At 63.8% G+C, this 54,280-nt stretch carries 58 protein-coding genes (2 of these 58 only partly in view); 34 read left to right on the forward strand and 24 right to left on the reverse strand.

Going from position 1 to position 54,280, the window contains the following annotated elements:
* Both ACR0MM_RS11650 and ACR0MM_RS11655 read right to left on the reverse strand, forming a co-directional pair.
* Positions 1–643, reverse strand: partial view of a ChrR family anti-sigma-E factor gene (locus ACR0MM_RS11650; protein ID WP_170342057.1) — the 5' portion only. It extends 8 nt beyond the left edge of the window; the window shows 643 of its 651 coding nt (coding positions 1–643); its start codon is at positions 641–643; the stop codon falls past the left edge of the window.
* A 10-nt stretch (positions 644–653) separates the two neighbouring features.
* Entirely contained in the window at positions 654–1,310 is a 657-nt protein-coding gene (locus tag ACR0MM_RS11655) for a sigma-70 family RNA polymerase sigma factor (RefSeq protein WP_480696279.1), read from the reverse strand.
* A gap of 150 nt (positions 1,311–1,460) precedes the next feature.
* On the opposite strand from ACR0MM_RS11655, the gene ACR0MM_RS11660 reads away from it, so the two are divergent.
* From ACR0MM_RS11660 to ACR0MM_RS11680, 5 genes are all read left to right on the forward strand, one after another.
* The gene (locus ACR0MM_RS11660) at positions 1,461–2,231 is read left to right on the forward strand and encodes a DUF1365 domain-containing protein (protein ID WP_480696281.1); all 771 of its coding nucleotides are present in this window, start codon (positions 1,461–1,463) and stop codon (positions 2,229–2,231) included.
* An 87-nt stretch (positions 2,232–2,318) separates the two neighbouring features.
* Complete coding sequence (locus ACR0MM_RS11665) at positions 2,319–2,636, forward strand: DUF3775 domain-containing protein (protein WP_093964170.1); 318 nt, start codon at positions 2,319–2,321, stop codon at positions 2,634–2,636.
* Positions 2,637–2,727: 91 nt separating this feature from the next.
* Positions 2,728–3,801: a hypothetical protein gene (locus ACR0MM_RS11670; protein WP_170525689.1), complete on the forward strand. Its 1,074-nt coding sequence runs from the start codon at positions 2,728–2,730 to the stop codon at positions 3,799–3,801.
* Between the two features lie 121 nt (positions 3,802–3,922).
* A complete protein-coding gene (locus ACR0MM_RS11675) occupies positions 3,923–4,150 on the forward strand; it encodes a DUF1127 domain-containing protein (protein ID WP_170360650.1) in 228 nt (75 codons plus the stop codon).
* Positions 4,151–4,200: 50 nt separating this feature from the next.
* Positions 4,201–4,404 (forward strand): DUF1127 domain-containing protein, encoded by a 204-nt coding sequence (locus tag ACR0MM_RS11680; RefSeq protein ID WP_093964173.1) that lies wholly within the window; start codon positions 4,201–4,203, stop codon positions 4,402–4,404.
* Positions 4,405–4,485: 81 nt separating this feature from the next.
* On the opposite strand, the gene ACR0MM_RS11685 is transcribed toward ACR0MM_RS11680, so the two are convergent.
* The 4 genes from ACR0MM_RS11685 to ACR0MM_RS11700 are packed head-to-tail and all read right to left on the reverse strand — an operon-like array spanning position 4,486 to position 7,985.
* Complete coding sequence (locus tag ACR0MM_RS11685; protein WP_170525690.1) at positions 4,486–5,628, reverse strand: saccharopine dehydrogenase family protein; 1,143 nt, start codon at positions 5,626–5,628, stop codon at positions 4,486–4,488.
* 3 nt (positions 5,629–5,631) lie between these two features.
* The gene (locus ACR0MM_RS11690; RefSeq protein WP_480696283.1) at positions 5,632–6,687 is read right to left on the reverse strand and encodes a saccharopine dehydrogenase; all 1,056 of its coding nucleotides are present in this window, start codon (positions 6,685–6,687) and stop codon (positions 5,632–5,634) included.
* A 14-nt stretch (positions 6,688–6,701) separates the two neighbouring features.
* Positions 6,702–7,316 carry a glutathione S-transferase family protein gene (locus ACR0MM_RS11695; RefSeq protein WP_480696285.1) on the reverse strand — a complete coding sequence of 205 codons (615 nt, stop codon included), beginning with the start codon at positions 7,314–7,316 and terminating at the stop codon, positions 6,702–6,704.
* Positions 7,317–7,334: 18 nt separating this feature from the next.
* Positions 7,335–7,985, reverse strand: coding sequence for a histidine phosphatase family protein (locus ACR0MM_RS11700; RefSeq protein WP_170342072.1), 651 nt, complete (start codon positions 7,983–7,985; stop codon positions 7,335–7,337).
* 158 nt (positions 7,986–8,143) lie between these two features.
* Between ACR0MM_RS11700 and ACR0MM_RS11705 the strand changes: the two genes are divergently transcribed.
* From ACR0MM_RS11705 to gcvP, 4 genes are all read left to right on the forward strand, one after another.
* A complete protein-coding gene (locus ACR0MM_RS11705; protein WP_480696287.1) occupies positions 8,144–9,325 on the forward strand; it encodes a hydantoinase/carbamoylase family amidase in 1,182 nt (393 codons plus the stop codon).
* Positions 9,326–9,641: 316 nt separating this feature from the next.
* A complete protein-coding gene (gcvT, locus tag ACR0MM_RS11710; protein ID WP_480696289.1) occupies positions 9,642–10,736 on the forward strand; it encodes a glycine cleavage system aminomethyltransferase GcvT in 1,095 nt (364 codons plus the stop codon).
* Between the two features lie 18 nt (positions 10,737–10,754).
* Positions 10,755–11,120, forward strand: a complete 366-nt coding sequence (gene gcvH / locus ACR0MM_RS11715) for a glycine cleavage system protein GcvH (RefSeq protein WP_170406148.1) — start codon at positions 10,755–10,757, stop codon at positions 11,118–11,120.
* A gap of 174 nt (positions 11,121–11,294) precedes the next feature.
* Positions 11,295–14,150 carry an aminomethyl-transferring glycine dehydrogenase gene (gcvP, locus tag ACR0MM_RS11720; protein WP_480696291.1) on the forward strand — a complete coding sequence of 952 codons (2,856 nt, stop codon included), beginning with the start codon at positions 11,295–11,297 and terminating at the stop codon, positions 14,148–14,150.
* Between the two features lie 38 nt (positions 14,151–14,188).
* Here gcvP and ACR0MM_RS11725 read toward each other — a convergent pair whose 3' ends face one another.
* Positions 14,189–15,430 carry a cytochrome-c peroxidase gene (locus tag ACR0MM_RS11725; protein ID WP_480696511.1) on the reverse strand — a complete coding sequence of 414 codons (1,242 nt, stop codon included), beginning with the start codon at positions 15,428–15,430 and terminating at the stop codon, positions 14,189–14,191.
* A 45-nt stretch (positions 15,431–15,475) separates the two neighbouring features.
* Between ACR0MM_RS11725 and ACR0MM_RS11730 the strand changes: the two genes are divergently transcribed.
* Positions 15,476–15,946 carry a tetratricopeptide repeat protein gene (locus ACR0MM_RS11730; protein ID WP_005980315.1) on the forward strand — a complete coding sequence of 157 codons (471 nt, stop codon included), beginning with the start codon at positions 15,476–15,478 and terminating at the stop codon, positions 15,944–15,946.
* 40 nt (positions 15,947–15,986) lie between these two features.
* Here ACR0MM_RS11730 and ACR0MM_RS11735 read toward each other — a convergent pair whose 3' ends face one another.
* From ACR0MM_RS11735 to ACR0MM_RS11760, 6 genes are read right to left on the reverse strand one after another with little or no spacing between them, the layout of a single operon-like run.
* Entirely contained in the window at positions 15,987–17,048 is a 1,062-nt protein-coding gene (locus tag ACR0MM_RS11735; protein ID WP_170341179.1) for a TRAP transporter substrate-binding protein, read from the reverse strand.
* A gap of 25 nt (positions 17,049–17,073) precedes the next feature.
* Positions 17,074–18,363 carry a TRAP transporter large permease gene (locus ACR0MM_RS11740; protein WP_093964183.1) on the reverse strand — a complete coding sequence of 430 codons (1,290 nt, stop codon included), beginning with the start codon at positions 18,361–18,363 and terminating at the stop codon, positions 17,074–17,076.
* Entirely contained in the window at positions 18,364–18,951 is a 588-nt protein-coding gene (locus ACR0MM_RS11745) for a TRAP transporter small permease (RefSeq protein WP_480696293.1), read from the reverse strand. It lies immediately after the preceding gene.
* Between the two features lie 52 nt (positions 18,952–19,003).
* The gene (locus ACR0MM_RS11750) at positions 19,004–19,522 is read right to left on the reverse strand and encodes a flavin reductase family protein (RefSeq protein ID WP_480696295.1); all 519 of its coding nucleotides are present in this window, start codon (positions 19,520–19,522) and stop codon (positions 19,004–19,006) included.
* The gene (locus ACR0MM_RS11755) at positions 19,519–20,409 is read right to left on the reverse strand and encodes an aldo/keto reductase (protein ID WP_480696297.1); all 891 of its coding nucleotides are present in this window, start codon (positions 20,407–20,409) and stop codon (positions 19,519–19,521) included. The genes ACR0MM_RS11750 and ACR0MM_RS11755 overlap by 4 nt, the downstream gene beginning before the upstream one ends.
* Positions 20,409–21,563: an LLM class flavin-dependent oxidoreductase gene (locus ACR0MM_RS11760; protein WP_093964187.1), complete on the reverse strand. Its 1,155-nt coding sequence runs from the start codon at positions 21,561–21,563 to the stop codon at positions 20,409–20,411. Before ACR0MM_RS11760 ends, ACR0MM_RS11755 begins: the two co-directional genes overlap by 1 nt.
* Positions 21,564–21,667: 104 nt before the next feature.
* On the opposite strand from ACR0MM_RS11760, the gene ACR0MM_RS11765 reads away from it, so the two are divergent.
* The 5 genes from ACR0MM_RS11765 (at position 21,668) to ACR0MM_RS11785 (ending at position 27,329) form a co-directional block, all read left to right on the forward strand.
* Positions 21,668–22,378, forward strand: a complete 711-nt coding sequence (locus ACR0MM_RS11765) for a GntR family transcriptional regulator (protein WP_480696299.1) — start codon at positions 21,668–21,670, stop codon at positions 22,376–22,378.
* Positions 22,379–22,391: 13 nt separating this feature from the next.
* Positions 22,392–23,492 (forward strand): Gfo/Idh/MocA family protein, encoded by a 1,101-nt coding sequence (locus ACR0MM_RS11770; RefSeq protein WP_170372936.1) that lies wholly within the window; start codon positions 22,392–22,394, stop codon positions 23,490–23,492.
* A gap of 182 nt (positions 23,493–23,674) precedes the next feature.
* Positions 23,675–24,829, forward strand: coding sequence for a phosphoserine transaminase (locus ACR0MM_RS11775; RefSeq protein ID WP_480696301.1), 1,155 nt, complete (start codon positions 23,675–23,677; stop codon positions 24,827–24,829).
* 68 nt (positions 24,830–24,897) lie between these two features.
* Positions 24,898–26,493 carry a phosphoglycerate dehydrogenase gene (gene serA / locus ACR0MM_RS11780; protein ID WP_480696303.1) on the forward strand — a complete coding sequence of 532 codons (1,596 nt, stop codon included), beginning with the start codon at positions 24,898–24,900 and terminating at the stop codon, positions 26,491–26,493.
* A 107-nt stretch (positions 26,494–26,600) separates the two neighbouring features.
* Positions 26,601–27,329 carry a metallophosphoesterase family protein gene (locus ACR0MM_RS11785; RefSeq protein WP_480696305.1) on the forward strand — a complete coding sequence of 243 codons (729 nt, stop codon included), beginning with the start codon at positions 26,601–26,603 and terminating at the stop codon, positions 27,327–27,329.
* Here the strand turns inward: ACR0MM_RS11785 and ACR0MM_RS11790 are convergent, their stop codons facing one another.
* The 3 genes from ACR0MM_RS11790 to ACR0MM_RS11800 form a co-directional block, all read right to left on the reverse strand.
* Positions 27,330–28,847: a malonate--CoA ligase gene (locus ACR0MM_RS11790; RefSeq protein WP_480696307.1), complete on the reverse strand. Its 1,518-nt coding sequence runs from the start codon at positions 28,845–28,847 to the stop codon at positions 27,330–27,332. It abuts the gene before it with no gap.
* Between the two features lie 77 nt (positions 28,848–28,924).
* On the reverse strand, positions 28,925–29,629 hold the full coding sequence (locus ACR0MM_RS11795; protein WP_170459850.1) for a GntR family transcriptional regulator: 705 nt from the start codon (positions 29,627–29,629) through the stop codon (positions 28,925–28,927).
* 28 nt (positions 29,630–29,657) lie between these two features.
* Positions 29,658–31,019: a formimidoylglutamate deiminase gene (locus ACR0MM_RS11800; protein ID WP_480696309.1), complete on the reverse strand. Its 1,362-nt coding sequence runs from the start codon at positions 31,017–31,019 to the stop codon at positions 29,658–29,660.
* A gap of 81 nt (positions 31,020–31,100) precedes the next feature.
* Between ACR0MM_RS11800 and hutI the strand changes: the two genes are divergently transcribed.
* The 8 genes from hutI (at position 31,101) to ACR0MM_RS11840 (ending at position 38,431) form a co-directional block, all read left to right on the forward strand.
* Positions 31,101–32,309 (forward strand): imidazolonepropionase, encoded by a 1,209-nt coding sequence (hutI, locus tag ACR0MM_RS11805; RefSeq protein ID WP_480696311.1) that lies wholly within the window; start codon positions 31,101–31,103, stop codon positions 32,307–32,309.
* The gene (gene hutH / locus ACR0MM_RS11810; RefSeq protein ID WP_480696313.1) at positions 32,306–33,844 is read left to right on the forward strand and encodes a histidine ammonia-lyase; all 1,539 of its coding nucleotides are present in this window, start codon (positions 32,306–32,308) and stop codon (positions 33,842–33,844) included. The genes hutI and hutH overlap by 4 nt, the downstream gene beginning before the upstream one ends.
* Positions 33,841–34,656: an N-formylglutamate deformylase gene (gene hutG, locus ACR0MM_RS11815; protein ID WP_480696315.1), complete on the forward strand. Its 816-nt coding sequence runs from the start codon at positions 33,841–33,843 to the stop codon at positions 34,654–34,656. Before hutH ends, hutG begins: the two co-directional genes overlap by 4 nt.
* A complete protein-coding gene (hutU, locus tag ACR0MM_RS11820) occupies positions 34,653–36,335 on the forward strand; it encodes a urocanate hydratase (RefSeq protein ID WP_480696317.1) in 1,683 nt (560 codons plus the stop codon). The genes hutG and hutU overlap by 4 nt, the downstream gene beginning before the upstream one ends.
* Before the next feature lie 72 nt (positions 36,336–36,407).
* The gene (serB, locus tag ACR0MM_RS11825) at positions 36,408–37,286 is read left to right on the forward strand and encodes a phosphoserine phosphatase SerB (protein ID WP_480696319.1); all 879 of its coding nucleotides are present in this window, start codon (positions 36,408–36,410) and stop codon (positions 37,284–37,286) included.
* 50 nt (positions 37,287–37,336) lie between these two features.
* Positions 37,337–37,666, forward strand: a complete 330-nt coding sequence (locus tag ACR0MM_RS11830) for an ArsR/SmtB family transcription factor (RefSeq protein ID WP_480696321.1) — start codon at positions 37,337–37,339, stop codon at positions 37,664–37,666.
* A complete protein-coding gene (locus ACR0MM_RS11835) occupies positions 37,654–38,091 on the forward strand; it encodes an SRPBCC family protein (protein WP_480696323.1) in 438 nt (145 codons plus the stop codon). The genes ACR0MM_RS11830 and ACR0MM_RS11835 overlap by 13 nt, the downstream gene beginning before the upstream one ends.
* A 19-nt stretch (positions 38,092–38,110) precedes the next feature.
* A complete protein-coding gene (locus ACR0MM_RS11840; RefSeq protein ID WP_170419976.1) occupies positions 38,111–38,431 on the forward strand; it encodes a YciI family protein in 321 nt (106 codons plus the stop codon).
* 3 nt (positions 38,432–38,434) lie between these two features.
* Here the strand turns inward: ACR0MM_RS11840 and ACR0MM_RS11845 are convergent, their stop codons facing one another.
* Positions 38,435–39,433, reverse strand: a complete 999-nt coding sequence (locus tag ACR0MM_RS11845) for an asparaginase (RefSeq protein ID WP_480696325.1) — start codon at positions 39,431–39,433, stop codon at positions 38,435–38,437.
* A 179-nt stretch (positions 39,434–39,612) separates the two neighbouring features.
* On the opposite strand from ACR0MM_RS11845, the gene ACR0MM_RS11850 reads away from it, so the two are divergent.
* From ACR0MM_RS11850 to ACR0MM_RS11870, 5 genes are all read left to right on the forward strand, one after another.
* Positions 39,613–40,146 carry an invasion associated locus B family protein gene (locus ACR0MM_RS11850; protein ID WP_170342134.1) on the forward strand — a complete coding sequence of 178 codons (534 nt, stop codon included), beginning with the start codon at positions 39,613–39,615 and terminating at the stop codon, positions 40,144–40,146.
* 162 nt (positions 40,147–40,308) lie between these two features.
* A complete protein-coding gene (locus tag ACR0MM_RS11855) occupies positions 40,309–40,476 on the forward strand; it encodes a hypothetical protein (protein ID WP_170342136.1) in 168 nt (55 codons plus the stop codon).
* 87 nt (positions 40,477–40,563) lie between these two features.
* A complete protein-coding gene (locus ACR0MM_RS11860) occupies positions 40,564–40,941 on the forward strand; it encodes a lysozyme inhibitor LprI family protein (RefSeq protein WP_170370152.1) in 378 nt (125 codons plus the stop codon).
* Between the two features lie 89 nt (positions 40,942–41,030).
* On the forward strand, positions 41,031–42,218 hold the full coding sequence (gene rlmN, locus ACR0MM_RS11865; protein ID WP_170391201.1) for a dual-specificity RNA methyltransferase RlmN: 1,188 nt from the start codon (positions 41,031–41,033) through the stop codon (positions 42,216–42,218).
* 216 nt (positions 42,219–42,434) lie between these two features.
* Positions 42,435–43,055 carry a cytochrome P460 family protein gene (locus ACR0MM_RS11870; protein ID WP_170370147.1) on the forward strand — a complete coding sequence of 207 codons (621 nt, stop codon included), beginning with the start codon at positions 42,435–42,437 and terminating at the stop codon, positions 43,053–43,055.
* Here the strand turns inward: ACR0MM_RS11870 and ACR0MM_RS11875 are convergent.
* The 3 genes from ACR0MM_RS11875 to ACR0MM_RS11885 form a co-directional block, all read right to left on the reverse strand.
* The gene (locus ACR0MM_RS11875; protein ID WP_480696327.1) at positions 43,037–44,716 is read right to left on the reverse strand and encodes a U32 family peptidase; all 1,680 of its coding nucleotides are present in this window, start codon (positions 44,714–44,716) and stop codon (positions 43,037–43,039) included. The genes ACR0MM_RS11870 and ACR0MM_RS11875 overlap by 19 nt on opposite strands.
* Positions 44,717–44,800: 84 nt before the next feature.
* Positions 44,801–45,145, reverse strand: coding sequence for a hypothetical protein (locus tag ACR0MM_RS11880; RefSeq protein WP_480696329.1), 345 nt, complete (start codon positions 45,143–45,145; stop codon positions 44,801–44,803).
* Positions 45,142–46,071 carry a DnaJ C-terminal domain-containing protein gene (locus tag ACR0MM_RS11885; RefSeq protein ID WP_480696331.1) on the reverse strand — a complete coding sequence of 310 codons (930 nt, stop codon included), beginning with the start codon at positions 46,069–46,071 and terminating at the stop codon, positions 45,142–45,144. The genes ACR0MM_RS11880 and ACR0MM_RS11885 overlap by 4 nt, the downstream gene beginning before the upstream one ends.
* 179 nt (positions 46,072–46,250) lie before the next feature.
* Between ACR0MM_RS11885 and ACR0MM_RS11890 the strand changes: the two genes are divergently transcribed.
* Positions 46,251–46,634 carry a hypothetical protein gene (locus tag ACR0MM_RS11890; RefSeq protein WP_093964407.1) on the forward strand — a complete coding sequence of 128 codons (384 nt, stop codon included), beginning with the start codon at positions 46,251–46,253 and terminating at the stop codon, positions 46,632–46,634.
* A gap of 3 nt (positions 46,635–46,637) precedes the next feature.
* On the opposite strand, the gene ACR0MM_RS11895 is transcribed toward ACR0MM_RS11890, so the two are convergent.
* Positions 46,638–47,744, reverse strand: coding sequence for a cystathionine gamma-lyase (locus tag ACR0MM_RS11895; RefSeq protein WP_480696333.1), 1,107 nt, complete (start codon positions 47,742–47,744; stop codon positions 46,638–46,640).
* Positions 47,745–47,747: 3 nt separating this feature from the next.
* The gene (locus ACR0MM_RS11900) at positions 47,748–48,590 is read right to left on the reverse strand and encodes an LOG family protein (RefSeq protein WP_093964208.1); all 843 of its coding nucleotides are present in this window, start codon (positions 48,588–48,590) and stop codon (positions 47,748–47,750) included.
* A gap of 79 nt (positions 48,591–48,669) precedes the next feature.
* On the opposite strand from ACR0MM_RS11900, the gene ACR0MM_RS11905 reads away from it, so the two are divergent.
* The 3 genes from ACR0MM_RS11905 to dapD all read left to right on the forward strand — a co-directional run bounded on the left by ACR0MM_RS11905 (position 48,670) and on the right by dapD (position 51,179).
* Positions 48,670–49,587, forward strand: coding sequence for a threonine/serine dehydratase (locus ACR0MM_RS11905; RefSeq protein ID WP_480696335.1), 918 nt, complete (start codon positions 48,670–48,672; stop codon positions 49,585–49,587).
* Positions 49,588–49,632: 45 nt separating this feature from the next.
* Complete coding sequence (locus ACR0MM_RS11910; protein ID WP_170342154.1) at positions 49,633–50,232, forward strand: GntR family transcriptional regulator; 600 nt, start codon at positions 49,633–49,635, stop codon at positions 50,230–50,232.
* 119 nt (positions 50,233–50,351) lie between these two features.
* Complete coding sequence (gene dapD, locus ACR0MM_RS11915; RefSeq protein WP_480696337.1) at positions 50,352–51,179, forward strand: 2,3,4,5-tetrahydropyridine-2,6-dicarboxylate N-succinyltransferase; 828 nt, start codon at positions 50,352–50,354, stop codon at positions 51,177–51,179.
* A 72-nt stretch (positions 51,180–51,251) separates the two neighbouring features.
* On the opposite strand, the gene ACR0MM_RS11920 is transcribed toward dapD, so the two are convergent.
* Entirely contained in the window at positions 51,252–51,683 is a 432-nt protein-coding gene (locus ACR0MM_RS11920) for a GFA family protein (RefSeq protein WP_480696339.1), read from the reverse strand.
* A gap of 137 nt (positions 51,684–51,820) precedes the next feature.
* Between ACR0MM_RS11920 and ACR0MM_RS11925 the strand changes: the two genes are divergently transcribed.
* The gene (locus tag ACR0MM_RS11925; protein ID WP_093964213.1) at positions 51,821–52,168 is read left to right on the forward strand and encodes a hypothetical protein; all 348 of its coding nucleotides are present in this window, start codon (positions 51,821–51,823) and stop codon (positions 52,166–52,168) included.
* Here ACR0MM_RS11925 and ACR0MM_RS11930 read toward each other — a convergent pair.
* Positions 52,165–53,223 carry a transporter substrate-binding domain-containing protein gene (locus ACR0MM_RS11930; RefSeq protein ID WP_170406216.1) on the reverse strand — a complete coding sequence of 353 codons (1,059 nt, stop codon included), beginning with the start codon at positions 53,221–53,223 and terminating at the stop codon, positions 52,165–52,167. The two genes, ACR0MM_RS11925 and ACR0MM_RS11930, sit on opposite strands and share 4 nt — an antisense overlap.
* Before the next feature lie 201 nt (positions 53,224–53,424).
* Here ACR0MM_RS11930 and dapE point away from each other — a divergent pair, with 201 nt between their 5' ends.
* On the forward strand, positions 53,425–54,280 hold the 5' portion of the coding sequence (gene dapE / locus ACR0MM_RS11935) for a succinyl-diaminopimelate desuccinylase (protein WP_480696341.1). 284 nt of this gene lie beyond the right edge of the window; the window shows 856 of its 1,140 coding nt (coding positions 1–856); its start codon is at positions 53,425–53,427; the stop codon falls past the right edge of the window.

Raw genomic sequence — 54,280 nt, forward strand, 5'->3', positions numbered from 1 at the left:
GCAGGAAGGGCTGCACCAACCGTGGGATCAGGCTGTTGAACTTCAGCGGAGCGTCGGTCACCGCCAGGCAGATGCAATCCTCGGACATGTCGGCCACGGGCGTGTGTTCTAGGTCCTCATCTGCAATCTCGACATCGCCGCGGGCGAAATGATCCACCTCGTCGGAAAATGCGCCTTGCAGAACCATGGTCAGTTCCATGCCCTTGTGGCCGTGGTCCGGTACTGCGGCACCGGCCGGAATGAACAACAGGCGCGCCGTGGCATCGCGCGAGGTTGGCAGAATGGCCTGCTTGACGCCCATGCCAATCGGCTTCCAGCGGATGCTGTTCACGTCACCGCCGACGTAATCCTGCAACGGTGCCGGCAGCACGTCGCATTTCGCGCGCGCGGGCTTGGGGGTCGGCGCACCCTGCGCGATCAGAGCCATTGTCGACGACAGGGCATCCGCGGACAAAGGCGCAGCTTCGACCTGGTCCTCAAGCATGTGTCCGCCCACCGCGTCATAACTCTCGGCGCGGGCGCGACAATGGTCGCACAGGGACAGGTGGGTCGCGACCATCAGGTCGAACGCTTCGGGCAGTGTGCCCGAGGCGTAGGCCATCAGCAGGTCGTCCGTCAGGTGATGTTTGATCTCGTTGCTCATCTCTATCATCTCAGTTCATCGCGTGGCGCAAGCGGTCCAGCGCCAGCCGTATTCTTGATTTGATGGTGCCCAACGGAAGCCCGGTCTGCGAGGCGATCTCGCGATGGCTCAGGTCACCAAAATATGCCTTCTCTATCAGTTCCCGCTGTGCCTCGGGCAATTGCAGCAGGGCCGTCTTAAGTTGCGCCGTTTCCTGTTGCAGCGCGATTACGTCTTCCTGTTCGGGTTCCGCTTCGGGACCCCATGTCAGTTCTTCCGGTTCAGGACGCCGCTGTTTGCGAATGGCGTCGATGCGTTTGTTCCGCGCGATCGTAAAGACCCATGTCGCCACGGTCGCCCGTGACGGATCAAACAGATGCGCCTTGTGCCACAACGTGGCCATGACTTCCTGCGCGCACTCCTCGGCCAACGTCGCGTCCGAACCCGACCGGATCAGGAACGCTTTGACCCGAGGGGCAAAGTGCTGGAACAGTTCGGCAAACGCCGCCTGATCCTGCGACTGCCGGATGCGTTGGACGTGGGACACCCACTCGCATCTTGCCGCGCCATTATTCTTCGTACCGTTCACCGACGATCCCTTGGTTCGTTTCGTGCCGCGCCCAGCCTGCCGCGCCGCCGGGGCGGTCGCGACATCGTTCGGAACAACGGTGTCCATCTCGGTAAACATAACTGTATTACGCTGCCGCACCCAAGTCGGATCACGCCTGACCGAGATTTTTGATCCGGTCGCGCGTTTTTTTCGTATCATGATCATGGATGTTCGCTGAAAAACCCAGCCGATCCAGAATGTTGACCGCTAGAAAAGATTAGTCCGACCATGCCAGAAATCGACTTCGTTCCGGCCCATACCTTTCACGGACGGAAAGGTGCGATCGAGAACGCCTTTCGCTACTCGGTCGACTACATCCTGCTGGATCCCGAACAGGTGGCGGAAACGCCCGCGTTGTTTTCGTTAGATAAACCCAACCTCACCGGCTGGCGGACCCGCGATCATGGAGGGGAGCCCGGTGTTGGTCGAGGTGCCCCGTGGCTCCGCGACAGCCTGCGGGCGATGCAAATCCCCCAACCCGCGCAGGTTCTGTTGCTGACCCAACCCCGGGTGCTGGGCCACGTATTCAACCCGGTCAGTTTTTGGTTTTGCCTGAATGACGCAGGCGCACTGTTTGCCGTGGTGGCCGAGGTCACCAACACTCATGGAACGCGGCACAGCTATGTCTGCCACAAGCCGGGGTTTGACGTGATCGCTCCCTCTGACCGGATTTCCGCGACCAAAGTGATGCATGTCTCGCCGTTTCAAAAGATCGAGGGCACCTACACTTTCCGGTTTGACCTGCGCCCGGACCGGGTCGGGGTTTGGATCGACTACGGCCGCGACGGGGGCGGTTTGATTGCCACGCTCACGGGCGTCCGGCAACCTCTCACCAATGGCGCGATCCTTCGTTCGCTGCTGCGACGCCCGTTTGGCGCGCGGCGGGCGGTTGCATTGATCCACTGGCAGGCGCTGAAACTGTGGATCAAGAAGGCCACCTTCCGACCGTTCCGCACCGCACCGGTACCATCTCACCCCGTCTCGCGCCCGCACGAGTGACGATCTGCAGTTTGCGCAAGATCAAGGACGCAGGCGTGATGCAATGGTTGAGATGGACTTCAATTGCGGACAGAGGAGTTGAAACCAATGCTGGAAATCTCGCCAACCAAAGTCGCCCAGGTCGCCATGATGGGCCGCGAGCTGGATCGCGCCGAGGGCGAGCTGCGGGCTTTTATCGATCGCATGGACGAGGACGAGCAAGCCGAGTTGGTCGCGATCATGTGGATTGGACGTGAAAGCTTTTTCCCGGACGACCTCAGCGAGGCGATCGCTACGGCCAAGGCCGAGGCCTCGACGCCATGCGCCGATTACCTCATCGGCACGCCGCATCTGTCGGATCACCTTGAGAACGGGTTGGACGCGCTGGGCATCTCGGCCGAAGATGTCGAGAACGACCTGATGTAGACTTGGTCGCCCGCACGGTGTTTCTGCGCTATGCTCCGGGGCAGAGGGCGCCATGTATGGTGCAGCGCCCGGTCCACAGCAGGGGCGCCAGATGCCGCGCATGTTGAAGACGATATTGGTGTTGGCCCTTATGTCCGTTCCGGCGTGGCCGCAGCGTCCGGCGCTGGCCTGCACCGTTTGTCTGGCACTTCCCGAAAACTCTCTGGCCGACCGGTTGTTGTCTGCTTCGGTCATCGTTCTGGCCGCGCCCGCGCCCGAGGACCCGTTCCGCTATGCACCCGTCGGGTTGCTGAAAGGTAGTTGGGACGAGGTTGCAGACCTCCCCCAGATACCGTTTCTGGTGGACAGCAGCACCCGGAATGCCCTGCGCGCCGATCCTGACCGGGTGGTCTTGATGATCTATGGCCCAGGCCGCCGGGACAAGGCCGGGCGCGCCTTTGATCAGTCCTGGACCAAGGGATTTCTGATGACGCCGCAGCGGGCCGATTTTGTTGCCGAGGTACAGGCGCAAGGCCAAGGCTGGCGGTTGGACGGATCCCGATCCGCCGAGCGCGCCGCGTTTTTCGCGGCCTATCTGAATTCCGGAGACCGGTTGTTGCGGAACACCGCTCTCATTGAACTCCACCGGGCACCCTATGCGTCTGTGCGCGGCCTGCGCGACGCTGCTGCAACCCCGGATCTTCTGCGCGATTTGCGGAGCCTGAATCGCGTAGCCTATGCCCCGGCAACGATCCGGCTGCTGGGCCTGCAATCTGATCCGGCCGCGGCAGAGGCGGTGCGCACGGTCTATCCAAAGGCGGTCGCCACCGGAGGGTTCAACCTGCGCGAATGGGCGCTTGCCGGTATCGAAATCGACGGCGACCAAGCCCTGAATACGATCGAGGAGGCTCTGACCGCCAGCCCGCTTTCCCCACAGGATCGACGGGCGATCATCGCGGCGCTGATCGACGGCGGCGATGCGATGCCGGAACACCGCGGGAAGATCCTGGATATCTTTGTCGGTGAGATAGCGCGCGACCAAAGCACGGCCGGGCAGATCGCCCTGGCCACGCGCGATTGGGGGGATGATACGCTTGCCCCTGCGCTGCGGGCGCTTCTGGCTGACCCGCAGATCGACCCCGCCACCGCCTTCGCCATCCGGGTGGCCCTGCCATCCGGTCAGTGACCCCGCCAACCCTGACGTAAGGTTAACAAAGCTTAATCCGTTGGTCCGGAACCGTTAACGCGGCGTCCTTTTATCTGATGACAGTACTGCAATGCAGTTCGGATTTCAGGAGGACAAACCAATGGCAACCGCACAAACCACACAGTCGAACCACAGCCTGTTTCATGACCTTTTTGCAAAATACGCCGAGGCCAAGACCGAACGGTTTCGGAAGCAGATCTTTGCGAAGACGGTCCGTGACCTCGAACGCCTGAGCGACCAGCAGCTGCACGATATCGGCATCACCCGCTCAGACATCCCCCAAACGGCCTATCAGAGCGTCTATCAGCGCGCCGCGTTGACGCAGTAACCGGGGCCGCGCCCCAACAGGACACCGGCCAAACTGGGAGGAAACAGCCGATGCTCGACACAATGCAACCGACTCAACAACCCTGCCCATCCGCCAGCGCGCTACTTCTGTTCGATCGCGCCATGCGCATCCGGGCGGTCAAGGATGACATCGTACGCGCTGCGCAACATCTGAGCGGTCTGGATGACCGGCAGCTGTCCGAGCTTGGCATCAACCGCAGCGATCTCGAGGAAACGATCGAGCGCTACATCTGAACCACAAGCGCCGATCCAACGGTTGGTGAAAACACCAGTAAAAAGCCATTCCGGTGCGTCCGGAATGGCTTTTTGGTTGGGTCAGGCCAGGTGGTCGACCACCTGCAGGTGCTGTGCCAGCTTGTCGATCTCGGCCATCCAGCCCTGAACCAGTTTCGGATCGCTGGGCGCGGCATGGACACCCGCGGGAATGGCGCGGTCCTGTACCGCCTCGACCGCCAGCGAGACCGGGATCGACACCAGACGCGCCATGGCGCTGCCGCGCGCGTCGCCCCAGGCGTCCATCACATAGGTCTTGTGCCAGACCGGTACGCCGTCCTTCTCGGCCTTCAGGCCGACGCAGAGCACGACGCGGTCGGGCTCGCCCTCTTCATAGGCGTTCTCGGCCCAGAACTGGTCGGACATTTCCTTGAGCCTGGCATCGCCCTCGGGGCCTTCCAGCGTTTCGATTTCGCGGAACACGTCCGACCACGCATCCGACCAGCCGTTCAGCCGCAGAGTGCCGCGGACGAATTCCTTGACCGGCCAGTGCTCCTCGAAATGGTACTGCTGCATGAAGGGGATCGAGTCGCGGTTCGGATAGACCTCGAAGCTTTCGGGCGTGGGCAGCGGCGCGACATAGGTGCTGATCGCGTCCCAGGGCCGGGCCACGTCCAGCGGGGCATAGTCGCGGATCGACCGCGAGGGCGAGCGCAGCGCCTTGAGCACGCCCAGGGGCGACCAGCTGAACTTGTAGCGGAACGGGTTGGGGTTCTTGGGGATGCCGCCGCAATAGGAAATGAAGCTGAGGTGGTTTTCCGGGTCGAAGGCGTCGGACGCGCGGTAGTCATCGACCAGCGCATGGGCCATCAGGTGGTCGATGCCGGGGTCCAGCCCGACCTCGTTGACCAGCGCGACGCCGGCTTCGCGGGCCTTGTCGTCCAGCGCGCGCATCTCGGGCGCGATATACGAGGACGAGACGAAATGCGCGCCCTTCGCGATCGCCAGTTCCGCCAGCGGCACGTGCCAGTCGCCCGGCAGCATCGAGACGATGACGTCGCCCTTTTCCAGCACCGCGCTCAGAGCATCAATGTCGAAGGACCGGATGTCGTCGGTCAGGTCGCCGACCTCGGCGCGGGCCTTGTCGACGGTCCGGTTCCAGACGGTGACCTTGTGGCCGGCCTCGATCAGGCGGCGCAGGCCGGGGATGGCCGACAGGCCGGTGCCACACCAGTGAATCGTCATGGCTCAGATCCTTTCGATATGGGATTTGAAGGTGTCCTCGGCCCGCGCCCATACGCCCGAGGTCAGGTCTGTCAGGGTCAGCAACGAGGGCAGAAGCTGCGCGGCGTAGTCTTCCGAGCTTTCGACCGGCAGCATCGAGGGCAGGTTGTCGATGGCCATCACGTCCAGCACAGGGTCGGTGGCCACGCGCAGGGCGGGTTCTTCCCAGGTTGTGGCGCGGTCATAGACCGGCACCGGGTTGTAGTCGCTGTCGGGGTCGCAGGCCACGTCGCCGATGGCGGTCAGCTTGCGCGGGGCATTCAGCGCCTCGCGCGGGACAAAGACCGGGGTGCCGGGGCGCGCGAAGATGCAGTTGAGGAAGATGTCGTGTGCAAGGATCTCCGGGAACGGCCCGCCATCGGCGGTTTCGGCCATGTCCCACTTGGTCACCTCGACCCCCATGGCCTCGCACAGGTCGGACGCGCCGGTGCCGACCCTTCCCAGCGCGCCGATGACCATGGCGCGGGGGCGGGGGGCGCCGGTTGCTTCCAACTCGGCCAGCAGCTCGGCGTTCAGCGCGTCCTTGCCGGGATAGACGCCGACGGGGCCGCAGATCTCGCCGCGCTGCTGCGCCGCCCAGGTCTTGAGCGTCACCGCCGCGCCCGCGTAGCCCGCCCAATAGCCGAAGGCCGCGACCCGCCGTCCGTTCTCGTCCACCAGGTATTCCAGGTCATACAGCGTGCCGCCGCCGGCCTTGAACCGTTCCAGCAGCTTGCGGCCCGAATGCTGACCCTTGAAGGCATGGCCGAACATGATGTGGCGATGCGGCAGAGGCGTGCCGTCCTCGGGCAGTTCCTTGAGGCCGAAGATGACCGCATCCAGCGGCGCCTCCGGCCACGAGTTCTCCGGCGCGATTTCGCAGCCCGCCGCGCGGTAGCCGTCGATCGGGATGGCGCGGACATGGCTCTCCTCGACCGTCACGCGGATGCCGGCGGCGATCAGTTGCGCCGCGCCATCGGGCGTCAGGCCCACCCGTTCCTCGTTCGGGCGTTGTTCAGCCCGGACCCAGAGATGTGTCATGCGATGTCCTTTTGTCAGAGCATTCCGGCGGCCCGTACCGCCTGAACCGAGGGTCGGGCCTCCATCGCCGCGCGGAAGGCCTGGATCTTGGGAAAGGCTGTGACATCGACTCCGTCACCTTCCAACCAGCTGCAAACCACGTAGAGATAGGCGTCGGCCAGCGAGAATGCCTCGCCCAAAACAAACGGGCCGCGCAGCCCGTTTGACGAGATGTAAGAGCAGGACTCGGTCATCGTCTGGGCCACTTTGCCCTTCATGTCCTGCCAGCTGGACTCCTGATCCGCCCAGCGGTGACCGCGCATCTTGTGCGCATGGTTCACATGCATGGTCGAGGCCAGGAAATACATCACCTCGCGCATCCGCGCGGCCAGGACCGGATCGTCCGGAACAAGCCCGGCCTTCGGGGCCTTGGCTGCGATGTATTCAAGCAGAGCGCCGGTTTCCGTCAGAATGCCACCATCGACCACCAGAGCGGGAACGCGACCCTTGGGGTTGATCTGCTTGTAGGCCGCTGTCGTCTGCTCGCCCGCAGCGAAGTCCAGCTTGATCGCCTCATAGTCCAGACCGGCTTCCTCCAGCGCGATGACGACGGCGATCGAGATAGTGCGGGGTGCGTAGTAAATCTGCATCTGGGACCTCCGATCCGGTTACAGGTGGGTCTGGGCGAAATGCCGGTCCGGCGCTTCCAGATGCGGAACCGCGTTGAACAGAACCGGGCTCAGGTCCGCTCCGATCGGGTGCAGACGATGCAATGAGGTGTTCATGATGGCAAGGGCCACGCGCGCCATTGCCGGAATGTCCAGCCCCATCGCCTGCCGCACCACCATCGAGATCAACCCACCCGAGGTCACCACGATGGCCGGCCCGTCGCCGTCATGGATTTCGCGCAGAGCGTCCGAGACGCGGGTCTCGAACTGCTCGAAGGTTTCGGGCGCGTTCCGAATGTCGCCGTTGGCCCAGGCCTTGAAGGTCAGCGGCAGGTGCTGAACGAAGCCTTCGCGGTCCGTCGGGATCGTCACGCCGTGCTGTTCCTCGAACAATTGCGCAAGGGTGAAATACTCGATTTCATTCAGACGTGCATCGCGGACGGGTTCCGGCAGACCCATGCTGGCCGCCGTTTCCACATGCCGGGTCAGGGTGCCGCAAAACACCCGTGGATAATGGGCTTTGGTCTCGCGCAGATGGGCCCCAAGCCAGCGCGCCTGCTGATGCCCAAGCTCGCTGAGCTTGTCATAACTGTCTTCGTCCCGTGCGGTGGTGTTGGCCTGCCCGTGGCGTACCAATGTGATGTATGACATGTCGGTCCCTCTTGGCCCGAAGTCTTAGGGCAGCTTGCCCGCAGGGGCCAGAGGTGTTCGGCCGGTTGCCGTCAAAAAACCGGGTCAGCCTGCAACCGGGCTTGTGGGCGGACGGCCCGGCGATAGAGTTGCGGCAAGCGACAAGAAAGGACAGCGCAATGGCCGTGAATGCGCAGAGGTTTCTGGATGATCTGCACAAGCTGCGGGAATTCGGGGCTGCGGGGGTGGGTAAGGGCGTCGTGCGCCCGGCATATTCAGACGCGGACATTGCGGCGCGGCAATGGCTGGCCGACCGGTTTCAGGAGGCCGGGCTGCAACCGCATTTTGATCCGGTCGGAAACCTGTTCGGTCTGGCGTCCGCGCCGTCGCTTTTGATGGGGTCACATTCAGACAGTCAGCCCGAGGGCGGTTGGCTGGATGGCGCGCTGGGCGTGATCGCGGCGTTGGAGCTGGCTCGCTCCAGCCAGCGCCCGATCTCGGTGGTCAGCTTTCAGGATGAGGAGGGCCGGTTCGGCGTCACGACCGGATCAGCCATCTGGTCCGGCAAGTTGCCCCTTGCGCAGGCCGACGACCTGACCGACCACACGGGCATACGGTTCGGTGATGCGCGCGCTCGGATGAAAAGTCTGATGCAGGATTTTGTGAACCCCGCCCAATTCACCGGGTTCATCGAAATGCATATCGAGCAGGGTCCGATTCTGGATGCCAACGCCGAGGCCATCGGTGTGGTCTCGGACATCGTGGGCATTCGCGACATGGTCATCGAGTTTTCCGGCCAGCAGAACCACGCCGGCACGACGCCGATGCACCTGCGCCGAGACGCGTTCCAGGCTCTCTCGATCTTCAACGGCCTGATCAACGATCGGTTCCGCAACGTGGTGACCCCGCAGACGGTCTGGACGATCGGTCATGTTGAGCTGTCTCCGAATGCCTCGTCAATCGTTCCTGGCCGGGTCCGTTTCTCAATGCAGTGGCGCGATCAGGACACGGATCGTCTGGCCCGAATGGAAAGCATCATTCGCACGACCGCCCAAGAGGTCAGTGAATCCATCGGGGGCGATGCGCAGTTCGGGCCAATGCTGGGCATCGAGCCGGTTGAAATGGATCCGACCCTCCGGCGATCGCTGGAACACGGAGCCCAGACCGTCGCGCTCGGCAACTGGCGGGTCATGCCGTCCGGGGCCTTGCACGATGCTTCGAACGTGGCAGCCTTGATGCCGGTCGGAATGCTGTTCGTGCCATCCATCAACGGTATCAGTCATGACTTCGCGGAGGATACTGCCGAGGCCGATCTGGTGACGGGGTTGAAGGCCTTGGAGGCGGCACTTGCCGATCGCTGAGGTATGGGGCCGCCGACCGTGAATGTTGCAATTTCAGCTGTTGCGTAACGGAAAAAAGTTTCCTATACGACACAAAGCTGCAGCATGCAGATGTATACTCCTTGTCCATGAGCGATTTAGGCCGTGATGAATACCTGCGATCTGAAGTCGGACGAAACACGGCCAGCCGTGAAGTTGCCGGTACAGGAAAATGCATGTCGACCAGCCAGAATTCCTCTGACTCGATCCGGAAAGGCTGCCGTGGCATGGTATTCCCAGCCATGTGCTTTTGGATCCGGTCCATCGCGCCACTTTTGCCAAAAGAAAGAACACTGACATGCCTGGAATGAAGCGCACGCCGTTGTATGACCTTCATGTTGAGTTGGGAGGCAAGCTGGTTGATTTTGCGGGCTGGGAGATGCCCGTTCAGTATCCTTTGGGAATCATGGGCGAGCACAAGCAGTGCCGCGAGAAGTCGGCGCTGTTCGATGTGAGCCACATGGGTCAGGTGATCCTGCGGGGAGAGAATGTGGGCGAGAAGCTCGAGGCGCTGTGCCCGCAGGCTTTTGCGACGCTGCCCGAGGGCAAGGCGCGCTATGGGTTCTTCACCAACGCGGACGGCGGGATCATGGACGATCTGATCGTGTCGAACGCGGGGGATCATTTCTTCGTGGTGGTGAACGCGGCGCTGCGCGATCAGGACATTCCGCACATGCGCGCGCACCTGGACGGGGTCGAGGTGACCGAGATCTTCGACCGCGCGCTGGTGGCGGTTCAGGGCCCGAAAGCCGAGGACGTGGTGGGCGTACTGTGCCCGGCGGCCCGCGATCTGAAGTTCATGGAAACCACCGTGGCCCCGATCAACGGAGTCGAGTGCCGGATCTCGCGTCTGGGCTACACGGGTGAGGACGGCTACGAGATCTCGATCCCCGAGGACAAGGCGATCGAGGTCACCCGCGCCCTGCTGGCGCATGAGGATTGCGAGCCGGCAGGTCTGGGCGCGCGCGACAGCCTGCGGCTGGAGGCGGGTCTGTGCCTGTATGGCAATGACATCGACCAGAGTACCTCGCCGATCGAGGCCAACCTGGCCTGGGCGATCCAGAAGCGGCGCAAGGAAGAGGGCGGCTTTCCCGGCGCGGCCCGCATCCAGCGCGAACTGGCCGAAGGCGCCGCGCGCAAGCTGGTGGGGATCAAGCCCGACGGCCGCGCCCCGGCGCGACAGGGGGTCGAGGTGCAGGATCTTCAGGGCAACATGATCGGTCAGATCACTTCGGGCGGGTTCGGGCCAACCGTCGGCGGCCCGGTTGCGATGGGCTATGTCGCGGCCGGTCACACCGAGCCGGGCGAACAGGTGAATCTGATCATCCGGGGCAAGGCGCAGCCGGCGCGGATCGTGGCGTTGCCCTTCGTCAAACAGAATTACAAGCGTTGAAGTCAGGAGAGAGACAGCATGGCAACCTATTATTCCGAAGAACATGAATGGCTGACGGTCGAGGGCGACACGGCCACGCTGGGCATCACCAAGCACGCGGCCGAGCAGCTGGGCGAGGTGGTGTTCGTCGAGCAGCAGGACGTAGGTGAGGAGTTCGCGAAGGACGGCGAGATCGGGGTGATCGAATCCGTCAAGGCGGCCTCCGAGATCTATGCCCCGGTCGATGGCGAAATTCTCGAGGTGAACGAGACGCTGGCCGACAACCCGGGCGCGTTGAACGAGGATCCCGAGGGCGAGGCGTGGATCTACAAGATCAAGATCACCGATGCCGCGCAGTTGGAAGATCTGATGGACGAGGCCGCCTACAAGGCGTTCATCGGGTAAACCTGAACGGAGTCCCGGCCTGGGGCTCCATCGTTTTGACTTGTGCCGCCGAATTTGGGCTCCGCCCGTTCGGGCCTGAAACTGTCCACCGGACAGTTCCCGGGACGGCCCTTACTCCCCGCCGGAGGCTTCCACAGTCTCCGTCGGGCCTGACCTATCCATGGGAGCGCTGCAATGGCCTTCAAACTGACCGACTACGAAGCCTATGACTTTGCCAACCGCCGCCATATCGGTCCCAGCCCGACCGAGATGCGCGACATGCTCAAGGTGATCGGCTTCAAGACGCTGGACGATCTGATCGACGCCACCGTCCCCCCGGCGATCCGGCAGAAAGAGCCGCTGGACTGGGGCCCGGCGATGACCGAACGCGACGCGCTCTATCACATGAAGAAGGTGGCGGGTAAGAACAAGGTTCTGACCTCGCTGATCGGTCAGGGCTATTACGGCACCACCACGCCTGCGCCGATCCTGCGCAACATCCTGGAAAACCCGGCCTGGTACACCGCCTATACGCCCTATCAGCCCGAGATCAGTCAGGGCCGGCTCGAGGCGCTGTTGAACTTCCAGACCATGGTTAGCGACCTGACCGGGCTGGACGTAGCCAACGCCTCGCTGCTGGACGAGGCGACCGCAGCGGCCGAGGCGATGGCGATGGCCAAGCGCGGTGGCCGGTCCAAAGCCAACAACGCGGCCTTCTTCGTGGACCGCAACTGCCACCCGCAGACCATCGCGGTGATCAAAACCCGGGCCGAACCCCTGGGCATCGACGTCAAGGTCGCCGACCCTGACGAACTGGACGCGGGCGCGGTGTTCGGCGCGATCTTCCAGTATCCGGGCACCTATGGCCATGTGCGCGACTTCACCGCCGAGATTGCGGCGCTGCATGAACACAACGCCATCGCCATCGTGGCCGCCGACATCCTGTCGCTGGCGCTGCTGAAATCGCCGGGCGAGATGGGCGCCGACATCGCCGTGGGCTCGACCCAGCGCTTCGGCGTGCCGATGGGCTTTGGCGGGCCGCACGCCGCCTACATGGCCACCACCGACAAGCTGAAACGCGCGATGCCGGGCCGGATCATCGGCGTCAGCATCGACAGCCGCGGCAACAAGGCCTATCGCCTGGCGCTGCAGACCCGCGAACAGCACATCCGCCGCGAGAAGGCCAACTCGAACGTCTGCACCGCGCAGGCGCTGCTGGCGGTGATCGCCTCGATGTATGCCGTGTACCACGGCCCCGACGGCATCAAGGCCATCGCGCAGTCGGTGCACCGCAAGACCTCGCGCCTGGCCGCGGGCCTGGAAGAACACGGCTTCAAGGTCGAACCCGAGGTGTTCTTCGACACCATCACGGTCGAGGTCGGCCCGCTGCAGAAGACCGTGATGGAGGCGGCGGTGGCGCGCGGTGTCAACCTGCGCAAGGTGGGCGAGACCCGCGTCGGCATCAGCCTGGATGAACAGACCCGCGCCGAGACGATCGAGGCGGTCTGGGGCGCCTTCGGCATCGACAAGAAGGACGACAGCTCGAACAAGCAGTACCGCCTGCCGGACTATGCGCTGCGCGAGACGCCCTATCTGACCCACCCGATCTTCCACAAGAACCGGGCCGAGGCCGAGATGACCCGCTACATGCGCCGTCTGGCCGACCGCGACCTGGCGCTCGATCGGGCGATGATCCCGCTGGGCAGTTGCACCATGAAGCTGAACGCGACGATCGAGATGATCCCGGTCACCTGGCCCGAGTTCGCCAACATGCACCCGTTCGTGCCGGAAGATCAGGCGCAAGGCTATTACGAGATGATCGCCGACCTGAATGACAAATTGTGCCAGATCACCGGCTATGACGCGATCAGCCAGCAGCCCAACTCGGGCGCGCAGGGCGAATATGCGGGCCTGCTGACGATCCGCAACTATCACATCGCCAACGGGCAGGGGCATCGCAACGTCTGCCTGATCCCGACCTCGGCGCATGGGACCAACCCGGCTTCGGCGCAGATGGTCGGATGGCAGGTGGTGCCGGTGAAGGCGGACGCGAAGGGCAACATCGATCTGACCGACTTCCGCGAGAAGGCCGAGAAGCACTCGGACAACCTGGCCGGTTGCATGATCACCTACCCCTCGACCCACGGCGTTTTCGAGGAAACGGTGCAGGAGGTCTGCCAGATCACCCATGACCACGGCGGTCAGGTCTATATCGACGGGGCCAACATGAACGCCATGGTGGGCCTGTCGCGCCCCGGCGACATCGGCGGCGACGTCAGCCACCTGAACCTGCACAAGACCTTCTGCATCCCGCATGGCGGCGGCGGCCCCGGCATGGGCCCGATCGGCGTCAAGGAGCATCTGGCCGAGCATCTGCCGGGCCACCCGGAGTACGGCACCGCCGTGGGTCCGGTTTCGGCGGCGCCCTTCGGCTCGCCCTCGATCCTGCCGGTCAGCTGGGCCTATGTCCTGCTGATGGGCGGCGCGGGTCTGACCCAGGCGACCAAGGTGGCGATCCTGAACGCCAACTACATCGCCGCACGTCTGCAGGAGGCCTATCCGATCCTCTACACCTCCGAGACCGGTCGTGTGGCGCATGAATGCATCCTCGACACCCGCCCGCTGGCCGAGGCCGGCAACATCACCGTCGACGACGTCGCAAAGCGGCTGATCGACAGCGGCTTCCACGCGCCGACCATGTCCTGGCCGGTTGCTGGCACGCTGATGGTCGAGCCGACGGAATCGGAACCCAAGGACGAGCTGGACCGATTCTGCGACGCCATGCTGTCGATCCGCGCCGAGGCGCAGGATGTCATCGATGGCAGGATCGACCCCGAGAACAACCCGCTGAAGAACGCCCCCCACACGGTGCGCGACCTGGTGGGTGAGTGGGACCGACCCTACACCCGCGAACAGGCCTGCTTCCCGCCGGGTTCCATGGGCGTCGACAAATACTGGTCGCCCGTCAACCGCGTCGACAACGCCTACGGAGATCGGAACCTCGTCTGCACATGCCCGCCCATGGACGCATACGAAGAAGCCGCAGAATAAAAACACCGAAACACCCGCCCGATCCGGCAGGGGATTTCTCAGGGCTTGAAGTCCGCGGGCACGCCAAAGGGCGGCGTCTCCACGCTCGTCCCGGTCAGGGCGTGCAGGAACGCCACCAGTTGCGCGATTTCACCGTCGCTCAGGTCAACTGGCGTGATGTCGACCTTGGCGCGTTGGCGTGCCATCTCGAACTGGTCCTGCCAGACGATGAAATCGGCCTGTTCCAGCCACGGCACCCGGGGCAGCGCGGCCTGATCGGTTGTCCAGCGTGACAGGCTGGTTGCCGGGTTCAGGTGGTGACGGGTGATCCCTTCGAGGTCGGGAAAGGCGCCGTTGTGGCCATAGGGTGCGGTCAGCGCCACGTTGCGCAGCATCGGCGTGCGGAACCGGTAGGCGTCCTCCAGCCGGTCACTTTCGCCCATGCGACCCACGTCGCGGGCATAGGCGTCCCATTGCCGGGTGCGGCCGGGGCCGAAAGGCGGCAGGGCCAGTGCGTGGAATTTCTGATCCGACAGCAGCGGCCCCGAATGGCAGGTGGCGCACCGCGCCTTGCTGTAGAACAGCCGCATCCCGGCCTTCTGATCGGGGGTCAGGGCGGTCTCGTCCCCAGCCAAATACTGGTCGAACGGGCTGTCGGTGCTGCGCCATTCGATGGCCATGAAAACGGCCAGAGCGTTGGCGACATGGGTGATGGTGATGTCCTCGGTGCTGTCCACGTCGTCAAAGGCGGCCACCATGGCCGGGCCGTATTTCGGGTCGGTCCGCACCCGTTTGGCGATGATCGGCCAGCCCTTGTCGATCCGGTCATGCACGGCACCGGTGACCTCGTTCTCGGCCACGTTCCCGGCCATTTCGAACTGAGCGGTCAGCGGAAACAGCGCCTGCGCGGCCAGCAGCGAGTTCAGCCCTTCGGGCAGCCATTCCTGCGCGGGAGAATTGAACCCGTTGCCATAGACATCCGACAGGCTGAGCCGCCCGTCATGGAACATCGTGTGGATGCCACGCGCGCCCAGGTTCCACAGACCCGGCGCGTTGCGCGGGATGCGCTTGCGGATGCGGTCCGCCCCGGTCCCGGGCGTGCGGTCGGGGCCAAGGCCCCGGCCACCCTCGCCGATGCCCAGCGACAGGCCGTCGGAGGTGCCGAAATCGGGGTGGTGGCAATGGGCGCAGGTGATGTTGCGGTTGCCCGACAGGATCGGGTCATAAAATAGCTGGTGACCGATCGCGGCCTGATCCCTATCAAAGAACAGAAAGTCGTCATCGGTCAGCGGCGCGGGCAGGTCCTGCGCCCAGGCCGCCCCGCAGAACAGGAGACCCGCCGCCCCATGCGCCAGCTTGTGCTTGCCCTTTGTCTTGCCGCCACGCCCGTCTGGGCCGAACTGGAACAGGCCCGCGATCTGATGGAAGCAGGCGAGTTTGCCGCCGCGCGCGAACAGCTTCTGCCGGCGGCCCGGTCGGGCAACGCCGAGGCCGAGGAGCTGATCGGCGTGATGTACGGCCTTGGTCTTGGGGTCGAGCAGGACTACGAACGCGCGTTCGAATGGTATCTGCGGGCCTCGATGAAGGGGCATCCGGGCGCGCAATCGGGTGTCGGGTGGTATTACGAGCTGGGCCTGGGCCTGCCTGCGCCCGATCTGGTGCGGGCCTACATGTGGTACACGCTCAGCGCCATCGGCGGCGACCCCGATGCGGCGATCAGCCTGGAAGAGGTGGTGAAGAAGATGACGCCCGAACAGATCGAAAAGGCCCATGTGCTGGTCAATGACTACAAGGGGTGGATGTACCCCTTTCGGTAAAGGCGGGCCGGGATGACGCGACACCCCGGCCCGAACCGTATCAGTTCAGGTCGGCGGCGCGTTCCGCGTTGATCTCGGCCTCGGCCTCGGCCACGGCCGCGGTCAGAGCGCCATAGATCTCGTCCCCGCGCGCGACGTTCTGCTGGAACCAGTCATAGACCGGGGTCGCGGCCTGCTTGAACGCCTCTTTTTCCTCGGGGGTCGGCACGTACAGGTCGCCGCCACCGGCCACGAAATCCTCGTAGGCCTGGATCGACTTGCGCTTGGGCGAGGCAAAGGTGGCCTGCTGCAGCGCATAGAACCCATCGACGACGACACGGCGCAGATCTTCGGGCATTTCCTGGAACTTGGCGTTGTTCATCCACCACAGCGCGCCCATATAGGCGTGCCCGTCCAACGTGACATATTGCAGGCCGGCATCGGGGAACTTCATGCCCATGATGTCGGTGATGCCGTTCTTCGAGCCGTCAACCACGCCGGTCTGGAAGCTGGTGAACAGTTCCGGCCACGGGATCGGGGTGGGCGAGGCGCCCAGGGCCTTGACCAGTTCCTGCGGCAGGTCTGCGACCACGGTGCGGATCTTCAGCCCGTCCATGTCGGACGGCTGGGTCACGCGGCGCTTGGTGTTGGCGAAGTTGCGCCAGCCGCCGGTGTTGCCGATGGTCATCAGACGGATCGCGCCGCCCGAATCTTCCAGCGCCATTTCGCGCATCTTGCGGGTGAAATCACCCGACAGGACCCGCTCGGCGATGCGGTCGTCGGCCATCAGATAGGGCAGGTCCAGAACCTGTACGTAAGGGAAGATGCCCGAGGCCCCGCCCGAGGTCGAGATATAGATGTCGATGGTGCCGTCGGCCACGCCCTGCAGGCATTCGGCCCCGTTCGAGCACAGCTGCGTGCCGATAAACAGCTCGACCTCGATTGCGCCGTTCGAGGCGTTCTCGACGAAGTTCTTGAACACGACCAGGCCGTCATAGTCCTCGTCGTTTTCGTTCGAGTTGGCGGTGGCGCGCAGCGTATAGTCGGCCGCCGAGGCCGCCAGCGCCGAGGCCGCCACCAGCGACGTGGCCAGTGCTGCGGTTTTGAAGAATGTTCTGAGCATGCGTTTCCTCCCTGTGGTACTCAGTCTAGTTTGCAAATCCCGTCAATCTCGGGATCGTCATGGATATTGCGGGGACATAGGTGATCAGGAAGATCACCGCGATTTCGACGGCCAGGAACGGCAGGATCGCCTTGGCGATGGTTTCCACCCGTTCGCGTGACACGGCGGCGGCCACGAACAGCACCAGCCCCATGGGCGGCGTGGCCAGGCCAACGGTCAGGTTTACGCTCATGATGATGGCGAAGTGGATCGGGTCGACCCCCAGGCTGGTGAAGATCGGGCCCAGGATCGGCCCCAGGATGATGATTGCCGGGCCTGCATCCAGGAACATGCCCACGACGAACAGCAGCAGGTTGATCAGGAACAGCAGGATCAGCGGGTTTTCGGACAGTCCGAGGATCAGCGCGGCCAGCTGCTCGGGCGCATGGCTGAGGCTGACCACGGTCTTGAACGCCATCGCGGCCCCCACCAGCAGCAGCACCACGGCCGAGGTCATGCCCGCATTGCTGAGGACTTCGGGCACCTCTTTCAAGGTCAGCGTGCGCAGCACGAAAAACCCGATGATGAAGGCATACCCGACGGCGACGGCGGCGGCTTCGGTCGGGGTGAAGATGCCGCCCAGAATGCCGCCCAGGATGATTACCGGCGTCATCAGCGGGAAAAAGGCCTTGAGGCTGGCCTGACCGCGCTCGGGCCAGGTGTATTTGCGGCTGGCCACCGGGAAATCATACCGGTTGGCCATGACCTTGATCATCAGCATCAGACCGATGCCCACCATGACACCCGGCACGATGCCCGCCAGGAACAGGGCCGCGACGCTTTCGCCCATGACATAGGCATAGATGATCATGATCCCCGAGGGCGGGATGATCGGCCCGATGACCGAGCTGGCGGCGGTGATCGCGGCGGCGAATTTGCGGGTATAGCCCTGCTTCTCCATCGCCGGGATCAGCATCGAGCCCAGTGCCGAGGTATCGGCCACCGCCGAGCCCGACAGCCCCGCGAAGAGGATCGAGCTGAGTACGTTCACATGCGCCAGCCCGCCGCGCAGATGCCCCATCAGCGCCTGGCTGAACTCGACCAGACGGATGGTGATGCCGCCGCGGTTCATCAGCTCTCCGGCCAGCATGAAGAAGGGGATGGCCATCAGCGGAAAGCTGTCCATCCCGTTGTAGACGTTGCGATACAGCAGGGTGATGTCGTTGGTCTGGCCGTTCAGCCACAGCAGCAGGCCGGGTGCGGCCAGCAATGCGAAAAAGACCGGCAGGCCGATCAGCAGAAACACCAGGAAGACGGGCAGGAACCAGACCAGCATCTATTCGGCTCCCACGGCGGCTTCGGGGATCTCGGGCAGCAGGTGGCCGCCGCCCAGCATGGTAATGATCGACCGCAGGATCAGTTCGATGTTGACCGACAGCAGCAGGATCACGCCCACCAGCAGGGAGGCCATCATCCAGCTGCGCGGGATCCGGTACCATTCATCAAAGCCCAGCGAGGTGGGCAAATACAGCGCGGCGGTGGCGAAACGCCCGCCAAAACCGGTGACCTCGGACCAGCCGATGCGCACGGCGACCACCAGAACCGTCAGGCTGAGCAGCAGCAGAAACAGGTTCAGCAACTGGCCGGGTACGCGCGGCAGAAAGCGGACCAGCATGTCGATGGCCACGAACCCGCCACGCCGGAATGCGGTGGGTGCCATCAGGCCCGTCATCCACAACATGCAGAACCGCGCGGCCTCGTCAGGCCAGGCCAGGGCGTTGCCCAGAACGTAACGGAAGAACACCTGAATCAGGATCGCGATCACCATGAAGGCGATCGCAACGACACCGACCGCGCGGCCCAGACGCAGCGCGGTTTCGTTCACGAATGCAATCGGCGCAAGCACCGACGTCAATCCGCCCATGCGGATCCTCCCTGTTCAGGCCGCGGGTTTTGCCCGCGACCGTGTCCCGCGCTTATTGGTGCGCGAATTGGCCGAGCTTGCCGGCGTAAAAGGTCAGCGCGTCTCCGTCCGCCATGCTGGCCCGCAAGACCTTGCCCACCACGATAACGTGATCGCCCGCATCGTGATACGCATGTTGTTCACATTCGAACCGCGCCAGGCATCCGCGCAGCAGCGGCGTGCCGTTTTCGCAGCGGTCGTGGTCGATGTCGCGTAGGGCAAAGGCGTCCTTCGAGCAGCCAAAGCACAGCTCGGCCTGGTCGGCCGACAGAACATGAACACTGAAATGACGCGCCTTGTAAAAATAGGAGAACCGGCGCGAGTTCCGGTCGCCGGCCCACATCACCAAGGGCGGGTCCAGCGACAGCGAGGAAAAGCTGTTGGCCGTGATGCAGACCGGCCCGTCGGGGCTGTCGCACGTCACCACGGTAACGCCGGTGGCGAACCGGCCGAAAGCGTCCCGCAGGGTGCGGGTGTCGTCCTTGTGCGGAATGAAGGTGCGCGCCATGTCGTTCGAAAATGCGTTCATCATGGTACCTCATGCCCCAGCGCCGCCTCGTAGAGGCGGAACCAGACTTCACGATCCAGATTGACTTTGAGGGCGTCCGAAATGCGCTTGATGCGGTCCAGGCTATTGGTGCCCAGAACCGGCAGGATGCCGGCCGGATGGGCCAGCAGGAAGGCCACGGCCACCGCGGCCCGGTCGACGCCGAACTGCGCGCCGATCTCATCCGCGACCACGCCCACCGGAGGATTACCCGCCATCAGCGCTCCGCCGCCCAGCGGCGACCACGCCATCACCGGGTGGCCGTGCTGCTGGTGAAAGGCCAGATCGCCATTGGTGAACGGAGCGATCGCGCCCAGAGAAATCTCGATCTGGTTGGTCACCAGCGGGGTCTTCATGGCCGATTGCAGCAGCTGCCAGTCCCAGGGTCGGAAATTCGACACGCCCACCGCGCGGACCTTGCCGCTGGCCACAACCTCGTCCAGCGCGGCGCCGGTTTCATGGTGGTCCATGAACGGGTCGGGGCGGTGGATCAGCAGCAGGTCGATATGGTCGATCGCCATTTCCCGCAGCGAGGTATCGACCGATTTCAGGATATGCGCGCGCGAGGTGTCATAGTATTTCACCTTGGCATCCGCATAGCGCCCGCAGGGGGCGACGATGTCGCATTTGGTGACGATCTCCATCCGGTCCCGCAGGCCGGGATTGGCGCGCAGGGCGTTGCCCAGAATCGCTTCGGCGCCATAGTCGCCATAGATGTCGGCCTGATCGAAGCTGGTGATGCCCTGATCCAGACAGGCGTGGATTTTGGCCGCCACATGCGCGGACGAGGTGTCGCTGTCATCGCCCAGCCGCCACATGCCATAGACAAGGCGGCTCAGTTCCAGGGTGTCGGAAAGCTTGATACGTTGCATCAACGACGAACTCCGTTGCCCAGCGGCGTCGCCGGGGTGTCAGCAGGAACCCTTCCATAGGCTTCGGGAAGGGAACAGGTTTTCAGATGCGGCATCACACGGGTGCCGAAATGGCGGGCCTCGTCCATATGCGGATAGCCCGAGAAGATGAAGGCGCGGATGCCCATCTTCTGATACTCTTCGATCTTCGACAGCACCTGGTCGGTCGACCCCACCAGCGCCGCGCCGCAGCCTGACCGCGCCCGGCCGACGCCTGTCCACAGGCCCGGTTCGACATAGCCGTATTTGTCGGCCAGCTCGCGGTTCCTGGCCTGATGCGAAACACCGAGCGAGGTGGCGTCCAGCGCCCGTTCGCGGATCGCGCGGCCGTATTCGTCATCCAGTTTCGACACGATGTAGTCGGCATATTCCTTGGCCTCGGCCTCGGTGTCGCGCACGATCATGTGCACCCGCAGACCATAGTCCAGCGTGCGGCCGTACTCGTCGGCCACCGCGTGCACGGCTTTCATCCGCTCGGCCAGCTGGTCCTTGGTTTCGGGCCACATCAGATAGACGTCGCAATGCTGGCCGCACAGCTTCAGCGCATCGGGCGAATAGCCCCCGAAATACAGCAGCGGCCCGCCGGTTTGATAGGGTTTGGCCGGATCGGTCGTCAGACCCGAGAAATTGTAGACCTGACCCTGGTAATTGATCTCATCCTGCGTCCAGGCCTGTTTCAGAATCTCGACCACCTCACGCGAGCGCTGGTATCGATAACTGCTTTCGGCCTTTTCGCCCGGAAAATCCGACGAGATGATGTTGACCGTCAGCCGACCCTTCAGCATGTGATCCAGCGTCGCGATGGTGCGTGCCAGCATGATCGGCTGCATTTCGCCGCAGCGCACGGCGGCCAGCAGGTTGATCTTTTCTGTGATCGGCGCGCAGCCGGCCACGAAACTCAGCGTGTCCTGCCCCACCTGATACGAGGACGGGCACAGGATGTTGCGGAAGCCCTGCGCCTCGGCCTCTTTCACGATGCCCGAGCAATGTTCCCAGCTGGAGCGCAGATCGCCGTCGGGCACACCGAGAAACTGATAATCGTCCGAGCACAGCGCCGCGAACCACGAAACCTCGGCCGCATCCAGATCGGGGGATGTGATGGGGACGATCGTCATCTGATTCTCTCTCCTGCCGGGCTCAACTTTTCTCTTGCGTAGCAACCACATTGATGTAGATCAATAGTGTATCAATTTTTTCTGCGACCAAGTGAAGCGCCCGCGTGCCCCCATCCACCAGAAACCCCAACGCCCTGCCGATCTATGTGCAGATCGCCGAGCTGCTGATCCGCGACATCGCCGCCGGCCGGCTGATCGACGGCGAGCGTCTGCCGCCCGAGCGGGACATGGCGGCGCAGTTGAACGTCTCGGTCGGGACGCTGCGAAAATCGCTCGCCGAGCTGGAAAAAAAGGGGATGCTCGAGCGGATCCAGGGCTCGGGCAACTATGTGCGCGAGACCGGAACCCAGAACAGCGTTTATGCCATGTTCCGGCTGGAACTGCCCGAGGGCGGCGGCCTGCCGCGCGCCGACATCCTGTCGGTCGATCACCTGGACAAGCCCGCCGACCTGCCCGATTTCGGCACCTCGCGGCGCGGGTCGCGCGTGCGGCGGATGCGCTATCTGAATGACACAATCATCGCGGTCGAGGAGATCTGGCTGGACGAATCAGCCGGTCTGATCGACCGGCGGCTGCTGTCGGACTCGCTCTATCGCTATTACCAGCAGCAGCTTGGGTTCTGGATCACCCGCGCCGAGGATCGGGTTTCGGTCGGCCGGCTGCCCGACTGGACCCCCGCGGACTTCACCCGGCCGGCGGGCGAGACCGTCGGTTACATCGAGCGGTTCAGCTGGTCGGAACGGCCTGAACCCGTCGAGTTTTCGAAAACCTGGTTCGACCCGGACCGGGCAACTTACGTCCAACGACTGAAATGACGAGGAAACGCGCATGACCCGGACCATCAATTACGGGCTGATCGGATGTGGCATGATGGGGCAGGAACACCTGCACAACATCGCCTTGCTGGAGGGCACGCAAGTGGCCGCCATTTTCGAACCCGACCCCGAGATGGCGCGCGCCGCGCAGGCGATTGCGCCGGGGGCCAGGATGGTGCCGTCGCTGCAGGACCTGCTGGCGGTCGAGGCGCTGGACTGCCTGGTCATAGCCAGCCCCAACCATCTGCATGTGGATCAGATCGCCCAGATCGCCGAAACGCGTCCCTTGCCCCTGTTGGTGGAAAAGCCGCTGTTCACCAACCCCGACGATGCGGCCCGTCTGGCCGAGATCGAGCGCAGCTATCCCTGTCCGATCTGGGTGGCGATGGAATATCGCTACATGCCGCCCATCGCCGCCCTGATCGCCGAGGCGCAGGACACCAGCGGCGGGGTCAAGATGCTGAGCATCCGCGAACACCGCTTTCCATTCTTGGAAAAGGTCGGCAACTGGAACCGGTTCAACCGCAACACCGGCGGCACGTTCGTCGAGAAATGCTGTCATTTCTTCGACCTGATGCGCCTCATCCTGCAATCCGACCCGGTGCGCATCAGCGCCAGCGGCGGGCAGGCCGTGAACCATCTGGACGAAACCTATGACGGCGAAACGCCCGACATCCTCGACCACGGCTATGTCAACATCGATTTCGCCTCGGGCGCGCGGGCGATGCTGGAACTGTGCATGTTCGCCGAGGGCGCGCGGTATCAGGAGGAAATCTCGGTCGTCGGCCCCAAGGCCAAGATCGAGGCGCTGGTCCCCGGGCCGGGCCGGTTCTGGCCCGAACATCTGGGCGCGCCGCCGGTGCCGCAGCTGATCGTCAGCCCGCGCGACCCCAAGGGCCCTGTCGCCCGCGACATTCCCGTCGACCCGCGCCTGCTGGCGGCGGGCGACCACAACGGCTCGACCTTCTATCAGCACCAGGGCTTTCTGGCGCTGGTGCGCGGTGAGCGCGACGCCCCGGATGTCAGCCTGACCGACGGCATGTGGGCAGTACGCATGGGTCTGGCGGCGCAGCAATCGCTGGCCACGGGCGAAACCGTCCGGCTGGATCGCTGAGGTCTTTCTGCGGGTGCAAAATGCGCCGATCGGAAACCTGTGTTCCGATTTGGCGTCACCGCCCGTGTCGTTTTTGATATTCAAAGCGTCTTTTCCGCTTGCCCGCCCAACCGCGGCCCCCTAGGTCTGGCCGCGGGACACCCCTCCCCAACGAGGGGCGTATATCTGGAAGGGTAACACCAATGACCATCGAACGACCGGCAGCGCGGCCGGCCAATCCGCGTTTTTCCTCGGGCCCCTGCGCCAAACCCCCTACATTCGAGCTGAACAAGCTGGCTGGTGCCGCGCTGGGCCGATCGCACCGCGCCGCCGTCGGCAAGGACAAGCTGAAGGCCGCCATCGAAGGCACGCGCGAGCTGCTGGGCATTCCGGCCGACTATCGCATCGGCATCGTTCCGGCCTCGGATACCGGCGCGGTGGAAATGGCGCTGTGGTCGCTGCTGGGCGAACGCAAGGTCGAGATGCTGGCCTGGGAAAGCTTTGGCGCGGGTTGGGTTACCGACGTGGTCAAACAGCTGAAGATCGACGCCGAGGTGAAAACCGCCGATTACGGGCAGATCGTCGATCTGGCGTCCATAGATTTCAACAATGACGTGGTCTTTACCTGGAACGGGACCACCTCGGGCGTGCGGGTTCCGAATGGCGACTGGATCGCCGATGACCGCGCCGGCCTGACCATCTGCGACGCCACCAGCGCCGCCTTTGCGATGGACCTGCCCTGGGACAAGCTGGATGTCACCACCTTCAGCTGGCAGAAGGTTCTGGGTGGCGAGGCCGCGCATGGCATACTGATCCTCAGCCCCCGCGCGGTCGAGCGGCTGGAAAGCTATACCCCCGCATGGCCGCTGCCGAAGATCTTCCGCCTTACCAAGAGTGGCAAGCTGATCGAGGGCATCTTCCAGGGCGCCACGATCAACACGCCGTCGATGCTGGCGGTCGAGGATTACCTGTTCGCGCTGGACTGGGCGCGCTCGGTCGGCGGGTTGCAGGGCCTGATCGCCCGCGCTGATGCCAACGCACAGGCGATTTTCGAGTTCTGCGACCAGAACGACTGGATCGACAATCTGGCTGAAGACCCGGGCACCCGGTCGAATACCAGCGTCTGCCTGAAATTCACCGATCCGCGCATTCGCGACGGCGCAAGCTTTGCCAAGGCGGTCGCCAAGCGGCTGGAGGCCGAGAACGTGGCGCTGGACATCGGCGCGTATCGCGATGCGCCGGCCGGGCTGCGCATCTGGTGCGGCGGCACGGTCGAGACGTCCGACATCCAGGCGATGCTGCCCTGGCTGAAATGGGCGTTCGAGGCCGAGATCGCCGCACAGGCCGAAGCCGCCTGACTCCATTCCCCGACAAGATCCGGGCCGCGTCCGGCCCGGAGTCATCATCCCATTCAAGGACCACGCACATGGCCCCCAAAGTACTCGTATCCGACAAGCTCAGCGAAACCGCGGTTCAGATCTTCCGCGACCGCGGCATCGACGTGGATTTCATGCCCGACGTGGGCAAGGACAAGGAAAAGCTGGCCGAGATCATCGGCAACTATGACGGCCTGGCCATCCGCTCGGCCACCAAGGTCACCGAGAAGATCTTGGAGAAGGCTGACAAGCTGAAGGTGATCGGCCGCGCCGGCATCGGCACCGACAACATCGACAAGGACGCGGCCTCGAAAAAGGGCGTGATCGTGATGAACACGCCGTTCGGCAACATGATCACCACCGCCGAGCACGCCATAGCGATGATGTTCGCCGTGGCGCGCCAGATCCCCGAGGCCAATGCCAGCACCCATGCGGGCAAGTGGGAAAAGTCCAAGTTCATGGGGGTCGAGCTGACCAACAAGACGCTGGGCGTGATCGGTGCCGGCAATATCGGCGGCATCGTCTGCGACCGGGCGCAGGGCCTCAAGATGAAGGTTATCGCCTATGACCCCTATCTGGGCCAGGAGAAGGCCGACAAGATGGGCGTGGAAAAGGTCGAGCTGGACGAGCTGCTGGCGCGGGCCGATTTCATCACCCTGCACGTGCCGCTGACGGACCAGACCCGCAACATCCTCAGCCGCGAGAATCTGGCCAACACCAAGAAGGGCGTGCGCATCATCAACTGCGCCCGCGGCGGTCTGGTCGACGAAGAGGCGCTGGCCGAACTGATCAAATCCGGCCATGTCGCTGGAGCCGCCTTCGACGTGTTCAGCGAGGAACCGGCCAAGGAAAACCCGCTGTTCGGCCTGCCCAACGTGGTCTGCACCCCGCATCTGGGCGCCGCGACCACCGAAGCGCAGGAAAACGTGGCGCTGCAGGTGGCCGAGCAGATCTCGAACTATCTGCTGACCGGGGCGGTAGAGAATGCATTGAACATGCCCAGCGTCACCGCCGAAGAGGCCAAGGTCATGGGACCGTGGATCAAGCTGGCCGGCCATCTGGGCAGCTTCATCGGCCAGATGACCGACGAGCCGATCAAGGCGATCAACATCCTGTATGACGGCGTTGCGGCGCAGATGAACCTGGCCGCGCTGAACTGCGCGGTGGTGGCGGGGATCATGAAACGCTCGAACCCCGAGGTGAACATGGTCTCGGCCCCGGTCGTGGCCAAAGAGCGCGGCGTCAAGATCTCGACCACCAACCAGGACAAGTCGGGCGCCTTCGAGGGCTATATCAAGGTGACCGTGGTGACCGACAAGCGCGAACGCTCAATCGGGGGCACCGTGTTCAGCGACGGCAAGCCGCGCTTCATCCAGATCAAGGGCATCAACATCGATGCCGAGGTCGGCGCGCACATGCTCTACACCACCAACGAGGACGTGCCGGGCATCATCGGCACCCTGGGAAAGACCATGGGCGAGCATGGCGTGAACATCGCCAACTTTACCCTGGGCCGCGCAGAAGCAGGCGGCGAGGCGATCGCGCTGCTGTATGTTGACGAGCCGGTTCCGGCCGAAGCCCGCGCAAAGCTGGCTGAAACCGGGCTGTTCACCCAGATCAAGCCGCTGGAGTTCGACGTGGTCTGATCCGGCAAGACCCGGATGAAAGCGATTGACGCCTGCACCCGCCCGGTGCAGGCGTTGTCGTTGCAAAGGCCCGCAAATCCAACCCGGCCTGGAACGGAGACATGGACATGACTGCGCCCATCTACGCCATCGGTGATCTGCACGGCCAGACGGCCGAGTTCGACCGTGCCCTGTCGCTGATCGAGCAGGATGGCAGGCGCGATTCGCGGATCGTGTTTCTGGGCGATTACGTCGATCGGGGGCCCGACAGCAAGGGCCTGCTGGACCGGCTGATTGCCGGGCGCGACGCCGGGCGGAACTGGGTCACGCTGCTGGGCAACCATGACCGGATGTTCGCGTGGTTCCTGCGGGATGAGCCGCGCCATGATCCGCATCTTCTGGTCGGCTACCACTGGCTGCACGAGCGGCTGGGAGGAACTGAAACCCTGCGCAGCTATGGTGTGGAATTCGAAGACCGCACCCGGCTGCAGGATGTGCATCGGGCGGCCCTTGCTGCGGTGCCGGTCGCGCACAAGGCTTTTCTGCGCGACCTCGTACGGATGCATCAGACCCCCGAGCTTGCCTTTGTCCATGCCGGCATCCGGCCGGGCGTGCCGCTGGGCGCGCAGGCCGAGGACGATCTGGTCTGGATCCGTCAGAGCTTTCACGCCTGCGAAACCCCGCATCCCAAGCTGATCGTGCATGGCCACACGGTGGTGGACCGCCCCACCCATTACGGGAACCGCATCAACCTGGACAGCGGCGCGGGCTATGGCCGCCAACCCGGTGTCGCCGTGTTCGAGGGGCGCGACTGCTGGCTGCTGACCGAAGCCGGACGCGTGCCGCTGCGCCCCTGATCAGCCGCCCGCGAACATGTCTTTGTAGGCCTCGCGCAGGGCGTTTTTCTGCACCTTGCCCATCGTATTTCGCGGCAGTTCGTTCAGCAGGATCAGCCTGCGGGGATGTTTGAAACGGGCAAGGCTTCGGCTCACCGCCTCCATGATCGCATCCAGATCCGGTGCCGCGCCGGCCTCGGGCACCAGGATGCCCAGCACGGTCTCCCCGAAATCCGGGTGCGGCACGCCGATCACCGCGCTTTCCAGCACGCCGGGCTGGTCATCCAGAACCAGCTCGATTTCCTTGGGATAGATGTTGTAGCCGCCCGAAATGATCAGGTCCTTGCCGCGCCCGACGATATGCACATAGCCGTCCGCGTCGATGCGGCCCAGATCACCGGTTATGAAGAACCCGTCCTCGCGCAGTTCGGCGGCGGTTTTCTCAGGCATCTGCCAATAGCCCTTGAACACGTTCGGCCCGCGCACCTCGATCATGCCGATCTCGCCCTGCGGCAGCGGTTCGCCCGTTTCAGGGTCGGTGATCTTCAACTCGACCCCCGGCAGCGGAAAGCCCACCGTTCCGGCCCGACGCTCGCCGTCATAGGGGTTCGAGGTGTTCATGTTGGTTTCGGTCATGCCATAGCGTTCCAGGATGCGGTGGCCGGTGCGTTGCTCGAACCGCGTGTGGGTTTCGGCCAGCAGCGGCGCCGAACCGGATATGAACAGCCGCATGTGCCGGGTCAGATCCCCGGTAAACCGGTCGTCGTCCAGAAGCCGGGTATAGAAGGTCGGCACACCCATCATCGAGGTGGCCTTGGGCATCAGGCGCAAGATGTCGTCCAGATCGAAGCCCGGCAGAAAGATTATCGATCCACCGGCCGACAGCATGACATTGGTGGCCACGAACAGGCCATGGGTGTGAAAGATCGGCAGCGCGTGCAGCAACACGTCATCCGCGGTGAAGCGCCACTCCTGCACCAGAGTTTCGGCGTTCGACAGCAGGTTCGCCTGCGTCAGCATGGCCCCTTTCGACCGCCCGGTGGTGCCCGAAGTGTAAAGGAAAGCTGCGAGGTCATCCTCGGTCCTGTGCGCGGGTTCGAAGGCTGGCAACATCCCAAGCGCGCGCCGCATCAGGCTGCCGGAACCGTCCGCGTTCAGAGTTTCGAGCATCGCATTCTGCGCTTGGGCAATCGGCTCGATATCGGCTTGTGATTTGGCATCCGCGACAACCATCCGAGCACCGCTGTTTTCGATGAAATACCGCAGCTCGTCTGTCGTATAGGCGGTATTCAGCGGCAGAAAGATCAGCCCGGCCTGAACGCAGGCTGCGTAAAGCGCTAGCGCCTCGGGCGATTTCGCGACCTGCACCGCAACGCGGTCATCCGGTTCCAGTCCACAGGCGGTCAAAGCGTTGGCGATCCGGGCCGCCATGTCTAGGAAATCGGCATGTGAGAGAACGCGTCCGTCCGGCAGATGCAGGAACGGCGTTGTCTTGCCCGCGTGAATGCCGACAAGTCGATCGTATAGCGGGTTGCTCATCCCGTTCTCCGTGTTGCCGTTGCTCGGTCAAGGCGAATCTGTACCGGATTCGGGCCGCGGTAAAGGCCCGGACAGGCTCAGAACCGGGTGGTCATCCGGTATCCGGCCGCGAAATACATCTTGGCGAAGGTAACCGGGCTGCCTTGCAACCAGGTGATACGTTCCGCGGTAAAGACCGGCTCGCCAACCGTTACGTCCAGAAACCCGGCCAGTTCAGCATCGGCGCGGCTTGCCAGAAAAGACAGCTCGACATTGGTGAAGGGGACCGTCTGAATCAGCCATTCATTGGGTCCCAGCGTCGAGAAATCAGCCTGTTCGACAGCCGGAACGCTGGCCGTAACGATCCAGCGATCTTCGAACTGAAACGGGGTGTTGTCCGAAAAATGCATGCAGCGCACATGCATCACCCGCCGATCCGATCCCAGCGCCAGCCGCGCGGCCAGCCAGTCGGGCGCCTGTTCGGCTTGGGCTGAGACAAGTGCATAGCGGTAGGTGCCGCCCAGAGCCTCGACCTCTTCCCTGACCAGCGGGATGGTGAACCGGGCCTGTCTCTGCGGCGCGCTCAGCACCCGGGTACCGGCCTTGCGGCGACGTTCCAGAAATCCTTCCTCGGCCAGTTCGCGCAGCGCCCGATTGACCGTTGTACGCGTGCAGGAAAACTCGACCGCAAGATCCTGCTCGTTGGGCAGCAACATGTCCGGCAGCCACTGGCCCGAGCGGATGCGGTCAAGCACAGTCTGCTTGATTTCCTTGTAGCCGGTCGTGTCAGCGGTCTGGGTCATCTTGATCTCAACTCAGTTCTTTGTCGGGTCAGACGTCGGTCAAAAGGTCTGCAATCGCGGCTTTGTAGTCTCTGATTATCGTCTCGCGCGCAATATGCCTGCCATCCCGCACCATATGACGGCCTGCCGACCACAGATCCGTTACCAGACCATCGGGTGCGGCAAAGCACAAGCCGTCCAGAAGTTGATGATCCGCCAGCGCGCAAAGCGTCGGGTGCGACCGGTCAAGCGCCACCATGTCGGCCAGTTTGCCGACCGCGATCTCTCCGGCATTGCGGCCCACAGCCTGTGCCCCGCCGTGTGCCGCGCCGGTGTACAATGCATGCCCCACGGAACCGTTGGCTGCCGCCAGAACCCCGCGGGATCGGTCGCGAAGGCGCTGGGAATATTCCAGACTGCGCAACTCTTCTGGCAGAGAAACCCGCACGTTAGAGTCTGATCCGACACCGAACCGTCCTTGAGTTTCAAGGTAGGGCACTCCGTTGAAGATCCCGTCGCCCAGGTTGGCTTCTGTGATCGGACACAGGCCGGCCACGGCCTCCGAACGCGCCAGAGCGCGTGTTTCGGCGTCGTTCATCTGGGTGGCATGGATCAGACACCAGCGTGAGTCGACCTGGGCATTGTCCAAAAGCCAGGCGACCGGGCGTTGGCCCAAAGCGGATTGCACGTCCTCGACCTCTTTCACCTGTTCGGCGATATGGATGTGAACCGGACCCTCCGGAACCTGCGCCAGCAGCAGGGCCAAGTCCTTGGGTGAGGTGGCGCGCAACGAGTGCGGCGCGATGCCGACCACCGTGTCCGCGGCAAGATCTGCGGCAGCCGACCGGCACTCGTGATACAACTCCATGAACCGGTCCACGTCATTGCCGAACCGCAGCTGGCCGCCAGACAGGGGCTCTTGCCGGACGCCGCCGTAGGAATAGAGAACCGGCAAATGGGTCAGACCGATTCCCGTCCGCGAAGCTGCTGCGAAGAGCCGCTGGCTCAGCTCGGAAAGCTGGTCGTAGGGCGCGCCGCCGGGCTGGTGATGCACATAGTGGAATTCCCCGACTGCGGCATATCCGGCCTCCTGCATCTCAAGGAACACCAGCGCGGCGATGGCCTCCATCTGCTCGGGCGTCAACCTGTCCAGAAAGCGGTACATGAGATTTCGCCAGGACCAGAAGCTTTCCCGCCCGGCTGCGCGAAACTCGGTCATACCGGCCATGGCGCGCTGAAACGCGTGGCTGTGCAGGTTTGACAAGGCTGGCAGCAGGACATCTACGCAGGTGTCGGCCGACTGCGGACGCGCGCCGGTCTCCAATCCGGTGATTGCGCCATTCGCAGTTTCGACCCGCAGGTCTGAAACCCAGTCAGAGCCTAACAAGGCGGTTTTGGCGTGGATCTGCATCGGTGTCTCTTTTTGTGTAGACTTTAATTTTTTACACGTATACGAAAAATTGAAACCCGAGGGGAGTCCAAAAGAATCGCGATGACCAGAAATTCGGTGATTTGTTGTCGGCGGATCGCAACCATGGCGGATGGGGTTGCGTCCTATGGCTTGGTTGAAGACGCAGCGATTGCTGTTTCATCGGGCCGGATCCAATGGGTCGGGCCGCACCGAGATCTGCCGCCGGATCACGCCGACTGGCCGATCGTCGATTTCGCAGATCGGTTGATCACTCCGGGCCTGATCGATCCGCACACGCATGCGATTTTCGGGGGCAACCGGGCGGTTGAGTTCGAAATGCGGTTGAACGGGGCAACCTACGAGGAGATCGCGCGCGCCGGCGGGGGAATTCTGTCGACGGTCACCGCCACACGCGCCGCCAGTATTCAGGACCTGATCCAAGAGGCACTGCCTCGCATAGATGCGTTGTTGGCCGAGGGTGTGACCTGCATTGAAATCAAGTCCGGTTACGGACTGGATCAGGACACCGAGCTGCGCATGTTGCGCGCGGCCCGGGAAATTGCAAAGCAGCGCCCGGTGCGGGTTCGGACCAGCTTTCTGGGCGCTCATGCAGTGCCGCCCGAATTTACAGGGCGCGCGGACGCCTATATCGACACGGTCTGCATCCCAACCCTGAGCGCGGCCCATGCCGAGGGGCTGGTCGACGCAGTCGACGGGTTCTGTGAGGGCATCGCCTTCGATACGGCTCAGACCGCGCGGGTGTTCGACGCCGCGCGTGAACTGGGGCTGCCGGTCAAGCTTCATGCCGAGCAATTGTCAAACCTGGGAGGGGCCCGGCTGGCGGCCTCCTACGGCGCCCTGTCAGCCGATCATGTCGAATATGTGGACGCCACCGGCGTGGCGGCCATGGCCGAGGTTGGAACGACCGCGGTTCTGCTGCCCGGCGCATTCTACACGCTGCGGGAAACGCAGGTCCCGCCGGTCGATCTGTTCCGCAAGGCCGGGGTGCCGATGGCCCTGGCCACCGATTGCAACCCGGGGTCCTCGCCGCTGACATCGCTGCTGCTGACGATGAACATGGGCTGCACCCTGTTTGGCATGACCCCGGCCGAGGCGCTGGCCGGGGTCACCCGTAATGCCGCCCGCGCGCTTGGGTTGACCGATGCCGGCACGATCGCGCCGGGGCAGCGGGCTGATCTGGCCGTGTGGGACGTCTCTCACCCGGCCGAGCTGGCCTATCGGATCGGGTTCAACCCGCTGCACGCACGCATTTTCGGAGGGGAGGCATGAGCGCTCTGACCTTGGTTCCGGGGCAGGTCTCGCTGGCCCAACTGGCGGATGTCTACTGGAACGAAACGCCGGTGGTTCTGGATCATTGCTGTCGCCCGGCTGTTGAGGCCGCCGCCGCCCGCATCGCCGAGGCCGCCGCCGGTGACCAGCCCGTCTATGGCGTGAATACCGGTTTCGGCAAGCTGGCCAGCCTCAAGATCGCGGCCAAGGACACCTCGGCGCTGCAGCGCAACCTGATCCTCAGCCATTGCTGCGGGGTCGGTCCGGCGGTCCCGCGGCGGCTGGCGCGCCTGATGATGGCGCTCAAGCTGTTGTCCTTCGGGCGCGGCGCATCGGGCGTGCGATGGGCGTTGGTGGACCTGCTGCAGCAGATGCTCGCCCGTGGCGTGACCCCGGTGATCCCGGCGCAGGGCTCGGTCGGGGCCTCGGGCGATCTGGCGCCGCTGGCCCACATGACGGCGGTGGTCATCGGCGAAGGCAAAGCCGAGTTGGACGGTACGGTCATGCCGGGCGCCGAGGCCTTAAAAAAGGCCGGGTTAGAGCCTGTTCAACTGGGGCCGAAAGAGGGGCTGGCCTTCATCAACGGCACCCAGTTTTCGACGGCCTACGCCTTGGCGGGCCTGTTCGAGGGCTGGCGCGCGGCGCAGAACGCGCTGGTCGTTTCGGCCGTATCGACCGATGCCATCATGGGCTCCACCGCGCCGCTGCAACCCGAGATCCATGCCCTGCGCGGTCATCGCGGCCAGATCGAGGCCGCCAGCGCCATGCGGGCCGTGTTGCAGGGGTCGGAAATACGCGAAAGCCATCGCGAGGGCGACAGCCGCGTGCAGGACCCGTATTGCATCCGCTGCCAGCCGCAGGTCACCGGTGCAGCGATGGACGTGATCCGGCAGGCTGCCGCGACTTTGCAGACTGAGGCCAACGCGGCCACTGACAACCCGCTGGTGCTGTCCGATCCCGACATGATCGTCTCGGGCGGCAATTTTCACGCTGAACCGGTGGGATTTGCCGCCGACATGATCGCGCTGGCCCTGTCCGAGATCGGCGCCATCGCGCAACGCCGGATCGCACTGATGGTGGATCCGACGCTCAGCTTCGATCTGCCGCCATTCCTGACCCCCGATCCGGGCTTGAATTCCGGATTCATGATCGCCGAGGTCACGACCGCCGCGCTGATGAGCGAGAACAAGCATCTGGCCAATCCGTGCGTCACCGACAGCACGCCCACCTCGGCCAACCAGGAAGATCACGTCTCGATGGCCGCCCACGGGGCGCGGCGTTTGACGCGCATGGTGGAAAACCTGAACCACATTCTGGGGATCGAACTGCTCTGTGCCGCCCAGGGCGTCGAGTTTCGCGCACCGCTGGTCACCAGCGCGCCCTTGCAGCGGGTGATTGCGCGGCTGCGCGCCGATATCCCGCCTTTGGCGGAGGACCGGTACCTGGCCCCCGACTTGGAGCAGGCCAAGGATCTTGTGGCCAGCGGCGCAATCCTGGGGGCGCTCGGCGTACCGCTGCCGGAGGTGACGGCATGACCGTGGTCGAGGTGCAGCGGGGGCAGGGCCCGATCGTGCTGGGCCAACCGCATGGGGGAACCGTCGTGCCCGAGGAGACCCATGCGCGCCTGAACCAGATCGGCCGGGCGTTGGCCGACACGGATTGGCACATAAACAGGCTCTATGAGGGGCTTTTTGGCGATGCGACGGTGGTCCAGTCCTGCGTGCACCGCTATGTGATCGACGCCAATCGTGACCCCGCAGGTCAGTCGCTCTATCCGGGACAGAACACGACGACTCTGGTGCCGCTGACCGATTTCGACGGGCACCCCATATGGCTGGAAGGGCAGGAGCCGTCGAAGGATGAAATCAAGGAGAGGTGCGAGAAGTTCCACGCCCCCTATCACGCCGCGTTGCAGGAAGAATTGGAGCGGGTGCGGGCCAGGCATGGCGTGGCGATCCTGTTAGACTGCCACTCGATCCGGTCGCGGATCCCCTTCCTGTTCGACGGAGAGTTGCCGGTCTTCAACACGGGCACCAATGACGGAACCACCTGCGCACCCGAGGTCGCGCAGGCGGTGGACGCCGTGGCCCGGGCGTCGGGCTGTACCGCAGTGCAGAACGGCCGGTTCAAGGGCGGCTGGACCACCCGGCACTATGGCCGCCCGGACAAGGGCATACATGCGATCCAGATGGAGATCGCCCAACGCGCTTACATGGACGAGACCCCGCCCTGGACATGGCGCGCGGACCGGGCCGAACGCCTGCGCCCGCACCTGCAAGAGATGCTTGACCGCCTGCGTGCTTTGGCCCTGTCGGGCGCGCTGGCCGAAAAAGGAGCCCCGAAATGAGTGACCCGCGCAAGAACACCCGTGACGTCTTTCCGCCGACCGGGCCGGACCTGAATGCCAAAAGCTGGCTGACCGAGGCCCCGTTGCGGATGCTGATGAACAACCTGCACCCCGATGTGGCCGAAAACCCGCACGAATTGGTGGTCTATGGCGGCATCGGCCGTGCGGCGCGGACCTGGAATGATTTCGACACTATTGTTGCGAGTTTGAAGGATCTCGAGGCCGACGAGACCCTGATCGTGCAGTCCGGCAAGCCGGTGGCGATCATCCGCACGCACAAGGACGCGCCGCGGGTGCTGATCGCCAATTCCAACCTCGTGCCGCATTGGGCGACCTGGGACCATTTCAACGAATTGGATCGGAAGGGCCTGATGATGTACGGCCAGATGACGGCCGGGTCGTGGATCTATATCGGCACGCAGGGCATCGTTCAGGGCACCTATGAAACCTTCGCCGAGGCCGGGCGCCAACACTATGGCGGCGACCTGACCGGCCGATGGATCTTGACCGGGGGGCTGGGCGGCATGGGCGGAGCACAGCCTCTGGCGGCAGTCTTCGCCGGGGCCTGCTGTCTGGCGGTGGAATGCAACCCCGACAGCATCGATTTTCGCCTGCGCACCAAATACCTGGATGAAAAGGCCGAAACGCTGGACGAGGCGTTGGCCATGATCGACCGCTGGACCAAGGCGGGCGAGGCGAAGTCCGTGGGTCTGCTGGGCAATGCGGCCGAGATCTTTCCCGAGATCTACCGCCGCATGGCCGCCGGCGGGATGCGCCCCGACATCGTGACGGACCAGACCAGCGCCCATGACCCGATCAACGGGTATCTGCCGCTGGGCTGGACCCTCGCCCAGTGGCGCGAAAAGCGGGAAACAGACCCTAAAGCGGTGGAAAAGGCCGCGCGCGCCTCGATGAAGCAGCATGTCGCGGCGATGGTCGATTTCTGGAACGCGGGCGTGCCGACGCTGGACTATGGCAACAACATCCGTCAGGTCGCGCAGGACGAGGGGCTTGAGAACGCCTTTGCCTTTCCCGGCTTCGTCCCGGCCTATATCCGCCCGCTGTTCTGCCGAGGCATCGGCCCGTTCCGCTGGTGCGCGCTGTCGGGCGACCCCGAGGATATCTACAAGACCGACGCCAAGATGAAGGAGCTGTTCCCCGAGAACGAGCATCTGCATCGTTGGCTGGATATGGCGCAGGATCGGATCGCGTTTCAGGGCCTGCCCGCGCGGATTTGCTGGATCGGGCTGGGCGATCGGCACCGGGCCGGACTGGCCTTCAACCAGATGGTCGCGAACGGAGAACTGAGCGCACCGGTCGTCATCGGCCGGGATCATCTGGACAGCGGCTCGGTCGCCAGCCCCAACCGCGAGACCGAGGCGATGCTGGACGGCTCCGACGCCGTGTCGGACTGGCCGCTGCTGAACGCGTTGATCAACACCGCCAGCGGCGCGACCTGGGTGTCGTTGCATCACGGCGGCGGGGTCGGCATGGGCTTCAGCCAGCACGCGGGCGTGGTGATCTGCGCCGACGGCACCGAGGACGCCGCGCGGCGGCTGGAGCGGGTGTTGTGGAACGACCCGGCCTCGGGCGTGTGGCGTCATGCGGATGCGGGGTATGACATCGCCAAGGACTGCGCCCGCGAACACGGCCTGTGCCTGCCGGGCATTCTGGGGTAGCGGCGCGGAATTGGCCTCTGGCGGAAATGCTGCGCCTGCGATATGCGCAGGGCAGGCTGCCGGAGGATCAAGATGTACGTTGCCACCCTGTTGACCAACCCCAAGACGCCTTCGCTGGACGGGGCGCTGATCGACGCGTTGCGCAATGCCTGGGGCGGGGGCGACATACAGTGGCTGAGCCCCGACGAGGCGGCCGAATTTGCCCTGGCGGCGGTTCCGGCCAACCGCTGGGATGTCTGGGCCGAACTGCAGAAACTGGGCGTCGATCTGGTGGTGCAGCCCGCCAAGGGCCGCCGCAAGAAGATGCTGCTGGCCGACATGGACAGCACGATGATCCAGCAGGAATGCATCGACGAACTGGCGGACGAGGCCGGGGTGGGCGAGCGGGTCAAGGACATCACCGCCCGCGCCATGAATGGCGAACTGGATTTCGAAGGCGCGTTGACCGAGCGGGTGGGCCTGCTGAAGGGGCTGGACGTATCGGTGATCGACCGGGTGCTGAACCAGCGCATCACCTTGATGCCGGGCGGCCGCGAACTGGTCGCGACGATGCGGGCCAATGGTGGCTATGCCGCGCTGGTCTCGGGCGGGTTCACCGCGTTCACGGCCCGCGTGGCCGAGCTGCTGGGTTTTGACGAGAACCGCGCCAACACGCTATTGGCGGAGGACGGCAAGCTGACTGGTGACGTGCAGCGCCCGATCCTGGGCCGTCAGGCCAAGGTCGAGGCGCTGGAACAGATCTCGGCCCGGCTGGGCATTTCCGAGGGCGAGGTGATCGCCGTGGGCGACGGGGCGAATGATCTGGGCATGCTGGAGCGTGCCGGGACGGGCGTGGCCCTGCACGCCAAACCCTCGGTCGCCGCGCAATGCGACGTGCGCATCAACCATGGCGACCTGACCGCGCTGCTGTACCTGCAGGGATATGCCCGATCGGATTTTGCGCAGGGCTGATCCAGCGGTTTCGGGTTTCCATTGTTTAACATTCGTGTTAAGCAGTGGGCATGAACACGCTGCTCGATGCCTTTTCGGCCCTGTCCGACCCGACTCGATTCGCGATCGTTGAACAATTGATGGATCAGGGCGAGCTGCCCGCAGGCGACCTTGCCCGGGGCAAGGGCATGTCCGGCGCGGCCATTTCCCGGCACCTGAAGGTGCTGCGGCAGGCCGGGCTGGTGAACCAGCGCGTCAACGGCACCCAGCGAATCTATTCGATCCGCCCCGAAGGGCTGCGGGCGATTGCTGAATGGACCATCTCGAAACGCCAGTTCTGGGAGGCCAGCCTGGACCGTCTTGGCGATATTCTGCAGGAGGAAAGCTCATGGCCGACCTGAAGCTGGTGCGCGACTTTCCGGTCAGCGCCGAAACCCTGTTCGCCTGGATCAGCGAGGGCACCAGATTGTTGCAGTGGTGGGGTCCCGAAGGGGTCGAGGTGCCGGAACACGATCTGGATTTCTCGCGCCTTGGCCCGTGGTATTCGGTCATGGTCAATGGCGACGGGCAGCGGTTCAAGGTGTCCGGGCATGTGACCCATGTGGACCCGCCGAACTCGGTCGGGTTCACCTGGGGCTGGCATGACGACGACGACCGGCGCGGCGCCGAGAGCCATGTGACGCTGGCGGTCGAGCCGACCGACACCGGAGCGCGCCTGATCCTGGATCACCGCGATCTGGGCGATGACGACGTCTCGGCCAATCATGAAAGCGGCTGGACTTCGTCGCTGCGCAAGCTGGAAGCCCGGCTTGCCAACCCCGTCTGACCAAAAGGGAGACCAGAAAATGCCTCAGTACCTGTTTGTCTATCACGGCGGCACCACGCCGACCGACCCGGCCGAGATCGAAGCCACCATGGCCGCCTGGGGCGCGTGGTTCCAGAACATGGGGCCGGCGCTGGAAATCCCCGGCAACCCGGTGGGCCAGTCCCATACCGTCAGCGCCGATGGCGTGGCCGGCAATGGCGGGCCGAACCCGGCCTCGGGCTTTACAGTGGTTAAGGCCGACAGCGTCGAAGCCGCCACCGAGATGGCCAAGGGCTGCCCCATGGTGGTCAACGGCTCGGGCTCGGTCGAGGTGGCCGAGATCCACGAGATCGAGATGTGACCCTCAGCCGGGGAAACCCGGCGCGGGGCGGATCACGCCGCATTCCAGCCCGCGGCGGCTGTATTGCGTGGCGTTCATGAATTTGCGCGTGGCCGGGTGATCGGCCTCGAGCACGCCGAGGCTGACGAGAATGGCGGCGATGGCACACTCGCTGGCGCGGGTGGCGCCATCGGTGATCTTCAGCGCCACACCCATCTTCTTTTCCGGGATGATCGCGACGAACACGGCCTCGGCCCCGGTCTTGATCGCGGCACGGCCGTTCATCGCCCGCATCAGTTCGGTGCAGGCGCGGGTTTCGCCCGCCACCAGCTCGGGGTGGGAGACCATCGCCCGGGTCAATTGCAGGGCCGCGTCGCTGGCCCGGTCCGACCGGTCGCCGGCCGAGGCAAACCACGCCATCGACCGCGCCAGCCCCACCAGCGAAGTGGCGAAATTGGGCGCCGAGCAACCGTCGATTCCGTAACAGGGGCTGTCCTCGCCCGTGGTCTCTTCGAAAGCCGACAGGCAGGCCTGCTGCACGGGGTGGTCGATCTCGATATATTCTGGGCCTGCGCCCATGTGCCGGGCCAGGGTCAGGAACCCGCAATGCTTGCCCGAGCAGTTGTTGTGGATCTGGCAGGGCGTGTCATCGGCCAGGATCAGGCCGTCGCGCGCGGCCATGTCGGCCGGCTCCTGCGGGCCGCAGCGCAGATCGGGCTCGGACAGGCCCAGATGATCCAGCCAGGCGGTCACGCGCTCGGTATGGATCGCCGCGCCGTTGTGCGAGGCGCAGGCCAGCGCCAGATGCTCGGAGCCCAGCCCGTATTTGGCCGCCGCGCCCGAGGTGACCAGCGGCAGCGCCTGGATCATCTTGGCCGACGACCGCGGATAGATCACCGCGTTCGGATCGCCCCAGTTGCGCACGATCTGACCGCTGTCGTCGCAGATCACCGCATGGCCCAGATGAAGGCTCTCCAACAGCGGTCCGCGCCACAGTTCGGTCATCGGTACTGGCTGCGTCATGTCGTCCCTCCGGAATGTGCGCAAAATTCTGCCAATCGCCCTTTCGCCTGTGGCGAAACCTGCGTTAGTGTGTGTATGTCGGCAATCATCCGGATGCGCAACTGCAACAGACGGACCGTCAGGGTTCGCGGCCTTCCGGGATGGAGTTGAGGTGTGGGTCGAGCCAGGAGGCTAAACGAATGAAAACAATGCTCGCCCGCGTATGCGCGGGCCTTTGTGTGGCAGGGATGGCCACGACAGCGATCGCCCAGCAGGCGACCAGTACGAACCGTGTGTCCGCTCAGACTGATTGGAGCGTGTTCGTCGAAGACGATCCGACCGAGTGCTGGAGCGTATCCGCCCCCAAGGAGACCGTGAATACCCGCGGTGGCCGTGTGGTATCGGTGCGTCGCAGCGACATTTTGCTGTTCGTGTTCTATCGCCCCAACGCCGAGGTCAAAGGTCAGGTGACATTCACCGGAGGCTACCCATTCGCCCCCGGGTCCACGGTGAATCTGGAAATCGACGGGTCCGAGTTCGAACTGTTCACCGAGGGCGAGTGGGCGTGGCCCGCCAGCGCCGCGGATGATGCCAAGATCGTCACGGCGATGAAGCGCGGGACCGAGGCCGTGTTGACCGCACGGTCCGAACGCGGGACCCAGACCAAGGACACGTTCTCGTTGCTGGGCTTTACCGCAGCCATCGAAGACGCCGAGAAGCGCTGCACCAAGTAACTGCCCAACCAGTCCAGATCTCAAGCCCCGCCAAAATGGCGGGGTTTTGCGTTTTTGTGCCATCCGTTTACGCAACGTCGGCACCAATACTTGATCCGCATCAAGGCTGACGGACTCGATTTCTGAACCAATCGGTTCAGACAACGAAGAAGGAGTCCAGAAATGTCGACCAAACCCCTTATTGCGGTTCTGATTGTTGCAGCGGCAACTCTGAGCGCGTGCGAGAAATCCACCGAAACCTATCCGGTCACGGGCGAGCAATGCGGCCCGAATGATCCGGTCAAGACACTGGATGCCGAGGACTGCTACATCCCGCCAGCCGGGGTGTGATCGCTCGCTGCACCTAAAACGTGCCCAAGCCTGACCACTGTGCTAAGCTCTGTCTGAAACCATGGGTAGACAGGCGAGGAGACGGACATGCGTTGGGTTTGGGCAGCAATTCTTCTTCCGGTATCGGCATTTGCAGACCCGGCGCTGGAATGTACCGATGCCGGGTCTCAGGTCGAGATCGGGACATGCGTCGGTCGGGCCGAGACCAATGTCGAGGCCGCTTTGGTCGCGGCGTTTGGGTTCGCAGTCGATGCGGCGAAGGAACTGGACGAAGTGACGGGTCGGGCTGTTGCTTTGCCAGCGCTTGAAACTTCTCAAGAGGCCTGGAAGACTTATCGCGATGCGCAGTGCGAAGCAGTTGGCGCGTCTTTTGGTGGTGGATCCGGAACGGGCATTGCGATCACCTCGTGCCGGGTCGAGTTGGGGCGGGCCCGTGTCACCGAACTGTTGCGGTTCCTCGACTGACGTCCGGACAGGTTCTCACGAATCCTTTTGATCTTTGCCGGCGTTCCTATATAGAGGCGCATCCCAAGCCAGAACGCCCGAGAACCGCCATGTCCGCCAAAGCGCCGATCACCCAGGATGTCATGACCATTCCCCGCAAATTGCCCGAGGGAACGATCAACCTTGTCGGTCTGACCCGCGACCGGCTGCGCGAGGTTCTGATCGAACATGGAACGCCTGAAAAGCAGGCCAAAATGCGGGTGAACCAGATCTGGCAGTGGATCTATCAATGGGGCGTGCGCGACTTTGACCAGATGACCAATCTGGCCAAGGCCTATCGCGCGCAGCTGGCCGAGAATTTCGTGATCGAAATCCCCGAGGTGGTCACCCGCCAGGTCTCGGAAGATGGTACTCGCAAGTACCTGGTGCGCATTGCCGGAGGGCACGAGGTCGAGGTCGTCTACATCCCCGAAGAGGATCGCGGCACGCTGTGCATCTCGTCGCAGGTGGGCTGCACGCTGACCTGTTCGTTCTGCCACACCGGAACGCAGAAGCTGGTGCGCAACCTGACTGCGGCCGAGATCATCGGTCAGGTGATGATGGCGCGTGACGATCTGGACGAATGGCCGACCCCGGGCGCGCCCAAGAACGAGACGCGCCTGCTCTCCAACATCGTGCTGATGGGCATGGGCGAGCCGCTCTACAATTTCGAAAACGTCCGCGACGCGATGAAGATCGCGATGGATCCCGAGGGCATTTCGCTGTCGCGCCGGCGGATCACTCTGTCGACGTCGGGCGTGGTGCCCGAAATCGCGCGCACGGCGGAAGAGATCGGCTGCCTGCTGGCGATCTCGTTCCACGCCACCACCGACGAGGTGCGCGACGTTCTGGTGCCGATCAACAAGCGTTGGAACATCGAGGAACTGCTGCAGGCGCTGGCCAGCTATCCCAACGCGTCGAATTCCGAGCGGATCACCTTTGAATACGTGATGCTGGACGGCGTGAACGACAGCGACGAGGACGCGCATCGCCTGATCGACCACATCAAGCGCCACGACATTCCGGCCAAGATCAACCTGATCCCGTTCAACGAGTGGCCCGGCGCGCCCTACAAGCGCAGCTCGAACAACCGGATCCGGGCCTTTGCCAACATCATCTATCAGGCCGGGTACGCCTCGCCCATCCGCAAGACGCGGGGCGAGGACATCATGGCCGCCTGCGGTCAGTTGAAATCGGCCACCGAGCGCGCCCGCAAGTCGCGCCGCCAGATCGAGGCCGAGGCCGGGCTGAAAGGTTGATCCGATGCCCGCGGGTTCGCGGGCAAATGGTCTGTAATTCTACGGCTGAATTTGGTAGTCTTGAGGCATGAGAGGTGCGCGGTTGCGCGCACGTAAAATCTGCGCACAAGACGGTGAGTTGGACAGTCCGGTTCTGGTGCGTTTCGTCCAGTCCGCTCAAATTTGTCGGGGAAATCTGCGGAATTCAGGCAAGCCTGGAACAGGGTGGGCCAATACATGAACGCACTGACGAACCTGTCCACGATCTGCATGACCGCCGTATTGGTTGCATCGGGCGCAGCCATTGCATGGGCGCAATCCAACGAGACCGAGGCGCATCTGGCGATCGAGAACCCGGCGGACCTGAGCAAAGAGGACGCGCAGCAGCACTATCGCGCCCTCAGGAAACAGATGGATCGCGGCTATGCCACCGCGCATCTGGATCAACTGATGAACTATCAGAACTGGCCGTTGTTCAACGACGCGCCGTACCTGTCGGCCACGCATGGGCAGCGCTACGTCAACAGCTATGCCAACCGGATGGCCCACAATTACGGCACCTTGCAACCGGGGGAAAAGCTGCCCGTGGGCTCGGTTCTGGCCAAGGACAGCATGACCGTCACGGATGAGGGCCGGGTGCATCCCGGCGCCCTGTTCGTGATGGAGAAACTGCCCGAAGGCACCAGCCCCGACACCGCCGACTGGCGCTATGTCATGGTGATGCCCGACGGGTCTCTGTTCGGTGACACGATGGGGGATCGCGCGGGGGCGGTTGCCTATTGCCATGACTGCCACGAAGCGGTGGCTGACCGCGACTATACGTTCTTCGTGCCCGAGGATTACCGCGTCGGCAACTGATCGCGGGCCGCGTCGCCGGGCAGTTTCAGGGCGGCGGCCTCGCGCCGGCTGAGCTGCTCTCCCTGCTTGCGTTTTGACAGAACCTCGCGCGCCAGGGCGTATTTGTCATCCTGCCAGAAGATCAGGCAGCCGTTGCACCCCTTGCCGCAACAGCCCTCGGTGCCCACGCGGTTGGTCTTGAACCGGCGCTCGGTGCCGTCCTGACCGATCTTCTCCACCAGCTCGTCCCGGCGGCGGGCATAGGCGGCTGGATTGTCGCGCCCCGAGGTTTCCAAGCCCTGCACCAGCTTGTCAAAACGGATGCGGCTCCAATGTTCGTCGGTCAGGGCGCGCTCCTTGCGCAGGACCGAATATACCGGGAAACGGGCGCGCAGGCCGTCGGGGTCTTCGTGATCGAACAGGGCAAACGGCAGGCGGATCACGGTTTTCGTGCTGCCATGCACCACGTCCAGCTTGGCGCCGTCACTGGCGCGTTCGAATTCGTAGACGCGCAGCAGGACCGTCTCGCGCGAGATGGGCGAGACGAAATCCAGCACGTCGCCGGGTTCAAGCTTGTTCTTCACCTCGACCAGGAACGCATCCTCGGTCACGTCGGTCACCAGCCCGGCATATTCCCACTGGGCGATGGTCGCGGTGTGTTCGTAATCATGCGCGTAATTGGTCAGCCGCCCTTCGTGAAAGGCCAGCGTGTAGCCGCGGTTTCCCACGGTCTCCAACTCGCGCATGTACGGCTTTGGGTCCCAGTTCTCGGGGTCGGCATAGTAATCGTCGATGGCCATGCGATAGGCGCGCGCGACGATGGCGGCATAGTATTCCGATTTGCCGCGCCCCTCGACCTTGAGGCTGTCGACGCCGATCTTCAGATATTCGTCCAGCTTGGGCATGATGCACAGATCGCGCGAATTGAGGATGTACGAGCCGCGATCATCCTCTTCGATCGGCATCAGTTCACCCGGGCGGCAGCCTTCTTCCAGCAGGAATTCGAACAGGTCGGCGTTTTCCTCGGTGATCCGCAGTTCCTGATGGGTGCCGTCCTTGAGCCGCAGCTTCAGCGCATAGTTCCAGCGGCAGGAATTGGCGCAGTTGCCCTGGTTGGCGCCACGTTCCGCCATGAAATTCGACAGCAGGCAGCGGCCCGAATAGGTCATGCACATGGCGCCGTGCACGAAAGCCTCGAGCCGGATGTCGGGGCATTTCTCGCGGATTTCCACCAGTTCGGGGTACGAGACCTCGCGCGCCAGCACCACCAGTTCGGCCCCCTGGTCCTGCCAGAACTTCACCGACAGCCACGAACAGATATTGGCCTGGGTCGAGATATGCAGCGGCAGTTTGGGCGCGCGGTCGCGCACATACTGGAACACGCCGGGGTCCGCGATGATCAACCCGTCGGGCCGTACCTTGCGCACGGTGTCGATGTATTCATCCAGCTTGGGGATGTCCTTGTTGTGCGAGAACAGGTTCAGTGTCAGATAGGCGCGGCGTCCATGCGCGTGGCAGAACTCCACCCCTTCGATCACCTCGTCCAGCGAAAACTCGGACTTGGTGCGCAGGGACATGTCGGGCGTGCCCAGATACACCGCATCCGCCCCGTACAGGACGGCCAGTTTCAGCTTGCGCAGATTGCCCGCAGGCATCAGCAATTCCGACTTGGTCCGTGTCATCGCAGCACCCGGTTCTGAATCGATGGCGCCTTCTAAGGCAAAACCACCGAGTCCAGAAGGGCAAACCCGCCTTGCACGCAGGCCCTAGCTGCGGCGGAACCGCGCTGTTCCGATCCGTTCGACCAGTTGGCTGCGCACCGGGTCGGGTTGGGCGTCGATGGCGCGCAGCACCTCGCGCAGTTCGGCTCGCAGGCCGTGCATCTGGTCGATCAGCGACAGCACCATCGACAGGGCGTCGGGCTCCATCTCGTACTGGTCGTGCAGCTCGCAGGCCAGTTGCAGGCGCGCCATGTCCAGCCGCTCGTAGACCAGCCCCTGGTCGGACTGGCGCGGGATCACGATCCGGGCGGACAGGAATCGGGACAACCGCTCGGACGTCAGGTTCTGGACGGCTTCGATCAGTTCGGCTTCGGTCAGAGAACGGGTCATGCCGGCATTCCTTTCCGCGGGTCATAGCTGTGTGACTTGCGCCAGTTCTGCATGAACTGCTTCAGTTCGTCGTCGATCTTGTCGGGCATCACCACGCTCAGCTCGATCAGCTGGTCGCCGCGTTTGTCCGAGCCGCGTTTCCTGACGCCCTTGCCGCGCAGGCGCAGGGTCTTGCCGCTGCTTGTGCCCTCGGGCACGGTCACGTTCACGCGGCCGTCGATCGTGGGCGCGGGGACCTTGCCGCCCAGAACGGCCTCGTCGATGGTGATCGGCAGGGTGATGCGGATGTCGTCGCCCTCGCGCTTGAACACCGGGTGTTCGGCTACGCGGATCGTGACCAGCGCGTCGCCCGGCGGCCCCTCGCCATAGCCCGGCGCGCCCTTGCCACGCAGGCGGATAGTCTGGCCGTCGGTGATGCCGGCGGGGATCTTCACCTCGATCCGGTCGCCATTGGGCAGGGTCAGCTTTTGCGTGGCACCAAAGACGGCATCCAGGAAGCTGATCTGCAGGCTGTAGTTCACGTTGTGACCGGGCGCATGAAACTCGCGCGTACGCCCCCCGCTGAAGCCACCGTTGCCACGGTTGCCGAAGAATTGGGCAAAGATGTCGGACATGTCGTCGTCCTCGACCCCGCCGGCCGCGCGATAGGGGTTGCCCGCGGTTTCGGCATATTCGCGGTAGTATTGCTGCTGCGGGCGCTCCTGGCCCGAAGCGTCGATCTCGCCCCGGTCGAATTTTGCCCGGGTTTCGGGGTCCTTCAGCAGGTCATAGGCGGCCGCGGCGGCCTTGAACTTGGCCTCGGCCTTGGCGTCCCCGGGCTTGAGGTCCGGGTGGCAGTCCTTGGCGATGCGCCGGTAGGCTTTCTTGATTTCGGCGGCACTGGCGTCTTTCGAGACGCCCAACACCGAATATGGATTGTCGCTCATATATCTCTCGTTTCTGATGGGTTTCGCCAGTGGATGTTGTTGGCAGTTAACCTTTCAGATTGTGTCGTGTCATGGAATTTCAACAGGACCGAATACCGAGGAGATTGAATTTTCTCGAAAAATTCCGGCATCCTGATAATATCGGCATGTTTCGAACTGTTGCGGATGGAGTCAAACGCATGTCACGCAGAATCAAGTCGGCCCTGGCCCTGTTGGCGGGCAATGCCATCGGTCTGTTGCTGGCCAGCCTGTTGCTGACCGGCTTTTCGATCAAGCCGGTGTCCTTCATCGTGGTGGTGATCGTGTTCACCCTGGTTCAGGTCGTGGCCGAGCCATTGATCCTGAAGATCGGGGAAAAGAACGTGCCGGCGCTGAAGGGCGGCATTGCGCTGGTGGTCACCTTCGTAGGCCTGCTGATCACCGATCTGGTCGCCGCAGGGCTGACCGTGGGCGGCATCTCGAACCTGCTGGCGGCGACGCTGCTGGTGTGGCTGGGCGCCCTGATCGCCGGGGTTCTGCTGCCGATCTATGTGTTCACCGAACTGCGAGAGCCAAAGAAATAAGCCTCAGGTCAGCGCATTCAGGCTGTCGTTCAGGGCCTGCCACAGCTCGTCCAACGGTTCACACCCGACCGACAGGCGCACGAAGCCGGGATCGACCTGATCCCCCCAGCGCGCGCGCCGCTCGGCCGAGCTGTGCACGCCACCAAAGGACGTGGCCGGGCGCAACAGCGGGCAGCCATTGATGAACCGTTCGGCCTGGTCTTCCGAGGCCAGCGTGATCGTCAGCAGAAAACCGAACCGCGCAGTCTGTTTGCGAGCCAGATCGTGCGATGGGTCCGTCGGCAGGCCGGGATAGCGGATCTGTGTGACCGCCGGATGATCGGCCAGCCGTTCGGCCAGAACCTGCGCCGAGCTGCACATGCGGTCGAACCGAACGTCCAGCGTCTCCAGCCCGCGATGCAGCAGCCAGGCTTCGTGCGGGCCTGGGATCGCGCCCGAGACGCGACGCCATTCCTCGATCCGTTCCATGATCTGGGCATCGCGGCTGGCCACATGGCCCATCAGCAGATCGGAATGCCCGCCCATCGCCTTGGTGTCCGAGGCGACGACGATGTCGATGCCCAGGTCCAGCGGGCGCTGTCCCAGCGGGGTCAGCGTCGTGTTGTCGGCGATGGTGATGCCTCCCGCGGCGCGCACGTCGCGGGCCACTTGCGCCAGGTCGATCATGTCAAGCCCGGGGTTGGACGGGCTTTCGACGAAGACAACATCGAACCCGTCGAATCCGCCCTGCGCAAATGCGGTCGTGGGGCGCTCTTCGACCGACACGCCCAGCGGGGCGAGGAACCGGTCGGCCAGCAGGCGGGTGACATAATACCCGTCCGACGGGATCAGGATGCGCGACCCCGCCCGCACGGTGGCGAACAACGCGGCCGAAATCGCGCCCATGCCGGACGGAAAGATCAGGCAGGGTGCGTCTTCGAGATGTGCCAGCACATGCTCGACCTGCGTCCAGGTCGGGTTGTCCACGCGGCCATAGGTAGGGTGCCCGTCCGGCGCGCCGGGCAGGTGGAACATGCTGCTTTGGGTCAGCGGCAGCGCCACTGGTTCGCCTTTGCTCAGGGCATTGCCGCGCAGATGCAGCATCTCACCGGTCTTGGGGGTGCGCTCCATCGCTCAGCGCCCCGGAATGTCGTCGCGCGGCGGGGCGGGTTCCCAGCGCTCGATGATGTCGACCGCCTCCTGCGCGGTATCGACAAAGCGGAACAGGTCCAGATCCTCTTCGGAAATGGTCCCGGCATCGGCCAGCGCTTCCCAATTGATCACCCGCTCCCAGAACTCGCGCCCGAACAGCAGGAACGGCACGCGCTCCATCCGGCCGGTCTGGATCAGGGTGAGGGACTCGAACAACTCATCCATCGTGCCGAACCCGCCGGGGAAGATAGTGATCGCACGGGCGCGCATCAGGAAATGCATCTTGCGTATGGCGAAATAGTGGAAATTAAAGCTCAGCTCAGGGGTGACATAGGCATTGGGCGCCTGCTCGTGCGGCAGCACGATGTTCAGCCCGATCGAGCAGCCACCGGCATCCTTGGCGCCGCGATTTCCGGCCTCCATCACGCCGGGGCCACCGCCGGTGACGATGACGTTTTCGCGGCACCCGCTTTGCTTGGATTTCTCGGTCATCAGCCGGGCGAATTCGCGCGCCTCGTCATAGTATTGCGACAGACCGGCCAGCGTGGCCGTCCGGGCGCTGTCCTTTTTGGCTGGTTCCGGGATTCGCGCGCCGCCGAACATCACGATGGTCGACGTGATCTGGCGTTCGGCCATGATCATTTCGGGCTTCAGCAGTTCCAGTTGCAGACGAACGGGCCGCAGTTCCTCGCGGCAGAGGAAATCGTCATCGGCAAAGGCCAGCCGGTACGAGGGCGAGCGTGTCTGCGGCGTGTCGGGGACTTCGCTTGCGGTCGAGCGGTCGGTATGCGCATCGCGGAAAGGGCTGAGGCGGTCTTCTCTCATTGCTGGGGGTTCCCTGCTTGCGTGTTTTTCAAACAGCTATAGGGTTCGCGGGCAGAGTGCCAGTCACGGAAAGACGAGAATGGATTGGAAGACGGAAATTTCGGCCGCAGCCGAACGCATCAATGGCCACGCGCAGGTGACACCGGTCATGACAAGCGACGCGCTGGGACTGGCGCAGCCGGTCGAGATGAAGCTGGAGCATTTCCAGCACACCGGCAGTTTCAAGGCGCGCGGGGCGTTCAACACGTTGCTCAGCCTCGATGTGCCGGCGGCAGGGGTCGTGGCGGCATCGGGTGGGAACCACGGTGCGGCTGCGGCCTATGCCGCGCAGGCGCTGGGCCATCCGGCCAAGATCTTCGTGCCCGAAATGGCCGGACCGTCCAAAATTGCTCTGATCGAACGGATCGGCGCGGATCTGAGCGTGGTGCCGGGTGAATACGCAAACGCCCTGGCGATGGCGCGTGACCACGAAGATCGATCAGGTGCGATGCAGATCCATGCCTATGATGCGCCGGCCACCGTGGCCGGGCAGGGCACCTGTTTTGCCGAATGGGACAGCCAGGGCCTGCAGGCCGATACCGTATTGGTGGCAGTGGGCGGCGGCGGGCTGATTGCGGGGGCGCTGGCCTGGTTTCAGGGCGCGCGCAAGGTCGTTGCGGTCGAGCCGGAAACCTCATGTGCCTTGAACGCGGCGTTGCAGGCCGGAGCGCCCGTGGATGTGTCCGTTTCCGGCATAGCCGCCAACGCGCTGGGTGCGCGGCGGATCGGCGACATCTGTTTCGGGCTGGCGCAGGGGATGACGTCGGTGCTGGTCAGCGATGACGCGATCGCCGAGGCGCAGCAGCGCCTGTGGCAGGCGCATCGCATTCTGGTCGAGCCGGCGGGCGCGACGGCCCTGGCGGCCTTGACCTCGGGCGTCTACACGCCGGAACCGGGCGAGCGGGTCGCGGTTCTGGTCTGCGGGGGCAATATCGCACCTGACCCCTTGACCGCCTGAATTTGCGCCTTGAGGCCCGGGCCTTGGGATTATAGATAAAATCTCATGACCGCCACGATTGCAGATTCCATCTATGACCGGCTCAGCCAGCGCATCATCACTGGCGAGCTGCCTGCGGGTGAGAAACTGCGGCAGGACCACATCGCGCGGGCGTTCGACACCAGCCATGTCCCAGTGCGCGAGGCGCTGTTGCGGCTCCAGGCGCATGGCTTGGCCCACAGCGAACCACGGCGCGGCATGCGCGTCACCGCGTTGGACCCGGCCGAGGTGCGCGAGGTAATCGAGATGCGCGTGGCCTTGGAATCGTTGGCCCTGCAACATGCGATCCAGAATTTGACACCGGCGGATATCAAGGCGGCCGACAAGGCCCGCATCGCCTGCGACGAGGCGCAGGACATGCCCACATGGGAAACCCGGAACCGCGCCTTTCATCGGGCGATCCTGACACCCAGTGCGCGGCCGCGCCTTCTGCATACGATCGACGATCTGCATATCGCCAGCGCCCGCCATCTGTTCGCCCATTGGCGTCACCGCTGGGTCCAGCGGAAGGATACCGACCACGCCGCCATCGTGCAGGCGATGAAGCGCCGCGACAATGCCACGGCTACCGCGATTCTGGTGCGCCATATCCGCCGCGCCAGCTGAGACCGCCGGGGTTTCGCGCCGGGTGGCCGCAAACAGCTCCGCCAACGTCGCATTGCGCATTGGCCCCGGCTTTCATATAGGCAACACCAAACAAACGAGAGTCAGCACGGAGAAACCCCATGTCCAACGCCCAACTGGAAACCGCCATCGAGGCCGCATGGGAGGCCCGCGACACGATCACGCCCGCCACCACCGGTGAACAGCGCGAAGCGATCGAGGACACGCTGGACGCGCTGGACAGCGGCACGCTGCGTGTCGCCGAGAAGCAGGCCGATGGCAGCTGGCATGTGAACCAGTGGGCCAAGAAGGCGGTTCTGCTGGGCTTTCGCATCAAGGACATGGAAATCCAGTCCGGCGGCCCGCAGGGCGGCGGCTGGTGGGACAAGGTCGACAGCAAGTTCGCTGGCTGGGGTGAAAACCAGTGGCGCGCGGCCGGTTTCCGCGCGGTGCCCAACTGCGTGGTGCGCAAGTCGGCCTATATCGCGCCGGGCGTGGTGCTGATGCCGTCTTTCGTGAACCTCGGCGCCTATGTGGACGAAGGCACCATGGTCGATACCTGGGCCACGGTCGGGTCCTGCGCGCAGATCGGCAAGAACGTGCACCTGTCGGGCGGCGTCGGCATCGGCGGCGTTCTGGAACCCATGCAGGCCGGCCCGACCATCATCGAGGACAACTGCTTTATCGGGGCGCGGTCCGAGGTGGTCGAAGGCTGCATCATCCGCGAGGGCTCGGTTCTGGGCATGGGTGTGTATATCGGCCAGTCCACCAAGATCGTCGATCGCGAGTCGGGCGAGGTGTTCTATGGCGAGGTGCCGCCCTATTCGGTGGTGGTGTCCGGTTCGATGCCGTCGAAGAACGGGATCAGCCTGTACTGTGCGGTGATCGTGAAGCGGGTGGATGAAAAGACCCGCTCGAAGACCGGGATCAACGAGCTGCTGCGCGATTGATCGCAGACATCATTCAAAGTTCCAAAGGTCGCGGCTCTGGTCCGCGGCCTTTTTCGTTGGGCAGGGTCCGACTTATCCCGCCTCGTAATCGGCGAGATCCTCGGGCGCGTGCAGCAGGGTGCCTTCGTATTTCGGCAAGTCATCGCGCAGATCCAGCCAGGGCAGCTTGCTTTGATAATTGACGTGAAAGGCTGGCGCAAAGTCCGAAGGGTCTTCCAGCGAGGCCGCGTACAGGTGCATCCCGCCCTCATAGTGGTCGGCCTCGAACCCCATCGGAGAGCCACAGGTTGCGCAGAAATGTCGCTGGACGCCTTTCGAACTGGCGTAAGTATGCGGTGTTGCACCGGTCCATCGGAAATTGCGCAAGGGTACGCCCAACCACGCGACCACGGGCGCGGCGCAGTTGCGGCGGCAATCGTCACAATGGCAGTAGCAGCTCCAGCTCTCGGCGCCCACATACTCCCAGCGGGTTTCGCCGCACAGGCAGCGGCCGCGTTTGGTCATGATGTACTCCATCGATTTTTCGCGACCAGTCTGACCGGACGGTGGGCCTGAGCGCGTCAAAAAACGACACGGCATCCGGGAACCGCGTCCAGCTGCCATGCTTGACCATCGACCGGCCCCCGGCTAAGGCCCACGGCATGGAAAAGCAAAAGAAACCCTCGCGCCAGCAGGTCTATACTCTGTTGGTTCAGATTGGCCGCAAGGATGGCGACGGCCTGCCCGAAGGTGCCACCGGCGCGGCGCTCATGTGCTATGCCAGCGGAGTGGACGAGGCCGAGGCCGTGCGCGAAACCGTGGCCATTCTCAAGCAGGCCGATACGGCTCCGCTGGACGTAACCGGCTATGGCACCCTGGCCGAGCGCGAGGCGCAGGGGCATGAGATCGACCCGGACGAACGCGCGCTGATGCAGAGGGCGCTTGAGGAAAACGCAGTTATTGTTGCGCAGATGACGCCCTTCTTCGGCGACAAGCCCGAAGGCGCCTAGCGGCGCGTGCCGAACCACTTGCGATAGATCTGGTCATAGGTGCCATCTTCGCGGAGGCCCAGAAGCGCCTGGTTCACATCCTCGACCAGAGGTGACCCGGTCGGGAAGACGATACCGTAATTCTCGCGCAGGAAGACGCCGCCGGTCATTGCCGCAATCTTGCGGCCTTCATGTGCGGCGAAATACGACAGGATCGGCGCGTCGAACACGACGGCATCCAGGTCCCCATCCTTGAACGCGGTCAACATGCTGTCCAGGTCTTCGTACCCGGTGAATTCGACCTCGCGCCGGTTCAGAAAACTGGCGGCGGTCGAACCCGAGATCGTCCCGACCTGCTTGCCGTACAGATCATTGACCGAGTTGATGTTGCTGGTGATCGCATCCACCGTCATGACCGAGGTGATCCGCGCGGTGAATACGGATACGATGAACAGCGATGATACGACCAGGATCACACCCAGAATTCGCCCGAACGGGGTCCGGGGCATCCGCTCTTCAAAGCCGCCATTGACCACCAGGTTCAACGCCCACCAGAAGGATGGGAACCAGGCCTCGTTCAGGTCGCGGTCGAAATAGGGTTGGGATCGGCGTTCGAACCCCCACATCAGCATGCCGCCACCCAGCAGGATGGCAAAGGCCAGCCCGATGGCGATGAACAGCTCGCGTGACAGCAGCGCCTGCATCAAGGACGGGCTGCGCGCCGCGTCTGATGGTACCATTATCTGAAGGCCCGCTTCGAAAATCGGTTGGCTAAAATCCATCCGGGCTTCTCGGCCTGCGGTGATCGAAATATTCGCGATCGCCATGTCGGCTTCGCGGTTCTCGACCGCCGACAGCATGTCCCCGAACGCGTCGACTCGAACGACCGTGTATTCCCAGCCCAGTTCTTCAGCCAGCGCGGCCAGCAGGTCCATTGAGAAGCCGGTGCCCTCGCCCTCATCCACATACGAGAACGGAGGACGCTCCACCGTCGTGACCGTCAGAGTTTCGGCTTGGCTGTGTTGTGCAAAGACCGCGAAGGTCAGGCAGATCAATGCGAAAAGGGCGCGCGTCATGGCTGGTTCACCTGTTTCGCGGCGCTCTAGCGCAATTTGCCATGGCGCGGCAAGGTCGTCGCGAGGTCATCGACCGGGATTTCTTTTTTGCCGTTTTTTCGGGCTGGGCGACCGGAAAACCACCGATCGGGGTTGGCATTGCGGCCAATTCGTTGAATCTGTGCGTGAACCCACATCCTGCCGACCCTGCGAGGCCCCTGAATGACCGACTCTGTCCAGTTGACCGCAGACCTGATCCGTTGCCCCTCGGTCACACCCGAGGAAGGCGGGGCGCTGATTCTACTGGAAGATATCCTGGCGCGGGCCGGTTTCACCTGCACGCGGGTGGATCGCGGCGGCGTCTGCAACCTGTTCGCCCGGTGGGGCGACAAGGGGCATGCGCGCAGTTTCGGATTCAACGGCCATACCGACGTGGTGCCGGTGGGCGATGAGGCCGCATGGACCCGCCCGCCGTTCGGCGCGGAAATCCATGACGGCGTTCTGTATGGCAGGGGCGCCACCGACATGAAATCGGGGGTGGCGGCCTTTGTTGCGGCGGCGGTGGATTTCGTGCGCGACACCCCGCCCGATGGGGCGATCATCCTGACCATCACGGGGGATGAAGAAGGCGATGCGGTGGACGGCACCACCGCGCTGCTGGACTACATGCAGGCGCAGGACGAGCGGATGTCGGTCTGTCTGGTGGGCGAGCCGACCTGCCCCAATGAGATGGGCGAGATGATGAAGATCGGCCGCCGCGGGTCGATGACCGCGTGGTTCGAGGTGACGGGCGTGCAGGGCCATTCGGCGTATCCGCATCGCGCCAGAAACCCGCTGCCCGCGCTGGCGCGGCTGATGGATCGGCTGGCCAGTCACGAGCTGGATCGGGGGACGGACCATTTCGACGCCTCGACCCTGGCCGTGGTCACGATGGACACCGGCAACGCGGCCACCAACGTCATTCCGGCCCAGTGCCGTGGGGCGGTGAACATCCGGTTCAACGACTTGCATTCGGGCGCCAGCCTCAGCGACTGGCTGAAGGCGCAGGCGGCGGACGTGGCGGCAGAGTTCGGCGTGC

Source organism: Ruegeria sp. BC6 (assembly GCF_056539185.1).

Excerpts from the sequence above, each read along its gene's own strand:
- ACR0MM_RS11655 (WP_480696279.1), bottom strand. The coding sequence starts at position 1,310 with ATGTTTACCGAGATGGACACCGTTGTTCCGAACGATGTCGCGACCGCC.
- ACR0MM_RS11660 (WP_480696281.1), top strand. The coding sequence starts at position 1,461 with ATGCCAGAAATCGACTTCGTTCCGGCCCATACCTTTCACGGACGGAAA.
- ACR0MM_RS11665 (WP_093964170.1), top strand. The coding sequence starts at position 2,319 with ATGCTGGAAATCTCGCCAACCAAAGTCGCCCAGGTCGCCATGATGGGC.
- ACR0MM_RS11670 (WP_170525689.1), top strand. The coding sequence starts at position 2,728 with ATGCCGCGCATGTTGAAGACGATATTGGTGTTGGCCCTTATGTCCGTT.
- ACR0MM_RS11675 (WP_170360650.1), top strand. The coding sequence starts at position 3,923 with ATGGCAACCGCACAAACCACACAGTCGAACCACAGCCTGTTTCATGAC.
- ACR0MM_RS11680 (WP_093964173.1), top strand. The coding sequence starts at position 4,201 with ATGCTCGACACAATGCAACCGACTCAACAACCCTGCCCATCCGCCAGC.
- ACR0MM_RS11685 (WP_170525690.1), bottom strand. The coding sequence starts at position 5,628 with ATGACGATTCACTGGTGTGGCACCGGCCTGTCGGCCATCCCCGGCCTG.
- ACR0MM_RS11690 (WP_480696283.1), bottom strand. The coding sequence starts at position 6,687 with ATGACACATCTCTGGGTCCGGGCTGAACAACGCCCGAACGAGGAACGG.
- ACR0MM_RS11695 (WP_480696285.1), bottom strand. The coding sequence starts at position 7,316 with ATGCAGATTTACTACGCACCCCGCACTATCTCGATCGCCGTCGTCATC.
- ACR0MM_RS11700 (WP_170342072.1), bottom strand. The coding sequence starts at position 7,985 with ATGTCATACATCACATTGGTACGCCACGGGCAGGCCAACACCACCGCA.
- ACR0MM_RS11705 (WP_480696287.1), top strand. The coding sequence starts at position 8,144 with ATGGCCGTGAATGCGCAGAGGTTTCTGGATGATCTGCACAAGCTGCGG.
- gcvT (WP_480696289.1), top strand. The coding sequence starts at position 9,642 with ATGCCTGGAATGAAGCGCACGCCGTTGTATGACCTTCATGTTGAGTTG.
- gcvH (WP_170406148.1), top strand. The coding sequence starts at position 10,755 with ATGGCAACCTATTATTCCGAAGAACATGAATGGCTGACGGTCGAGGGC.
- gcvP (WP_480696291.1), top strand. The coding sequence starts at position 11,295 with ATGGCCTTCAAACTGACCGACTACGAAGCCTATGACTTTGCCAACCGC.
- ACR0MM_RS11730 (WP_005980315.1), top strand. The coding sequence starts at position 15,476 with ATGCGCCAGCTTGTGCTTGCCCTTTGTCTTGCCGCCACGCCCGTCTGG.
- ACR0MM_RS11735 (WP_170341179.1), bottom strand. The coding sequence starts at position 17,048 with ATGCTCAGAACATTCTTCAAAACCGCAGCACTGGCCACGTCGCTGGTG.
- ACR0MM_RS11740 (WP_093964183.1), bottom strand. The coding sequence starts at position 18,363 with ATGCTGGTCTGGTTCCTGCCCGTCTTCCTGGTGTTTCTGCTGATCGGC.
- ACR0MM_RS11745 (WP_480696293.1), bottom strand. The coding sequence starts at position 18,951 with ATGGGCGGATTGACGTCGGTGCTTGCGCCGATTGCATTCGTGAACGAA.
- ACR0MM_RS11750 (WP_480696295.1), bottom strand. The coding sequence starts at position 19,522 with ATGATGAACGCATTTTCGAACGACATGGCGCGCACCTTCATTCCGCAC.
- ACR0MM_RS11755 (WP_480696297.1), bottom strand. The coding sequence starts at position 20,409 with ATGCAACGTATCAAGCTTTCCGACACCCTGGAACTGAGCCGCCTTGTC.
- ACR0MM_RS11760 (WP_093964187.1), bottom strand. The coding sequence starts at position 21,563 with ATGACGATCGTCCCCATCACATCCCCCGATCTGGATGCGGCCGAGGTT.
- ACR0MM_RS11770 (WP_170372936.1), top strand. The coding sequence starts at position 22,392 with ATGACCCGGACCATCAATTACGGGCTGATCGGATGTGGCATGATGGGG.
- ACR0MM_RS11775 (WP_480696301.1), top strand. The coding sequence starts at position 23,675 with ATGACCATCGAACGACCGGCAGCGCGGCCGGCCAATCCGCGTTTTTCC.
- serA (WP_480696303.1), top strand. The coding sequence starts at position 24,898 with ATGGCCCCCAAAGTACTCGTATCCGACAAGCTCAGCGAAACCGCGGTT.
- ACR0MM_RS11785 (WP_480696305.1), top strand. The coding sequence starts at position 26,601 with ATGACTGCGCCCATCTACGCCATCGGTGATCTGCACGGCCAGACGGCC.
- ACR0MM_RS11790 (WP_480696307.1), bottom strand. The coding sequence starts at position 28,847 with ATGAGCAACCCGCTATACGATCGACTTGTCGGCATTCACGCGGGCAAG.
- ACR0MM_RS11795 (WP_170459850.1), bottom strand. The coding sequence starts at position 29,629 with ATGACCCAGACCGCTGACACGACCGGCTACAAGGAAATCAAGCAGACT.
- ACR0MM_RS11800 (WP_480696309.1), bottom strand. The coding sequence starts at position 31,019 with ATGCAGATCCACGCCAAAACCGCCTTGTTAGGCTCTGACTGGGTTTCA.
- hutI (WP_480696311.1), top strand. The coding sequence starts at position 31,101 with ATGACCAGAAATTCGGTGATTTGTTGTCGGCGGATCGCAACCATGGCG.
- hutH (WP_480696313.1), top strand. The coding sequence starts at position 32,306 with ATGAGCGCTCTGACCTTGGTTCCGGGGCAGGTCTCGCTGGCCCAACTG.
- hutG (WP_480696315.1), top strand. The coding sequence starts at position 33,841 with ATGACCGTGGTCGAGGTGCAGCGGGGGCAGGGCCCGATCGTGCTGGGC.
- hutU (WP_480696317.1), top strand. The coding sequence starts at position 34,653 with ATGAGTGACCCGCGCAAGAACACCCGTGACGTCTTTCCGCCGACCGGG.
- serB (WP_480696319.1), top strand. The coding sequence starts at position 36,408 with ATGTACGTTGCCACCCTGTTGACCAACCCCAAGACGCCTTCGCTGGAC.
- ACR0MM_RS11830 (WP_480696321.1), top strand. The coding sequence starts at position 37,337 with ATGAACACGCTGCTCGATGCCTTTTCGGCCCTGTCCGACCCGACTCGA.
- ACR0MM_RS11835 (WP_480696323.1), top strand. The coding sequence starts at position 37,654 with ATGGCCGACCTGAAGCTGGTGCGCGACTTTCCGGTCAGCGCCGAAACC.
- ACR0MM_RS11840 (WP_170419976.1), top strand. The coding sequence starts at position 38,111 with ATGCCTCAGTACCTGTTTGTCTATCACGGCGGCACCACGCCGACCGAC.
- ACR0MM_RS11845 (WP_480696325.1), bottom strand. The coding sequence starts at position 39,433 with ATGACGCAGCCAGTACCGATGACCGAACTGTGGCGCGGACCGCTGTTG.
- ACR0MM_RS11850 (WP_170342134.1), top strand. The coding sequence starts at position 39,613 with ATGAAAACAATGCTCGCCCGCGTATGCGCGGGCCTTTGTGTGGCAGGG.
- ACR0MM_RS11855 (WP_170342136.1), top strand. The coding sequence starts at position 40,309 with ATGTCGACCAAACCCCTTATTGCGGTTCTGATTGTTGCAGCGGCAACT.
- ACR0MM_RS11860 (WP_170370152.1), top strand. The coding sequence starts at position 40,564 with ATGCGTTGGGTTTGGGCAGCAATTCTTCTTCCGGTATCGGCATTTGCA.
- rlmN (WP_170391201.1), top strand. The coding sequence starts at position 41,031 with ATGTCCGCCAAAGCGCCGATCACCCAGGATGTCATGACCATTCCCCGC.
- ACR0MM_RS11870 (WP_170370147.1), top strand. The coding sequence starts at position 42,435 with ATGAACGCACTGACGAACCTGTCCACGATCTGCATGACCGCCGTATTG.
- ACR0MM_RS11875 (WP_480696327.1), bottom strand. The coding sequence starts at position 44,716 with ATGACACGGACCAAGTCGGAATTGCTGATGCCTGCGGGCAATCTGCGC.
- ACR0MM_RS11880 (WP_480696329.1), bottom strand. The coding sequence starts at position 45,145 with ATGACCCGTTCTCTGACCGAAGCCGAACTGATCGAAGCCGTCCAGAAC.
- ACR0MM_RS11885 (WP_480696331.1), bottom strand. The coding sequence starts at position 46,071 with ATGAGCGACAATCCATATTCGGTGTTGGGCGTCTCGAAAGACGCCAGT.
- ACR0MM_RS11890 (WP_093964407.1), top strand. The coding sequence starts at position 46,251 with ATGTCACGCAGAATCAAGTCGGCCCTGGCCCTGTTGGCGGGCAATGCC.
- ACR0MM_RS11895 (WP_480696333.1), bottom strand. The coding sequence starts at position 47,744 with ATGGAGCGCACCCCCAAGACCGGTGAGATGCTGCATCTGCGCGGCAAT.
- ACR0MM_RS11900 (WP_093964208.1), bottom strand. The coding sequence starts at position 48,590 with ATGAGAGAAGACCGCCTCAGCCCTTTCCGCGATGCGCATACCGACCGC.
- ACR0MM_RS11905 (WP_480696335.1), top strand. The coding sequence starts at position 48,670 with ATGGATTGGAAGACGGAAATTTCGGCCGCAGCCGAACGCATCAATGGC.
- ACR0MM_RS11910 (WP_170342154.1), top strand. The coding sequence starts at position 49,633 with ATGACCGCCACGATTGCAGATTCCATCTATGACCGGCTCAGCCAGCGC.
- dapD (WP_480696337.1), top strand. The coding sequence starts at position 50,352 with ATGTCCAACGCCCAACTGGAAACCGCCATCGAGGCCGCATGGGAGGCC.
- ACR0MM_RS11920 (WP_480696339.1), bottom strand. The coding sequence starts at position 51,683 with ATGACCAAACGCGGCCGCTGCCTGTGCGGCGAAACCCGCTGGGAGTAT.
- ACR0MM_RS11925 (WP_093964213.1), top strand. The coding sequence starts at position 51,821 with ATGGAAAAGCAAAAGAAACCCTCGCGCCAGCAGGTCTATACTCTGTTG.
- ACR0MM_RS11930 (WP_170406216.1), bottom strand. The coding sequence starts at position 53,223 with ATGACGCGCGCCCTTTTCGCATTGATCTGCCTGACCTTCGCGGTCTTT.